Genomic DNA, 49,487 nt, shown 5'->3' on the forward strand with positions numbered 1-49,487 from the left:
GACGGGCCTCGGCCGCGGTCACCGCGAAGCCGGTGTTCGGATCGTCGGCCGCCGCCGCGAAGATCACCCCGAGCACCAGCCCGTTCGACGAGACCAGCGGGCCCCCGGAGTTGCCGCTCTGCACGAGCGCCCGGATCGTGTAGACCTCCCGGGTCACGTTGCCGCCGGAGTAGATGTCGGGCCCGGTGATCCGGTCGACGTCCCGGATCCGCGCGGACTGGGCGTTGTACGGTCCGTCGAGCGGGAAGCCCAGCACGATCGCGTCCGCGCCGCTGCCCGCGTTGCCGGCGGCGAACCGCATCGACGGGCCGGGCAGCCCGGGCACGTGCAGCACGGCCAGGTCCCGGTCGGGGTCGTAGACGACCACCTTGCTGTCGTACCGGTCGCCGTTCAGCTCGACGACGGTGGACCGGGTCCCGGCGACGACGTGCGCGTTGGTCATCACCCGGTCGTCGGCGTAGACGAAGCCGGAGCCCTCGATCCGGCGCGAGCAGCTCGGGGCGGAGCCCAGCACCTTTACCACCGAACGCTGGCTGTTGACCACCACCTGGGAGCCGGCGAGCGCCGGATCCGGCGGGGACACCTGACGGGCGCGGGTGGGTGCCAGGTCGCCGAAGACGTCGGGGAAGCCGTTGGTGTCGACGGTGTCCCGCAGCGCCGTGGAGAGCTGCTGCGCCTGGTCGGGCAGGACCCGGTCGACCACGGTGAGCAGCGCGCTGTTGCGCACCGAGGAGGCCAGCCAGGGCAGCGACGACGAGCCGAGCGGCACCGCGACGAGCCAGGCGACCAGCAGGACGGCGAAGAGCGAGACGAACGCCCCGCCGACGTCGTCGACCCGCTTGGCGACGTCATTGGTGATCGTCTTGCGCAGGTGCGAACCGATCCAGCCGGCGAGCGCCTGGCCGACCACCGCCAGCCCGAAGATCGCCACCAGGGAGATCAGCACCCGGGTGCCGCTGTCGACGAACTGCTGTGCCAGCAGCGGCCCCAGCTGGAGGCCCACCAGCGCGCCCAGGAAGAAGCCGGAGAACGACAGCACCCCGATGACGAAGCCCTGGCGGTATCCGCTGATCGCGAACACGAGCATGAGCAGCAGCAGTACGACATCCACGGCGGACACGCGTCAAGCGTACGGGCACCGGGCTCGCGGGATGACCATCGCTTGCGGAAGGTGACCGTCCGGTCAGCGCACCGGGGTCTCGTCGACCGCGTCGGTGCCGGCCGAGGGCGCCGGGGTGGCCCCGGTCGGCGGCAGGTCCACGACCCGGTCGCGGGGCCACGGCCGGGCCCAGCCGCCCATGTCGAGCAGGGCGGCCAGCACCCCGGCGGTGAAGCCCCAGACCAGCATCCCGCGCGCCGAGAAGGCCGGGCCGATCCAGCCGCTCGGGTGGCGGACCCGCATCCGGTTCGCCGGATCGACCAGCTCGGCGACCGGCAGCCGGGCCACGTGCGCCACCTCGGCCGGCTCCCGGGGGTGCACCGGGTGCGGCGCGTGCCACCAGGCGAGCACCGGGGTCACCACGAAGTCGCTGACCGGGATCCAGAGCTTCGGCAGCTCGGCCAGGACGGTCACGCTGGTCGGGTCGAGGCCGACCTCCTCGTTCGCCTCGCGCAGCGCGGTCGCCCGGGCGTCGGCGTCCTCCGGGTCGGCCGCGCCGCCGGGGAAGGCGGGTTGGCCGGCGTGGTTACGCAGGGTGGCCGCCCGCTGGAGGATCAGCACGTCCGGGCCGGCGCCGGGCTCCTCGCCGAGCAGCACCAGCACCGCGCTCTCCCGCCCCCCGCTCTCCGGGGTGACCAGCCGGGTGAAGTCCTCGCTGCGCGCGCTGCCGAGCCGGGTCAGCAGCGGGTCGAACCAGCCCGGCGGACGCCGGCTCACGCCCGCACCCCCGTCCCCCGCCGGTGGCCCGTGCCCGCACCCCCGCGCCCCGTCGCGCGTGCCGGACGGCTCATGCCGGCACCGTCACGCCGAGGTGCTGGCGGACCAGGTCCGCCAGCCGGGCGTCGTCGAGGGCACCGCTGGAGTCGACGTGCCGGATGCGGCCCTGCCCGTCGACGAAGACGGTCAGGGGGATGGCCTTGCGGTTCAGCTCCCGCTTCAGGCGCTCACCCTGGTCGACCAGCACCGGGAAGCGGACGCCGAAGTCCTCGCCGATGGCCTGGGCCGCCTCGCGACCGTCCTGGTTGTTGACCCCGACCACCTGGAGCTGGCCGGCGGCCCGCTGGCTGAGCCGCTGGAAGGCGGGCAGTTCCTTGCGGCAGGGCGGGCACCAGGACGCCCAGACGTTGATCACCGCCGGGCCGCGCAGGTCGCGCAGGGCGACGGGGGCGCCGCCGGTGAAGCAGTTCAGGGTCAGCTCGGGCAGCGCCTGGCCCCCGCCCCCGGCCGGGGCGGCGGGTGCGGCGGACGCGGGCGGCGTACCGAGGGCGGAGCAGTCCTGGAAGGGCGACGGCCGGCTGGCGGCGGCCTTCTGCCGGTCGGTGGGGCCCGGGTCCTTCTCCTCGGTGCCGGCGGTGCACCCCGCGACGGCCAGCAGCACGGGTACGAGCAGCGCGGCGAGCCGGCGCCTAACCGGTCGCGACTGCGGGGCTCGCAAGACCGGCTCACTCCTCGCGCTCACAGCGATACCTCGGTTCGCGACTGCGGGGCTCGCAAGACCGGCTCACTCCTCGCGCTCACAGCGATACCTCGGTTCGCGACTGCGGGGCTCGCAAGACCGGCTCACTCCTCGCGCTCACGGGGCCTCTGCCACGACGGCCTGGACCGGCACCAGCTCCGGGTCGACCCCGGCGGCCACCGCCAGGTCCCGGGCCCGGGGGCCCTTGAGCAGCTTCGCGGCCGCCGCCGACTCGGTCGGGCCGGTGCCGTACGACGGGCACAGCTTCGCCAGGGTGCACGCCCCGCAGGCCGGCTTGCGGGCGTGGCAGACCCGCCGGCCGTGGAAGATGATCCGGTGCGACAGCATGGTCCAGTCGCGCCGGGGGAAGAGCGCCCCGATCGCGTGCTCGATCTTGACGGGGTCGGTCTCGGCGGTCAGCCGCCAGCGCTGGACCAGCCGTTGGAAGTGCGTGTCGACGGTGATCCCGGGGACGTCGAAGGCGTTGCCGAGGATGACGTTGGCGGTCTTGCGGCCGATGCCGGGCAGCGTCACCAGGTCGGCGAGCTTGCCGGGGACGCGGCCGTCGTACCGCTCCACGAGGGCCTGGCCGAGCTTGATCAGCGAATCGGTCTTGTTGCGGTAGAAGCCGGTGGGCCGGATCAGCTCCTCCAGCTCCGCCCGGTCCGCCCCCGCGTAGTCGGCGGCGCTCGGGTAGCGGGCGAAGAGCTTCGGGGTGACCTCGTTGACCTTCTTGTCCGTGCACTGCGCGGAGAGGATCGTCGCGACGGCCAACTCCAGGGCATTGGAGTGGTCCAGTTCACAGTGCGCGTCGGGGTGGGTGTCGGTCAGCGCCCGGCCGATCCGCCGGGCGCGACGGGTGCGCCCGAGGTCGGTCTCGGTGAAGCCGGAGGAACTCGTGGTCACGCCGGCCAGCCTACGTCGCCCGGCCGACGGTCGGCCGGGTCCACGCGCCGTGCCGCCCCGGTCAGCCGCCCTGCGGCGCGCTGATCTTGCCCGAGTCGTCGAAGACGGCGCCGGTCTCCGGGAAGTCGCTCTTGGTGAGCTGCTTCATCAGGCCCAGCCCACGGTCGTCCTTGTCCATGGTCGGCTTGCCGATGGAGTTCATGTACGTGGAGGCGAACGAGCCGCCGGCCCAGCTCCCGTCCGGCTTCAGCGAGACCTTCAGCACCCCGCCCCAGCCGAGCCGCCCGGCGTTGCTCAGCGAGTTGCCCCCGCCGGCGAAGTTGCCCAGGCTGTACGCGATCAGCCGGCCCTTGTAGAACTCCATGCCGCGCAGCACGTGCGGGCCGTGCCCGACGATCAGGTCCGCCCCGGCGTCGATCATCGCCTTCGAGAACTTGACCGGGTCGCCCCGGTTCTCGCCGAGGAACATCTCGGTGCCGGGCCGCACCCGCGTCTTCTCCGAGCCCTCGCCGCCCATGTGCACCTGCACCACCACGATGTCGGCCATGCCGGCGGCCTTGGTGATCACCTTCTTCGCGGCGGCGATGTCGGTGAGGCTGTTGGACCAGACGTACGACGAGAAGCCGGCGACCGCGACCTTGACCCCCTTGACGTCGACCACGGTGATCTGGTCGGGCGCCCCGGTGTGCGCGAGGTCGTACTTCTCCAGCGCCTTCTGGGTGTTCTCGTAGCCCTTCGGCCCGAAGTCGTAGCCGTGGTTGTTGGCCTGGTTGAGCAGGTCGAAGCCCGCGTCGCGCAGGTGCGCGGCGTACTCCGGCGGGGCCCGGAACTGGAAGCAGCGGGTCGAGTTCGGGCCGCACTTGCCGGTGCCGGTGTCGACGGTGAGCGGCTCCTCCAGGTTGCCCATCACCAGGTCGGCGGCGAGCGCCTTCTCGACCGAGTCGAAGAAGCCCTTCCCGCCGTTGGGGGGCAGCCGGTTCGGCGCGTTGCCCATGATGATGTCGCCGGTCGCCGAGAGCGAGATCGCCTGCTCGGCGGGCGGTGCGGTGCTCGTGGGCTCGCCCGAGCGGACCGGGGCGCCGGTGTTGCCGCCGCCCGTGCCGGGCTGCCAGACCGCGTCGGACCCGGACCCGGGCCCCCCGCAGCCGGCGGTGAGTAGGACGGCGAGCAGCCCGCCGAGGGCGAGTGCGGCCCGGCGACGCGGAGAGGAGGCGGCAGCGTACATCGAGCGCGACCTTATCGGGTGGGCAACGCCGAAACGAGGGCCGATCGGACGGAGTCTCAGCCCGCCAGTCGGTCCGACCACGGGACCACGGTGCCCGCCCCGCCGGCCGTCACGGCGGCGTGCACGGCCCGGGCCAGCGGGGCGCCCCAGGTGGAGCGCGGTCCGCCGTACGCCGACTCGGGGCCGTCGACCGGGCAGAGCACGGTGACCGCGTCCGTCGGGGTGCCGGTGCCCGGCACGCCCAACTCGGCGATCGCCTGCGCCTTCGCCTCGGTGGCGGTGGCCACCGCGTTGACGAGGGCGGCGTCGCCGAGCCGGGCCGGGACGTACACCACGATGTTGACGGTGCCGACCCGCTGGGCCAGCGCCGCCGGGGCGGGCTCCGCCGCCCGGACCGGGGTGCCCAGGCCGACCGTCACCCAGGCCCGCACGCCGGTGTCCGTCCGGGCGACCACCTCGGCGACGTCCACCCCGGTCAGCAGGCCCACCCCGGGCCCGCCGAGGTCGAGCCGGTCGGCCAGTTCGGCCAGGTGGTCGGCGGGGTCGTCCCGGTCGTACGACATGGGCACGGTCGCGTTGACGACCCAGTGCCGGACGCCGATCCCGCCGCCCAGCGGCGCGGAACTGACCGCGCGCAGCGGGCGGTCGGCGCGCCAGAACAGCAGCGGGACGTCCCGACCGTCCTCCGGGCGGGCGGTCAGCACGGGTTCACTCAGCACGTGGTGACCCTACGACCCGGGTGTCCGGGGCAGGATCGGCGTCCGGTAGGGCGCGCGATCTTACTGCTTGATCAGGCCCGGCAGGTTACGCCCAACGATCAAGTTTCCAGGGGTGCACCTCTGATTGCTGCTCACGTGCGCCTAGACTGGCGACGCGCGAGGGATCAGCGGACGGCGGACCCGGCCGACGGACGGCACGCGCAGGCGGAGGTGCGCGATGGACGAGGTACTGGCCCGCAGCGGGATCTTCCAGGGCGTCGACCCGGAGGCTGCCGAGGCGCTCGCCAAGGAGATGGAGACGCTCGAGGTCCGTAAGGGCGAGATCGTCTTCAACGAGGGCGAGCCCGGCGACAGTCTCTACATCCTGCTGTCCGGCAAGATCAAGGTGGGTCGGCGGGCTGCCGACGGCCGACAGAACCTGATCGCGGTGATGGGCCCGTCGGACATGGTGGGCGAGCTGTCGCTCTTCGACCCCGGCCCCCGCACGGCGACCGCCACCGCGGTGACCGACACCCGGCTGGTGCGGCTGCGCAAGCAGGCCCTGCGCCCGTGGCTGAACAACCGGCCGGAGATCGCCGAGCAGTTGCTCCGCGTGCTCGCCCGCCGGCTGCGGCGGACGAACGACTCGCTGGCCGACCTGATCTTCACGGACGTGCCCGGCCGCGTCGCCAAGAACCTGCTCCAGATGGCCGGCCGCTTCGGCACCCGCGACGGCGGCGTGCTGCGGGTGACCCACGACCTCACCCAGGAGGAGATCGCCCAGCTCGTCGGCGCCTCCCGGGAGACCGTCAACAAGGCGCTGGCCGACTTCGCCTCGCGCGGGTGGCTGCGCCTGGACGGCAAGAGCATCATCATCCTCGACCCGGAGCGCCTGGCCCGCCGCGCCCGCGTCTGACGCACCCGGCTGATCCGCCCCGGGCTCTGTCTGCCCGGGGCAGAATCGCTGGACTCCGGCACGGGCCGGTGGGCACGGTGGAGCGATGCTGAACCGGGTCGCCGTTCTCTCCGACATCCACGGTGCGCTGCCGGCGCTGGAGGCCGTGCTGGCCGAGCCCGACGTCGCCGCCGCCGACCTGATCGTGCTCACCGGTGACATCGCGGCCGGCCCGCAGCCGGTCGAGGTGCTGGACGTGCTCGCCGGCCTGGGCGACCGGGCCTGCTGGGTCCGGGGCAACGCGGACCGCGAGCTGGTGGAGGCGCGGGCCGGCCGCCCGTCCCCAATTGACGTCTCCAACTGGGCGGCGGAGCAGCTCCGTGACGACCAGGTGGCCCGGTTGGCGGCGCTGCCGCTGACGGTCACCCTGGAGGTCGCCGGCCTCGGTCCGGTGCTGTTCTGCCACGCCACCCCCCGCGACGACGAGGAGGTCGTGCTCGTCGACTCCCGGATGGAACGCTGGGCGGAGGTGCTCGCCGACGTCCCCGCCGAGGTGGGAACGGTGGTCTGCGGGCACACCCACATGCCGTTCACCCGCCTGGCCGACCTCCGGCTGTTCGTCAACCCGGGCAGCATCGGGATGCCTTACGGCGGCCCCGGCGCCTTCTGGGCGCTCCTCGGGCCCGGCGTGGACCTGCGGCGTACCCCCTTCGACGTGGACGCCGCCTGCGCCCGGGTGGCGGCCGAGTCGGGCTTTCCCGACGCCGCCGACTGGGCGGACGAGTACCTGCGCTCCCGACACAGCGACGCCGCGGCCCTCACGGTCTTCGCCCCGCGCGACGGCCGCTGAGCACCGGCCGGCGCTCGCCCGCCCCGACGCTCCCCGCCCCGCTGCTCCCCGCCCCGCTGCTCCCCGCTCCCGGTGGTCGACCGTTCCTGGTGTTCCCGCTCCCGGTGCTCCCGCTCCCGGTGGTCGGCCGCTGCCGGTGTTCCCCGCCTTCAATGGTCGCCCGCACCTGGTGATCGACCGGGACCAGCCCGGGGCGCGGACGGCACTCGCTGCGCCCTGTCGAGCTGCCCCGTCCATAGGACCGGCCGTCCTGTCCGAGTGTCCGGGTGCGCCTGTGGCCTCACCATGGGCGACTGCCCCATCCATAGGGGCAGCTCGACAGTGCCCGATCGCCTGGTCCCTACCCCCAAAGCGACACACGCCGATCTGACCGCGAGCACGCGGTGGGGCACCGACGTAACCAGGTCGATCGCGATGCGGACGTCACGGTCGGCACCCGCCATGCGCAGTCCCGACCCGACAAGAAAAAGTCAGTCTTGACTGTTTGTTTTCCGCGCGGCACGCTGTCCCCGTGCCCGCATCGACCCGCGTCCCTCAGCAGGAACGCAGCCGCGCCACCCAGGCGCGGCTGCTGGAGGCGACCGTCGAGTGCCTGGTCGAGCACGGCTGGTCCGGCACCACCACCACCGTCGTCGCGGCCCGGGCCGGCGTCTCGCGCGGCGCCCAGCTGCACCACTACCCCACCAAGGCAGCGCTGGTCACGGCCGCCGTCGTCCACCTCGCGGAGCGGCGGGCGGAGGAGCTGCGCACCGAGGCCGAGGCGCTGCCGCCCGGCCCGCAGCGGCTCGACCGGGTGATCGACCTGCTCGGCGCGGCCTTCACCGGCCCGCTCTTCGTCGCCGCCCTCGAACTGTGGGTCGCCGCGCGCACCGACCGGGAGCTGCGCGAGGCGCTGGTGCCGCTGGAGGCCCGGGTCGGCCGCGAGATGCACCGGCTCACCGTCGCGCTGCTCGACGTGGACGAACGCCGTCCGGGCGTACGCGAGGCGGTGCAGGCGACCCTCGACCTGCTCCGCGGGCTCGGCGTGGCCAACCTGCTCAACGACGACTCGACCCGCCGCGCCGCCCTGCTGCACACCTGGAAGCGCCAGCTCGCCACCCTGCTCACCCCCTGACCGCCCGCCCTGACCGGCCCGTCCTGGCCGCCCGCCCAGCCCCCGGAGGCACCATGGTCGACCTCAAGGACCTGCTCGCGGACCTGGCCGACGAGTCCCAGCAGCTCGACGACCTGGTGACCGGCCCGCCGACCGGCTGGGGGCGCGCCACGCCGTCCCCGGGCTGGAGCGTCGGGCACCAGATCGCCCACCTCGCCTGGACCGACCACGTCGCACTGCTCGCCGCCGCCGACGGCGAGGCGTTCCTCGCCGTCGTGCTCGCCGCCCCCGACCCGGCCCGGCTCGTCGACGTCGGAGTGGCGGAGTTCCTCGCCCCACCGAGCGAGTTGCTTCCCCGCTGGCGTGCCGGCCGGGCGGCGCTCGCCGACGCCTTGGCACGCGTGCCGGCGGGCGGGAAGCTGCCCTGGTTCGGCACCCGGATGTCGGCCGCCTCGATGGCCACCGCCCGGATCATGGAGACCTGGGCGCACGGCACGGACGTGGCCGACGCGCTCGGCGTCACCCGCCCCGGCACGGCCCGACTGCGGCACGTGGCGCACCTCGGCTTCCGTACCCTCGGCCACAGCTTCGCCGCCCACGGCCGGCCGGTGCCCACGGCGCCGGTGCGGGTCGAGCTGGCGGCGCCGGACGGCGACACCTGGTCGTACGGCCCGGCCGACGCCGCCGACCGGGTCACCGGCCCCGCGCTGGACTTCTGCCTGCTGGTCACCCAGCGGAGGCACCGCGCGGACCTGGCGCTGGCGGCGACCGGACCGGTCGCCGACGCCTGGCTGGACGTCGCGCAGGCCTTCGCCGGCCCACCCGGGCCCGGCCGCCCGCCGGCGGCCCCCGCACCCGGCACGGCCGACGCACCCGACGCGATCGACGCGACCGACACGGCGGACACGGCCGACGCGATCGACACGGCCGACGCGGTCCCCGCTGCCGGGGCGGCCGGCGGGACCGGCGTGGCGGGCGGGGTGCCGGCGTGAGCGACGTGCTGCGGGTGGGCAACGCCTCCGGCTTCTACGGCGACCGGTTCTCGGCGTGGCGGGAGATGCTCGACGGCGGCGAGGTGGACGTGCTGACCGGCGACTATCTCGCCGAGCTGACCATGCTGATCCTCGGCCGGGACCGGCTGCGCGACCCCTCCCTCGGCTACGCGAAGACCTTCCTCCGCCAACTGGAGGGCTGCCTCGGTACGGCGCTGGACCGGGGCGTACGGATCGTGACCAACGCCGGCGGGCTGAACCCGGCCGGCCTGGCCACCGCCATCGGGTCCCTCGCCGACCGGCTCGGCCTGGCCGTCCGGGTCGGGTACGTCGAGGGCGACGCCCTCGCCCGCCCGGACGCGCTGACGGCGAACGCCTACCTGGGGGCGTACGGCATCGCCGCCTGCCTGGACGGCGGGGCGGACGTGGTGGTCACCGGCCGGGTCACCGACGCCTCCCTGGTGGTCGGGCCGGCGATCGCCCGGTTCGGCTGGGGACGCGACGACCTCGACGCACTGGCCGGGGCGACCGTCGCCGGTCACCTGGTCGAGTGCGGGGCGCAGGTGACCGGGGGCAACTTCAGCTTCTTCACGGAGCTGCCCGACGGCGGGCGGCGCCCCGGCTTCCCGGTCGCCGAGCTGCACCCCGACGGCTCCTGTGTGATCACGAAGCACCCGGGCACGGGCGGCGCGGTCACCGTGGAGACGGTCACCGCCCAGCTGCTCTACGAGGTCGGCGGCCCGGCCTACCTCGGGCCGGACGTGGTGACCCGGCTGGACACGGTGGAGCTGACCGCCGACGGGCCGGACCGGGTACGGGTGAGCGGCGTCCGGGGCACGCCCCCGCCGGGCACCCTCAAGGTGGGCGTCAACAACCTCGGCGGCTTCCGCAACTCGATGACCTTCGTCCTGTGCGGCCTCGACATCCCCGCCAAGGCGGCCCTGGTGCGGAGCCAGGTCGAGGCGGCGGTCGGCACGGAGGGGCTGGAGTTCACCCTGGCCCGTACCGACCACGCCGACGCGGTCGACACCGAGGCGGCGAGCGCGCTGCTGCACGTACACCTGCGGGACGGCGACAAGGCGCGGGCCGGGCGGGCGTTCTCGGCCGCCGCGGTGGAGCTGGCCCTGGCCTCCTACCCCGGCTGCACGCTGACCACGCTGCCGGGTGACGCGACGCCCTACGGGGTGTTCACCGCCGACGCCGTGCCGCAGGACGCGGTGCCGCACGTGGCGGTGCTCCCCTCCGGCGAGCGGGTGTCGATCGCACCCCCACCGACGATGTGTGAGGAAGGGCCCCCTGCACATCAGCAGGCGATGGCAGGGGGCCCTTCCTCACACCTGACCCGGCGCGCGCCGCTCGGCGAGCTGGTCGGGGCGCGCTCCGGCGACAAGGGCGGCGACGCCAACCTGGGCGTCTGGGCCCGCACCGACGCCACCTGGTCGTGGCTGCGCGGCTGGCTGACCACCGCGCGGCTGCGCGAGCTGCTGCCGGAGACCGCGCCGCTGACCGTGGAGCGGTACGAGCTGCCGAACCTACGGGCGGTCAACTTCGTCGTCTGGGGCCTGCTCGGGCAGGGGGTGGCGGCCTCCACCCGGTTCGATCCGCAGGCCAAGGCGCTCGGCGAGCTGCTCCGGTCCCGGCTCGTCGACCTGCCGGCGGAGCTCACGCCCGGACCGGACTCCCCGGCCGGCGGCGCGGCGCCCCGGGAGGGCCGATGAGCATCGTGGACACGCCGGAGCGCCGGCAACTGCGGGAGCTGACCCGGGCCTTCGTCACCCGGGAGGTGCTGCCGCACCTGGACGACTGGGAGCGGGTTGGCGAGATCCCCCGGGAACTGCACGCCACCGCCGCCAGGCTCGGCCTGCTCGGCATCGGCTTCCCGGAGGCCGTCGGCGGCAGCGGCGGTGACCTGCTCGACACGGTCATCGTCACCGAGGAGATCATCCGCTCCGGCGGCTCGTCCGGGCTGATCGCGGCGCTGTTCACCCACGGCATCGCCCTGCCGCACATCGTCGCCTCCGGCGACGCGGAGCTGATCGACCGGTACGTCCGGCCCACGCTGGCCGGCACCATGATCGGCGCGTTGGCGATCACCGAACCGGACGGCGGCTCGGACGTGGCGAGCATCCGCAGCCACGCCCAGCGCGACGGCGACCACTACGTGGTCAACGGGTCGAAGACCTACATCACCAGCGGCGTCCGGGCCGACTTCGTGACCACCGCCGTCTGCACCCTGCCGCCGGGCACCGGCGCCCTGACCCTGCTGGTGATCGACAAGGGCACGCCGGGCTTCACGGTCGGGCGTCGGCTGGAGAAGCTCGGCTGGCACTGCTCCGACACCGCCGAGCTCTCCTTCGTCGACGTCCGGGTGCCGGTGACGAACCGGGTCGGCGCGGAGGACACCGCCTTCCTGGCGATCATGCAGAACTTCGCCGCGGAGCGGCTCTCCCTCGCCACCCAGGCGTACGCCATCGCGCAGCGTTCCGTCGAGCTGGCGGTGCGCTGGTGCCGGGACCGGTCCACGTTCGGACGCCCCCTGGCGAGCCGACAACTGATCCGGCACCGGCTGGCCGAGATGCACACCCGCGCCGAGGCGGCCCGCGCGTACGTGCACGAGGTGGCGGCCCGGGTGGCGGCGGGCGAGCCGGTGGTGACCGAGGTGGCGATGGCGAAGAACGTCGCGGTGGCCGCCTGCGCCGGGGTGGTCGACCAGGCGCTGCAACTGCACGGCGGCTACGGCTACCTGCGCGACGCCGAGGTGGAGCGGCACTACCGCGACGCCCGGATCCTCGGCATCGGCGGCGGCACCACCGAGATCATGAACGAGATCATCGCGAAGGGCATGGGCCTATGACGACACTGCGCAGCGCGGTCGACGCGTCCTCGCCGGGGTACCGCGCCAACCGGGAGGCGCTGCTGGAGCGCCTCGCCGAGCTGGAGACGGCCCTCGACCAGGCCCGCGCCGGCGGCGGCGAGAAGTACGTGGCCCGGCACCACAAGCGGGGCAAGCTGCTGCCCCGGGAGCGGATCGAGCTGCTGCTCGACCCGGACAGCCCGTTCCTGGAGCTGTCGCCGGTGGCGGCGTACGGCACCGACTTTCCCGTCGGCGCCAGCGTGGTGACCGGCATCGGCGTCGTCGAGGGCGTCGAGTGCCTGATCGTCGCGAACGATCCGACGGTACGCGGGGGCGCGGTGAACCCGTGGTCGCTGGCGAAGACCCGCCGGGCGGGCGAGATCGCCCTGGCCAACCGGCTGCCGATGGTGAACCTGGTCGAGTCGGCGGGCGCGGACCTGCCCACCCAGGCGGAGATCTTCATCCCGGGCGGGCGGGTGTTCCGCGACCTGACCCGGCTCTCGGCCGCGAAGATCCCCACGGTCAGCGTGGTCTTCGGCAACGCGACCGCCGGGGGCGCGTACGTGCCGGGGATGTCCGACCAGGTGATCATGATCCGGGACCGGTCGCAGGTCTACCTGGCCGGGCCGCCGCTGGTGAAGATGGCCACCGGCGAGGTCACCGACGACGAGTCCCTCGGCGGGGCGGCGATGCACGCGGGCACGTCCGGCCTGGCCGACTTCCTCGCCGAGGACGAGGCCGACGGCATCCGGCTGGCCCGGCAGTGCGTACGCCGGCTGAACCGGCGCAAGCAGGGCCCGCCGCCGCGCAACCCGTTCCCGGCCCCGCCCAGGTACGACCCGGAGGAGCTGCTCGGCATCGCCAGCGCCGACCTGAAGGTGCCGTTCGACCCGCGCGAGGTGCTGGCCCGGGTGCTCGACGGCAGCGAGTTCGACGAGTTCAAGCCGGCCTACGGCACCGCCCTGGTGACCGGCTGGGGCGAGCTGCACGGCTATCCCGTCGGGGTGCTGGCCAACGCGCGGGGCGTGCTGTTCAGCGAGGAGGCGCAGAAGGCGGCCCAGTTCATCCAGCTCGCCAACGCCGCCGACACGCCGCTGGTCTTCCTCCAGAACACCACCGGCTACATGGTCGGCACCGAGTACGAGCAGCGCGGCATCATCAAGCACGGCGCCTTGATGATCAACGCGGTGTCGAACTCGACGGTGCCGCACCTGACGGTCAACCTGGGCGCCTCCTACGGCGCCGGCAACTACGGCATGTGCGGCCGGGCGTACGAGCCGAGGTTCCTGTTCACCTGGCCGAACGCCAAGTCGGCGGTGATGGGGCCGGCGCAGCTCGCGGGCGTGCTGTCCATCGTGGCCCGGCAGGCCGCCGCCGCCCGGGGGCGGGACTACGACGAGGACTCCGACGCCGCGATGCGGATGATGGTCGAGCAGCAGATCGAATCGCAGTCCGGTGCGCTCTTCCTCTCCGGCCGGCTCTACGACGACGGGGTGATCGACCCCCGGGACACCCGTACCGTCCTCGGGCTCTGCCTGTCGGCGATCCACACCGGACCAGTCAGGGGCGCCGACGGCTTCGGCGTCTTCCGAATGTGAGGGCGGCCATGATCACGAGACTTCTGGTGGCGAACCGGGGCGAGATCGCGCGCCGGGTCTTCGCCACCTGTCGGACGCTGGGCGTCGAGACGGTGGCCGTGCACTCCGACGCCGACGCCGACGCGCCGTTCGTGGCCGAGGCCGACCACGCCGTCCGGCTGCCCGGGAACACGCCCGCCGAGACGTACCTGCGCATCGACCTCATCCTGGACGCGGCCCGCAGGACGGGGGCGGACGCCGTCCATCCCGGCTACGGCTTCCTCGCCGAGAACGCCGAGTTCGCCGCGGCGGTGACCGACGCCGGGCTGACCTGGGTCGGCCCGCCCGCCAAGGCGATCGCCGCGATGGGCGACAAGGTGGCGGCGAAGGCCCTGCTCGCCGAGGCGGGCGTGCCGATGCTGCCCACCTGGACCGACGCCGACGAGATCACCGACTTCCCGGTGCTGGTGAAGGCGTCCGCCGGCGGCGGCGGGCGCGGCATGCGGATCGTCCGCGACGCCGCCGGGCTCGCCGAGGCCGTCGCCTCCGCGCGCCGCGAGGCGGCTGCGGCGTTCGGCGACGGCACGGTCTTCATCGAGCGGTACGTCGAGCGCGGCCGGCACGTCGAGGTGCAGATCTTCGGCGACACGCACGGTACGGTGGCCGCCCTCGGCGTGCGCGAGTGCTCGATCCAGCGCCGGCACCAGAAGCTCGTGGAGGAGGCACCCGGCGTCCTTCCCCGGGAGGTGCGGGAACGGCTGCACGAGGCGGCGGTGGCCGCCGGCCGGGCGGTCGACTACGTGGGCGCCGGCACGGTCGAGTTCCTGCTCGCGCCCGACGGGGAGATCTACTTCCTGGAGATGAACACCCGCCTCCAGGTCGAGCACCCGGTCACCGAGCTGATCGCCGTCGGCGGGCTGGACCTGGTTCGGCTGCAACTGCTGGTAGCCGAGGGCGAGCCCCTGCCGGAACACCTCCACGACCGGGTGGCGGTGCGGGGCTACGCGATCGAGGTGCGGTTGTGCGCCGAGGATCCGGTGCACGGGTACCGGCCGGCGGCGGGGGTTCTGCACCGGTTCGCGATTCCCGGGGTCGAGCGCGAGTTCGAGAACCTCTCCCGGGCAGGCCTGCGGCTCGACTCCGGTGTCGTGGACGGCTCGGTGGTGGGCGTCCACTACGACTCGATGCTCGCCAAGGTGATCGCCTGGGCGCCCACCCGCGCCGAGGCGGCCCGCGCCCTGGCCGGCGCGCTGGCCGGGGCCGAGCTGCACGGCGTGGCCACCAACCGCGACCTGCTGGTCCGGGTGCTGCGCAGCCGCGGGTACGGCGCCGTGGAGATCGACACCGGATTCCTGGACCGGCACGAAGAGGTCTTCGCCCCGCTGCTGCCGGCCGACCAGCTCCCCCTGGTGGCCCTGGCCGCCGCGCTGGCCACCGCCGCAGCCCGGCGGGCCGCCGCGCCGGTGCTCGCCGGCCTCCCGTCGGGCTGGCGCAACGTGCCCGCGTTCCCGCAGGTCACCCGCTATGCGGGACCGGACGGCGAGATCGAGGTCCGCTACCGGCTGGACCGCTCAGGCGGCCTCGCCGAGTGGTCGGCCTCGCCGGGCGCGCCGTCGCCCGTGGTGAGCCTTGTCCAGGCCGCCCCGGACCGGGTGGTGCTCGACGTCGACGGGGTGCGGCGGGCGTACCGCGTACACCGGGTGTCCTCGGAGGTCTTCGTGGACGGCCCGGACGGGGCGGCGAGCCTGACCGAGCTGCCGCGTTTCCCCGAGCCCACGGCGGAGCTGGCGGCCGGGTCGCTGGTCGCGCCGCTGCCCGGCGCGGTGACCCGGGTGCACGTCGAGGTCGGTCAGCGGGTGGCGGCCGGCGACCTGCTGCTGACCCTGGAAGCGATGAAGCTGGAACATCCCGTGCTCGCCCCGGCCGACGGCGTGGTCGCCGAGCTTCCGGTCGCGGCCGGCGGGCAGGTCGACACGGGCGCCGTGCTGGCCGTGGTCGACCCCGAGTGATCCTGGAGGCCCCCCGATGAACTTCGACCTCACCCCCGAGCAGGACCAGCTCCGCGACGCCGTGCGCGCCCTGGGCCGCCGGTACGGCCACGACTACTTCGTCGCCAAGGCGAGATCCGGCGAGCACACCACCGAGCTGTGGGACGAGGCCGGCCGGCTGGGCTACCTCGGGGTCAACATCCCCATCGAGTACGGCGGCGGCGGGGGCGGGATCACCGAGCTGGCCATCGTCTGCGAGGAACTGGCGGCGGCCGGCTGCCCGCTGCTGCTGCTGGTGGTCTCCCCCGCCATCGCGGCCACGGTGATCGCCCGGCACGGCACCGAGGAGCAGCGCAAGCGCTTCCTGCCCGGCTTCGCGGACGGCTCGCTGAAGGTGGTCTTCGCGATCACCGAGCCGGAGGCCGGCTCCAACTTCCACCGGCTCGGCACGGTGGCCCGCCGCGACGGCGACGACTGGCTGCTCTCCGGCCGCAAGTGCTACATCTCGGGCGTCGACGAGGCGTCGTACGTGCTGGTCGTCGCCCGCGTCGCTGTCGAAGACGGCCAGTCCGGCACAGGGGATGCCACTCCGCAGAAACTGAAGCCGGCGCTGTTCATCGTGCCGACCGACGCGCCGGGGCTGACCCGCTCCAAGCTGGACATGGAGATCGTCTCCCCGGAGAACCAGTTCCTGCTCTACCTCGACGACGTGCGGCTGCCCGCCGACGCGCTGGTCGGCGAGTCGCTGGACGCCGGCCTGCCGGCGCTGTTCGCCGGGCTCAACCCGGAGCGGATCACGGTCGCCGCGATGGGCGCCGGCACCGGCCGGTACGCGATCGAGCGGGCCAGCGAGTACACGGCCACCCGCAAGGTCTGGGGCGGCCGGACCATCGGCTCCCACCAGGGCGTGGCCCACCCGCTCGCGCACGCCGCCGTGCAGGTGGAGCTGGCCCGCCTGATGATCCACAAGGCGGCCACCCTCTACGACGCGGGCCGCGACCTGGAGGCCGGGGTCTCCGGCAACATGGCCAAGTACGCCGCCGGGGAGGCCGCGGCGCTGGCCGTCGACACCGCCGTCCAGGTGCTCGGCGGGGCCGGCATGACCACCGAGTACGGCGTGGCCACGCTCCTCGGTGCGGTACGCGCCGGCCGGATCGCCCCGGTCAGCCGCGAGATGATCCTCAACTTCGTCGCCCAGCACGTCCTCGGCCAGGACAAGTCCTACTGAGCGGGCCGGGGTGCGGCGCGCGCCCGATCGCCCGCCGCACCCCGGGTCCTCAGCGGACGGTCAGCGAGCCGACCGCCGGCAGCGGGGCGACCACCGGCGGGAGCCGCTTCGGCTCACCCCGCCCGGGGGCGCCCTTGGCCGCCAGCGCACCCTTCGACGCCTCCGCCCGACGGGTCGCCTCCGGTTCGGCCGGCAGCTCGGCGAACGGCTGGACGTCGCCCACGCAGACCTTGCCGTTGGCCGGCAGCGCCCCGCGCAGCAGGTACGCGTCGACGGCGCCGGTCACGCAGGCCGACGTCCCGTACGCGGTGTGCCCCCAGCTGTCGCTGCTGAGCAGGCGGCTGTTCGGCAGCAGCCGGGCCGAGCTGACCGCGCCCCGGTAGTTGGTCGCCGGGTCCCAGTAGTTGCCCACGACCAGCACCGGCGCGGCGGTCCGCCGGTTGAACGGGCCGGTGTAGGCGTCCTCGTCCCGCACGGTCCAGCTCTTGCGGGCGCACGGCGAGGTGACCCACGTCCACAGCCGACCGAAGTACGGGTCGCGCTTGTCGGCGTTCGCGGCCAGCGCCGGGAACGAGCCGGCGTCCTTCGGGTGGTACGCGTCGGTGCAGTCCACGCCGAGGAAGGTCTCCAATCCGTTCTCGTACGGGAAGTCGTACCGTCGGGCCTGCTCGCGGGCCTTGGCGGCCTGGCGGGTCACGTCGGCCGTCGCCGGGCGGCGGGCGGCCGGCGACGACGCCGGATCGGTGAGCACCAGCAGGGCGGCGGTGAGGTCGACGACCTCGGTGTAGCCCGTCGGGCCGTAGAGCATGCTGAGGTTGGCGGCGACGAAGTCGGCGTACGTGATGGTGACCGGGCCGAGGTCGGGGTCCTCGATGACCACCGGCTTGGCCCGCAGCCGCTTCGCGACCAGGTCGAACGAGGCGACAGGATCGCCCTCGGCCAGCGCACACGCCTCCGCGCCGGCCTTGTCGCAGCGCACCAGGATCTCCCGCAGCGCCTTGTACGCGCCCTGTGCGCTGCGCATCCGGTCCTCCTGGGGCAGGCTGCGCGCCCTGCCCTGGCCGACCCACTCGTTCGGGTTGAGCACGCCGTCGATCACCAGGGCGCGGACCCGGTCCGGGAACATGTTGGCGTAGTACTGGCCGAGGATGCTGCCGTAGCTGAAGCCGAGGAAGGTGAGCTTCCGGTCGCCCACGGCGCGGCGCAGCACGTCCATGTCGCGGGCGACCTCGGCGGTCGACATCGCGCCGGTGAGCGGCCTGCCCGTGGTGGAACAGCCCTTGCCGACGGCCTTCGAGGAGGCGACGTAGGCCTTCTCCTCGGCCTTCGTCCACGGGAACGCCACGTTCAGCCCGGCGTACGCCCGGGTCTGCTCCTTCACCGAGGGGAAGCACCTGACCTGCTGGCTGGCGGCGACGCCGCGCGGGTCGACGCCGACGATGTCGAAGCGGTCCAGCACCTCGTCGCCGAGGAAGTACGGCGCGGCGAGCGCGACGTCGGTGCCGGAGCCGCCGGGGCCGCCCGGGTTGACGAAGAGGCTGCCGATCTTCCGCTGCTGGTCGCGGGCCTTGACCCGCAGCACGGCGACCTCGGTCGTCGGGCCGTTCGGCTTGTCGTAGTCGCGGGGCAGCCGGACGGTGGCGCACTCGGCGTAGTCGTAGCAGGCGTACCAGTCCAGTTGGGGCGTGGGCACCCGGTCGACCCGGCGGGCCTCCTGCGGGCTGGTCCGGTCGGAGGTGACCGGACGGTCCCCGCCGGCGGGGGACGGTGCGGCGGCGGCGGGTGCGACCGCGGCGCCGGCGAGGAGGACGCCGGCGATTCCCGCGGCGGCGAGGGACCGGTTTCGTCGTGGCATGTGGACGCCTTCCGGTGGGCGACAGGACGGTCGAGCCGTGGCTCGACCTCCGTCACTCTAGGAACGGCGGACCAGGATTACCGGCCGGCGAACGGCCGCATAACCGACAAACCGCTGACCGATGTAACGAATTGTTCACCGTCGACGCTTTTGGCGGCGGCCAGGTGCAGTGGCCCGGTGTCTGCCGGCGCGCCGGCTCACCCGATGCCGGCCATCCACGCCGGCGGCCATCCGGTGCCGGCGACCCGGTTGACAGCGGGCCCCGCAGGGACATCCTGGACGGGTGAGACTTGCGAGGCCCGATGCACGGGCGAAGGCGGTGGCGGCCGCGCTGGTGGCGGCCTCCCTGCTGGTGACGCTGATCGTGTGGGGGCGCCAGGATCTCGTCGGCGTGACGTTGGCGCTGCTCTGCGTACTCACGACGATGATCGCGGCGGTGTCCGTGGCGGCGGCCCGGCAGGATGACGGCCCGGAACCGGCGGTCACGCCGAACGGCCCGGGGCAGCCCGTCGGGGGACTGTACGGCGTCGACGCCGACACGCTGGAGTCGCTGGACCACCGGGAGGCCGTCCGCGCCATGCGGGAGCGCCACCGGGGACGCGGCGGCTCAGCGGCCCGTGAGGGTGGGTGAGGCGAGCGCGTCGAGCCCACGCCCGGCCAGGCAGCGGTACGTCCGGTCGGCGTCGGCCCCGGCCGGGGGCAGCACCTCCAGGTTCCAGCCGTCCGCGTAGCTGATTCCGCTGGTGAGCCGGAAGGTGGTCTCGTTGCAGACCCCGCGTACCACCGCGGCCGCGCTGACCTCGTCGTGGCCGGCGCCGACCAGGGTGTCGGGGAGCCTGCCCTCGGCGTAGCTCTCCCAGGTGTGCTGGCCGTCGCAGGGCACCCGGGGCGCCCGGGTCCGCGCGCCGCGCACCTCCATCGGCCCGAAGCACTCCAACTCGTCGGCGCAGCCCGCGCCGGCCGGCAACGCGGTCGTCAGGGCGCAGGCGGGCAGCACCGTGCTCGTCGCCGCCACGCCGGCCGTCGGCGACGGGCCCGGGCTGGAGACCGCGCCGGCCAGCCAGGCGCCGGCGCCGGCCGAGGCGGCCAACGCGACCATCCCGGCGCCGCCGAGGAACCAGCGCCGCCGACGCCGCTGGCCGGCGGTGGGCACCGTGGGGTGGAGGTCCTCCACCGGCGGTCGCGGAGCGGGCCGGGAGACGTGGTCCACGCCGTACGGGCCGACGGGGCCGGGCACGCCGCTGACCGGCCCCGGAAGGCCCGTGCCGGCCGCCGGGGAGCCGGCGGGACCGAGCGGCAGGCCGACCAGCAGGTCGCGCAGCTCGACGGCCGAGGGACGCTCGCCGGGGTCGTTGGACATCCCGACCCGGAGCACGTCGATCATCTCGGCCGGCACCCCGGGCAGGCCGGGAACCGGCTGGTGGAACATCTCCAGCACGGTGACCAGGCTGGGGTTGCGTTCGGACTGCCAGCGCGGCGGGCGGCCGTGCATCACCGCGTAGAGGGTGGCGCAGAGGGCGTAGACGTCGACGGCGGGCGACGGCGGGCTGTGGTTGAACATCTCCGGCGGCGCGTAGGCCGGGGTGAGCACCTCCAGGGCGACCGAGGCGTCACGCATCTCGGCCACCACGGCCAGCCCGAAGTCGGCCAGCACCGCCGAGTTGAAGTGCGAGTAGAGGATGTTCGCCGGCTTGACGTCGCGGTGCAGCACGCCGGCGGCGTGCGAGTGGGCGATGGCATCGGCGATCTTGACCCCGAGGTCGCGCGCCTCGGCGGGCCCGAGCGGCGAGGTCCGCATCCGCTCGGCGTACGAGCCGTCGCAGAGCTCCATGATCAGATAGGGGTGCTGGTCGACCGTGACCCCGACGTCGAAGAGGTCGACGACGTGCGGGTGGGACGACATCCGCCCGGCGGCCCGCGCCTCGCGCAGGAAGCGGGCCTGGTCGTGCTCGCTGTCGAGGGTGCGATTCTCCACCTTGACCGCGACCTCGCGCCCCACCGAGATCTGGGTCGCCTTGTAGATCGTCGCGTAGCCTCCCCTGGCAAACACGTGCAGATCGGTCAGACCGGGCACAATGGGCGTCGGCAGGGCGCCGGGCGGGGTCGCGGTCACAGCTCGAAAATACCCAACCGGACCGACGGCTCAGTGAACCGCATCAGCGGCCGGAACGGCACCGGCTGCGGAGTCGCCTCCGCCGCCCACCGCCCCCGGGCCCGCGCGACGGTCGTCCCACCAGAGCCCGACGGCGGTCGCCACCGCGCCGAGGCCCTCCCAGGCGGCCACTCCGAAGAACCGCCCGGGCGCGATGTCGGCCAGCACCGCGATGCTGAACACCGTGAACGTGACCAGCCGGAACAGCACCGTGAAGCGGAAGAACGACCGCCACTCGGTGACGGTGGCGAGCAGGTAGTAGACCCCCATGTTGAACGAGGCCATCGAGGAGGCGATCAGGAAGGTGCCGGTGTGGTCGCCGGCCGCGCGCGTCGCCGGCACCTCGAAGCCGAGCATTCGCAGCAGCGCCTCCGGCCAGACCAGCCCGACCGCGCCCATGAGCAGGGCCAGCACGCCGAAGACCGCGATCGTCCATCCGGCGGCCGAACGCGGCAACCTCATCACGGCCCTCCCCAGACCCGACGCGGTCGCACGACCGACCGCCCCTCGGACCTGACACGCTATCGGCCATCCCCGACACACCGCATCCCCAGAACCGCCAGACCTTCCGGTTCCGGGGTCCGCGGGACTAGGGGGTGGTCAGGCGCGCCCACAGGGCGTCGGCGGCAGCGCGCTCGCTGCGCTGCTCGGTCGCGTACGCCAGGCGGACCGCCTCCTCGGCGCTGGCGAGCGCCTCCGCGGACCGGCCGCAGGCCGCGAGCGCCTCGGCGAGCGCCCGGGCGGCGACCACCTGGCTGCGCACGTCCTCCGCGGGGGCGGCGACGGCCCGCCGGGCCCAGTCCAGCGCCTGCTCGCACTGGCCGTGGGCGAGCAGGGCGGAAGCGTAGCGGGCCATGGTCTGGCGGCGGGAGAAGAGCAGCGAGGGCACGGTGGCGGCGGCGGTGGCCACCGGGGCGAGCAGCCCCACGGCGGTCGCCGAGTCGCCGGCGGCCAGCCGGGCGGTGGCCAGCAGCACCCGGGGCCCCACCTGGGCGGGCGCCTGCGGGTTGTGCGGCTCGACGGCGGTCAGCACCGACCGGGCGTCCCGCTCGGCCGTGTCGCAGTCGCCCAGGTCCAGCGCCACGAACCCGCGCAGCGTGCCGGCCATCCCGGTGAGCAACGGGTGCGACGTCCGCTCCGCGTACGACAGCGCGTCGGTGAGCAGGTCGGCGGCGTGCCCCGGCTCGCCCAGCCCGCGCGCCACGACGCCCCGGACGACCAGCGCGAACCCGCGCCCCCAGTCGTCGGAGGCGGCGGCGAACTCGCGGTACGCCCGACGGGCCCCCCGGTCCGCCTCGCCCAGCTCGCCCAGCTCGGCGGTGGCGAACGCCTCGACCGCGCGCAGCGTGCCTACCGCCCACGCCTCGCCGACCCGCTCGCCGAACGGCAGGAAGACCTGCGCCATCCGGCACGCCTCGCGCAGCCGGCCGGCGAGCAGCCGGGCGAAGGCGGTGGTGCCGCGCAGCCAGGCCCGCCCGTACGGGTCCTTCAGCTCGGCGAAGAGCCGGGCGGCCCGGCCGAGCACGGCGTCGGTGCCGGCGAAGTCGCCCCGGGTCGTGGTCACCCAGGCCAGGTTCTGCAACGACCACGCCTGCCCCCGGCGGTCCTGCGACTGGAGACTGACCTGGTACGACGCGGCGAGCCGGCTGCTGGCCTGCCCCAACCGCCCGGCGACGAAGTCGGCCATGCCGAGGCGGCGCATCGCCGAGGCGCGCAGCGTCGGCAGCCCGCCGGCCGTGGCCACCTGCAACGCCTCCTGCCAGCAGCCCACCGCGCGCGCCTGGTCGCCCATGGTCTGGTGGGCCTGCCCGGCGAGCAGCAGCGCGCTGGTCCGGACGGCGGACTCGTCGCCGGCGTTGGCGGCGATCTTCTCGGCGAAGGCGAGCGCGTCGGCGGGGCGTCCGACCTGGAGCAGCGCCCGGGCGTGCACCACCCGGTCGGCCGCCGGCACCCCGTCACGGGCCAGCTCGGCCGCGCGTTCGGCGTACTCCACGGCCAGCGCGGGCTCACCCGCCTGCAACGAGCGGCGCGCGGCCCCACCGAGCGCGGCGACGCCCAGACCGACGACGGCCCGCGCCGGCGCGTCCGGCCGCAGCCCGACCGCGTCGGCCAGCGCGGCGGCCCGTTCCACGTGCTGGGCCACGAAGACGTCCCGGGCCGCCTCGGCGAAGCCGCCCGGCGTGCCCGCCCCCGCCGACGGGCCGGCCGCGGCCCACCGGGCCAGCGCCGCGTGCCGCTCGGCCAGTTCGGCCTTGCTCACCCCGGCGTACGCGGCCTCCCGCATCAGCGGGGTCGCGAAGGCGTACCCGGTGCGGGTGCGGTGCAGCATCCGGCGTTGCAGCAGCTCCTCCACCGCCCGTTCCAGCTCGACGGCGACCACCGCCGCCGGGCGGCCGTCGCGGCCGGCCCGCTGCTCGCGCAGCGCCTCCAGCGCACCGTCCGGCACCGTGTCGCCGACGACGGCCGCGTCCCGCAGCACGGAGCGGGCCTCCGCCGGCAGCGCGTCGATGCGCGCGGCGAGCACCGCGGCCAGGTCGCGGGAGAGCAGGCGGCTGCCGAGCGAGCCGGGCACCAGTCGCCAGCCGCCCGGATTCGGGGAGTTCCGCTCGGCGACGGTCGTCAGCGCGCCCCGCTCCATCAGCAGGGTGACCAGCTCGGCCAGGTAGAACGGGTTGCCCTGGGCGGTGGCGAGCAGCCGGTCGGCGTCGGCCTGCGGCAGCCTGCCGCCGCCGAGGTAGGTGGTGAGCAGCCGGGCCGCGTCGGCGCCGCGCAGCGGCGGCAGCGCGTGCACCTCGGCGTCGGCGACCCGGGTCAGCGCCCCGGCGGTACGCACCAGCTCGGGCCGGCCGAGCAGCAGCACCAGCACCGGGCCGGCGAGCCGGGACAGGGTGACCCCGAGCGCCTCGATGGTCTCGGCGGTGGCGTCGTGCAGGTCGTCGACGACGACCACCAGGGGCGCCTCCCCGGCGAGCGCGGTGAGCAGGTCCGCGACGGCGTTCGGCACGGTGTCGGCGTCGGCGGGCTGGGCGGTGCCCCACTCGCCCTGGTCGGCCGGGCCGCCACCGGGCAGCTCGGCGTACCCGAGCAGGGCCAGCAGCTGGTCGGTGGCGACCGGCGCCGGCGCGCCGGTGCGGCTGAGTCGCTGGCCGAGCCGGCGCAGGCGTTCCTCGACGGCCGGGCGGGTGAGCGCGGTGGCGGCGTCGTTGGGCAGGCCGACCGCCGCCCGGACCAGGTCGGCGAGGGGCGCGAGCCGGCGTCGCTCGCCGAACGCGGCGCAGCGCACCGACAGCACCCGGGCGCCGGTGTGCGCGGCGTACCGGCCCGGTCCCACGTCGTAGCCGGCGGCGAGGCGTTCCACCTCGGCGGCGAACCGGGACTTGCCGATCCCGGCCTCGGCGGTCATCAGCAGCACCCGGGGTTCGGCGCGGTCGATCACCTCGGCGAGCCGGCCGGCGACCCGGCCGATCTCGGTCTCCCGGCCGACGAAGGGCGCCTCGTCGCCGAGGCCGGACCTGGTGCCCGGGGCGTCCAGGAGGCCGAGCAGCTCGTACGCCTCGACCGGCTCCCGCTTGCCCTTGAGCCGCAGCGGGCGCAACGCCCGCCAGGAGGCCACGTGCCGGGTGGCGGCGGAGGTCCGCGCCCCCGCGTAGACCGCGCCGACGGCGGCGGCGTCGGCCAGCCGGGCGGCGGTGTTGACGGTGTCGCCGATGACCGTGTATTCGATCGCGGCCTGGATGCCGGCGATCACGTCGCCGGTGTTCAGCCCGACCCGCAGGCCGAGCGGCGCGCCGCCGCCCCGCTCGTCGTCGAGCACCCGGCGGACCGCCCGCTGCATCGACAGCGCGGCCCGCACGGCCCGCTCGGCGTCGTCCTCGTGCGCGACCGGCGCCCCGAAGACCGCCATGATCCCGTCGCCGGTGAGCTTGTCGACGTGGCCGCCGAACGTCTTCACCGCGCCGGCCAGCGCGGCGAGCACCCGGTCGGTGACCGCGCCGACGCGTTCCGGGTCGAGGTCCTCCGACCAGGAGGTGAAGTCGGACAGGTCGCCGAAGAGCACCGTCACCACGCGGCGCTCGGCCGCGGGCAGCGTCGCGGCGGCCGGCAGCGCGGCGCCGCAGTTGTGGCAGAACCGCGCGCCGGGCACGGCGACGGTTCCGCACACCGGGCAGGTCACGCTTGCTCCAACCCCGCGGCACCTCCGCCGGATTCCCGGCCCAGGTACTCCAGCTGGGCCCGGACGGACCACTCGGCGGCCCACCACAGCGACCGGTCGACGTCGGCGTAGACCGTCGCGACCACCTCCGCGGCGGTGGTGGCACCCCCGGCGACCGCCGCCCGGACCTGGTCGAGCCTGGTCCGGCGGTGGGCCAGGTAGAAGTCCGCGGCCACGCCGCAGTCGGCCAGCGCCGGGCCGTGCCCCGGCAGCGCCGGGATCCCCCGGTACGTCGAGAGCAGCTCCAGGCTGGCCAGGTAGTCCCCGAGGTGCCCGTCCGGGTGGGCGACCACGGTGGTCCCCCGGCCCAGGATCGTGTCGCCGGTCAGGACCACCCGCTCGTCGCCGTACTCGACCAGGAAGCAGACCGAGTCGCCGGTGTGCCCGGGGGTCGGCACGAGTCGGACGCCGAGCCCGTGGCCGTCCAGCTCCCCGCCCGGCCCGGTCAGCGGCTCTCCGGCGATGGTGTGCGCCGGGTCGGCGGCGCGTACCGGCACCCCGCCGAGCAGCTCGTGCAGGCGGCGCGAGCCGTCGGTGTGGTCGGGATGGCCGTGGGTGATCAGCACCAGGCCGATCGGCCCCTGCGCGGCGATCGCCGCCAGGTGCCCCTCGTCGGCCGGGCCCGGGTCGACGACGACGGCGTGCTCCCGGCCGGGGGCGCGCAGCACCCAGGTGTTGGTGCCGTCGAGCGTCATCGGCCCGGGGTTCGGGGCACGCAGCAGCGTCACCCAACCCGGCAACCCGTCGGCGAGCGCCGCCGCCGGCGCGGTGAAGTGCCCGGTCATGGCTGCGATCGTACGGCCCCGCCGGCCACTCCCCGCGATCTTGCAGACTCCGCCTCTGATACGTCCCGGTTCACGGCTTTTACCGGGCGTAAGGCGCAAGATCGCGGGGAGGTGGTGCGGGTCAGGAGACCTCGACGACGACCTCGACCTCGACGGGGGCGTCCAGGGGCAGCTCGGCCACGCCGACGGCGCTGCGCGCGTGCCGGCCGGCCTCACCGAAGACCGCGCCGAACAGGTCGGACGCGCCGTTGATCACGCCCGGGATGGCGGTGAAGCCGGAGGAGGCCGCGACGAAGCCGGTCAGCTTGACGACCTTGACGACGTTCTCCAGGCCGACCAGCGAGTCGATCGCGGCCAGCGCGTTGAGCGCGCACTGCTGGGCCAGGTCCTTGGCCTGGTCTGCGGAGACGCCGGCGCCGACCTTGCCGGTGGCGAGCAGCTTCCCCTCGACCATCGGCAGTTGCCCGGAGACGTAGACGTGCTGCCCGGACTGGACGGCCGGCACGTAGCTGGCCAACGGCGGGACCACCTCGGGCAGCGTGTGCCCGAGTTCGGCGAGTTTCGCGTGCGGACCGTTGCTCATGCCTTCGGCCGCTTCAGGTAGGCGACGAGCTGCTCCGGATTGGGACCGGGAACCACGGAGACGAGTTCCCACCCGTCCTCACCCCAGTTGTCGAGGATCTGCTTGGTCGCGTGGACCAGCAGCGGGACCGTGGAGTATTCCCACTTCTGCATCGGTGGAGGGCTCCCTTGGCTGGAGTTCGACTTCTCGACGCACAGCCTACGGTCCGGCGGACGGGCGGGGCGCGGGACGCTGCTCCGGGGGCGCCGGCACCTCCCCGCAGGAGCCGCCGTGCTCGTACGGCTGGGGGCAGCGGGAGCGGTCCGGCAGCAGCAGGTCGCAGAAGACGCGGTGCCGGTTGTTCTGGTCGTCGGTGCTGGAGACGGTGGTCTCGCCGGCGTCCAGCTCGCTGAGGAAGCTCAGCGAGGTGGCGACCGTTCCGGCCAGCGCGGTGGCCGCCCTCAGGTCGGCGACCCGGATCGGCAGGTGGATGACGAAGCCGGGCTCCTCCTCGTCCCGGGCTCCCGGGCCCGGCCGGGCGGGCACGCGCACCACCTCGACGGGTTCGGCGAGCCGCCGGTACGACCGTTCGTTGACGGGCAGGCCGACGCCGCCCTCGGTCTCCCCCGGGAAGCCGGGCCGCCGCGCCCGGTCGCCCGCCGGGACCTGGGCCCGAGGAATGTTGTCCACGTCGCGCATGCCTTGCCTCCGGACGTCGTACCTGGTCAGGTCATCGCTCGCGGGTCCGGACCCTCCGCCCGGCCCGCCCCCCGCGCCGCTGAGAACGTAGGTCGGGGGCGACGGACACGCCAACCGGACGCGCACAGACGATCACCCAAAGTCACATATGCGACACACCATCGGTAAGGAACCTGATGGCACCCGCCGCCCCCCGGAGCGGGGAACCGACCGTTACCCTTCCGGTCGGACGGGCGCTCCGCCGGCTCGCCGCCAGCCCGATCACGCTCGTCGCCCGGTCAGGCGACGACGCCGCAACCCGGGGGATGAGATGACCCAACCACCCAGCGGTGGCCCCGTCGGACCGCCGGCCGACCAGCCCGGCTCCCCGGCGACTCCCGACCCGGCCGCCGCACCGGACTCGGCCGCCCCGTCCGGCCCGGCAGTCCCGTCGGGCGCGGCAGTCCCGTCCGGCCCGGCCGCCGCTCCTCCGCCCGGCACCGCCACCCCACCCGGCCCCGGCCCCGCCACCCCGCCCGGCCTGGCTGCCGCCCCTCCGCCTGGTCCCGCCGCCGCTTTTCCGCCCGGCCCCGCCGCCGCCCCGGACCCGTCGATCCCGCCGGCCCCGGCCGGGTACCCGCCCTACCAGCCGCCCGCCGCGCCGAAGAAGAAGCGCGGCGTGCTGATCGCCTCCATCGCCCTGGCCGTGATCCTGCTGCTCTGCGCCGGCGGCGGCGTCGTCGCGTTCCTGACGCTGCGCGACGCCGACAGCGGCACGGGGGCCAAGGAGCCGACGGTCGCGGTCGACGAGTTCCTCAAGGCCGTCTACCAGGAGCGCGACGCGGACCGGGCGGCCGGCCTGGTCTGCTCCTCGTCGCGGGACGAGAAGAAGATCGCCGCCAAGGTGGCCGAGGTCGAGAAGCACGTCTCGGCCCACCAGAACCCCCGGTTCCGGTGGAGCACCCCGAAGGTGGACAACCAGACCGGCGACCGCGCCACGGTCACCACCAAGGTCACCATGACCACCGCGGACGAGAAGGTGGCCGACCAGGACCTGCGGTTCACCGTGGTGAAGAAGACGGGTTGGTGGGTCTGCGAGGTCGCCTGAGCCCACGGCCTGGATAGGCTCGACGGGTGCGCGCAGCAGAGTCGCCGGCCGACCCGGCCGGCACCCAGTGGCCGGCCCGCCTCCACGTCGTGACCGGCAAGGGCGGCACCGGCAAGACCAGCGTCGCGGCGGCGCTGGCCCTCGCGCTGGCCGCCGGCGGCCGGCGCACGCTGCTGGTCGAGGTCGAGGGGCGGCAGGGCATCGCCCAGCTCTTCGGCACCGATCCGCTGCCGTACGAGGAGCGGCACCTGACCGACGCGCCGGGCGGCGGGGAGGTGCGGGCCCTGGCGGTGGACGCCGAGGAGGCCCTGCTGGAGTACCTCGACATGTTCTACAAGCTCGGCGCGGCCGGCCGGGCGCTGCGCAAGCTCGGCGCGATCGACTTCGCCACCACCATCGCCCCTGGTCTGCGGGACGTCCTGCTCACCGGCAAGGTGAAGGAGGCGACCACCCGCACCGCCGGCCAGCGGCGCGCGTACGACGCCGTGGTGCTGGACGCGCCGCCCACCGGGCGGATCGGCCGGTTCCTCAACGTCACCGCCGAGACGGCCCGGCTGGCCAAGGTGGGCCCGATCAAGACGCAGAGCGAGGGGGTCGCGGCGCTGCTGCGCTCCCCGATCACCGCCGTGCACGTCGTCACCCTGCTGGAGGAGATGCCGGTCCAGGAGACGGTCGACGCGATCGCCGAGCTGACCCAGCTCGGCTTCCCGGTGGGACGGGTGATCGTCAACGGCGCCCGCCCCCCGCTGCCCGCGGGCCGGGTGGTGGCCGCCACCGAACTGGAGCGGGGGCTGCGCGCCGCCGGGCTGCCGACCGACCGGGACACCGTGGCCGGGCTCGTCGCCGAGGCGCGCGACCAGGCCATCCGCCGCGAGCTGGAGGATTCGCTCCGCGCCGACCTGGTGGAGCTGGGGCTGCCGATGACCGAGCTGCCGCTGCTGCCCGACGGGGTGGACCGGGCCGGCCTGGACCAGCTCGCCGCGACCCTCGTCCGGGCGGATTGACTCACACCTGCGACCGGCCCGGGCGCACGGACCGACCCGGCCCGATACGCTCGATTGGTGCCTTCCGAAGACGCGGCGCCGCAGCTGGACGTCGACCAGATCCTCGCCGATCCGGGCGTCCGGATCGTGGTGTGCTGCGGGGCGGGCGGGGTGGGGAAGACGACCACGGCCGCCGCGCTCGCGCTGCGCGCCGCGGAGCGACACGGCCGGCGCACGGTGGTGCTCACCATCGACCCGGCCCGCCGGCTGGCCCAGTCGCTCGGGCTGACCGAGCTGGACAACACCCCCCGCCAGGTCAAGGGGATCGACGTCGAGGCCAGCGGCGGCGAGCTGCACGCCATGATGCTCGACATGAAGCGCACCTTCGACGACGTGGTGCTCCAGCACACGGATCCGGCGAAGGCGGCGGAGATCTTCGCCAACCCCTTCTACCAGGCCATGAGCTCGACCTTCGCCGGCACGCAGGAATACATGGCGATGGAGAAGCTGGGCCAGTTGCACGCCCGGGGCGAGTGGGACCTGATCGTGGTGGACACCCCGCCGTCCCGCTCGGCGCTCGACTTCCTGGACGCACCGGCCCGCCTGTCCCGCTTCCTCGACGGGCGGATGCTGCGGCTGCTGCTGGCCCCGGCGCGTACCGGCGGGCGGAGCATGTTCAGCCTGGTCACGGCCTCGTTCGGGATGTTCTCCAAGGTCGTGCAGAAGGTGCTCGGGGCCCAGTTGCTGACCGACCTCTCCGGTTTCGTCGCCGCGTTGGATTCGATGTTCGGCGGCTTCCGGCAGCGCGCCGAGCAGACGTACCGCATCCTCCAGGCGCGGGAGACGGCGTTCCTGCTGGTCGCGGCGCCGGAGCCGGACGCGGTCCGGGAGGCCGCCTACTTCGCGGGCCGGCTGCGCGAGGAGAAGATGCCGCTGGCGGGCCTGGTGCTCAACCGGGTGCACCGCTCGGCGGTGCCCGGGCTCGACGCGGCGGAGAGCCTGGCCGCCGCGGAGCGGCTGGCCGGCCTCGGCGGGCACGAGGGCACCGTCGACGTGCTGCGGGCCCACGCGGCGCTGGCCCAGCAGGCGGTACGCGAGCGGCAGGTGGCGGCCCGCTTCACCGAGGCGTTCCCGGCGGTGCCGGCGGTGTCGGTGACGGCGCAGCCCGCCGACGTGCACGACGTCGACGGGCTGCGGACGATCGGCGCGGCGATCAGCCGGCCGTGACGGTGCTCAGCCGGCGGTGGTGACGAGGATCTTGTCCTTGCCGGTCTTGTCCTTGGCGTTCTTCTTCATCGCGGCCTCGAACATCTTGCGCCAGCTCGCCACCTGTGGGTGACGGCGCAACAGCGCACGGCGTTCGCGTTCGGTCATGCCGCCCCACACTCCGAACTCGATCCGGTTGTCCAGCGCGTCGGCCAGGCACTCGTACCGAACTGGGCAGCTCCGGCAGATCCGCTTCGCCACGTTCTGTTCGGCGCCCTGTACGAACAACGCGTCCGGGTCCCCGTTCTGACACGCCGCCAGCGACGGCCAGTCAGTGATCATGCCCATCTGTACACGTCCCCCCTTGCAGTACCTACCGACCCCGTCGCGGACCAGCCGGCAATCCCCCCGATCGCCCTGCCCGCCTTCCCCAAGGCGGCACGGACGACATGTGGCGCTGTCGCCACCACCATCATGCTCTGTAGTCGCCTGATTACGCAACGTTGTCGGCGAAATCCATCATTCCGGACACTCCCGGCTTCCCGGGCTTCGCGACCGCCGGTTACCCCGTCGGGGTCCGTGAAAACGCTGCGGGCCCCCTCGGTCAGGAGGGAGACTCGGCGGCGGATTCACGCAACCACACACCGGGGGTCGTGCGTTTAGCACAACGAGGTCGGCGCGCGCAGGAAATGGGGAAAGAACGCCCCGGCGCCCCTCGTTCCCTACTCGCGTACCCTGTCGAGGTGACCTGGATGCGGAAACGTGACCACAATGTGCTGACCAACGCCGCATCGCTACTCATCTGTGGCCTGCTGGCCGGCGTGGTGGTCGCGGCGGCGGCCTTCCCCGCAGTGGCGATGTCCGGACTGGCCGCGAAGGCCGGCGCCGAGACCTTCGGCGCACTGCCCAAGGAGCTGACCGTGGCCCGCGCGCCACAGATCAGCTACCTTCTCGCCTCCGACGGCAAGACCCCGCTGGCGACCATGTACGACGAGAACCGTCGCGACGTGAAGCTGGCCGACGTCGCGCCCGTGATGCGGAAGGCGATCATCGCCGCCGAGGACCACGACTTCTACAAGCACAACGGCGTCGACCTCAACGGCATCGCCCGTGCCTTCGTCAACAACCAGTCCAACACGTCCAGCCAGCAGGGCGCCTCGACGCTGACCATGCAGTACGTCCGCCTCGCCATCGCCTACTCGGCGAGCCACCCGGCGGACGTGGTCGCGGCCACCGAGGACACCAGCGCCCGGAAGCTGCGCGAGATGCGCTACGCCATCCAGATCGACAAGGAACTCTCCAAGGACGAGATCCTGGAGCGCTACCTCAACATCGCCGCGTTCGGCAACGGCGCGTACGGCATCTACGCCGCCAGCCAGGTCTACTTCAACAAGCCGCCGAGCAAGCTGAAGCTCGAGGAGGCGGCCATGCTCGCCGGCATGGTGAAGGCGCCGAGCACCAACGACCCGACCACCAAGAGCGGCCACGCGGCGGCCCTCGCCCGGCGCGACTACGTCATCCAGAACATGGTCGAGACCGCCGCCATCACCCAGCAGGAGGCGGACGCGGCGAAGGCCACCAAGCTCGTGGTCACCGGCAAGCGGGCCCCCAACGGCTGCGTCTCGACCAACGAGAAGGGCTGGGGCTTCTTCTGCGACTACTTCTACCGCTGGTGGATGCAGCAGGAGACGTTCGGCTCGACCTCGTACGACCGGGAGCGGCGGCTGAAGAGCGGCGGCTACACGGTCGTCACCACCCTGGACCCGCAGGCCCAGCGGGGCGCCGACAAGGCCGTCCGTAAGGCCAAGTCGGAGAAGAGCAAGGAAGCCGCCATGGTGGCGGTGGTCGAGCCGGGCACCGGCCGGGTGCGGGCGCTCGCGGTGAACCGCAACTTCAAGCTCGACGACCCGAAGAAGCCGGTCAACAAGGCGCACAGCGACCCCAAGCAGCGCAAGAAGGGCAAGCTCGGCAACTACCCGAACACCGTCAACCCGCTGCTCACCGGCGGCGACGGCATCACGGGCTACCAGGCCGGCTCGACCTTCAAGATCTTCACCATCGTGGCGGCGCTGGAGAAGGGCATCCCGCTCGGCTACACGATCAACGCCCCGCAGGCCTTCAAGTCGGAATACATCGTCGAGGCGGGCAGCCCGGCCGCCTGCCCGGGCACCAACAAGTACTGCCCGACCAACTCCGGTAAGAAGGCCGGCGGCGTACAGAACATGTGGAGTGCCTTCGCCTCCTCCATCAACACGTACTTCGTGCCGCTCCAGCAGCAGGTCGGCGCGGAGAACGTGGTCGACGTGGCCAAGCGGCTCGGCATCCAGTTCCGGGTCACCAGGGAGAACGACTGGGCCAACAACAAGGCGGCGGCGCACGACTGGGGCTCGTTCACCCTGGGCGTCTCGAACACCACCCCGCTCGAGCTGGCCAACGCCTACGCCACCCTCGCGGCCGACGGCAAGTACTGCGAGCCCATCCCGGTGCAGATGATCAAGGACCCGGAGGGCAAGAAGCTCGACATCGCCAACCCGCGCTGCGAGAAGCGGGTCAGCACCGAGGTGGCCCGCGCCGCCGTCGACGCCGCCCGCTGCCCGGTCGGTGACAACTCCTCCACCAGCAAGTGCGGCGGCAGCCGTACGGCGGCCGAGGTCAAGCAGGTCGTCAACGCGCCGGTGGCCGGCAAGTCCGGCACCACCGACTCGGAGAAGAGCGCGGCCCTGGTCGCGATGACCAAGCAGTACGCGGTGGCCGGCATCATGGCCGACCCGGACTGGCCGCAGACCAACGTCAAGATGAAGCACAAGCAGAAGGACGGCATCAACCCGCCGGTCTACGAGACGCTGCGCGATGCCATGAAGGGCAAGGACCGGAAGAACTTCGAGCCCCCGGGCAAGAAGATCTCCGAGGGCGACCAGCGCCGCATCCCCGACGTGAAGTGCCTCGACCCGGAGCAGGCGAAGTCCCGGATCAAGGCTGAGGGCTTCGACGCGGTCATCTCCGACATCAAGGTCCCGTCGAGCTGCCCGGCCGGCAAGGCCGCCGGCACCAGCCCCGACGGCCGGACCATCAAGGGCGGCGTGGTCACCATCCAGATCAGCTCCGGCGGCGGCACCGCCCCGGGCACGACGCCCGACAACAACAACCGGCCGCCGAACACCCCCGGCCGACCGCCGGGCCGCTCCGGCGGCTGAGCCGGCCGGACGAACGCCACGGGCGGGCACCCTTCGCGGGGTGCCCGCCCGTTTCGCGTACGGTTCTTAAGGCTTCTCGCCTGAACCCCGCTAGAAACTCGATTTAGCCCAGTCGTGGCTCTATGGAGCCAGCAGCGCTCTGACCAGCCGCAGATTGCAGCAGCGGAAGGGAGGGCATCCCTCGCGGGATGCCCTCCCTTCATCGCGACATGATTTCCAGGCCAGTGCGGCGTTGTGCGACTAAACGACGGTAATCGGGTGCCCCGCCTCGTCGCAGTAACCGTCCAGGTACCACCTGAGCGCATCACGCGTCTGCGGACCGTACACGCCATCCGCCGTGATGCCCTCAGTTTGCTGTGCGGCGATCAGCGCGGACTTAGTTGCCGGACCAAAGTCTTGGTCGGTGGCGATGTTCTTTCCGTAGCAGTACTTCAGGCTGCGCTGGAGCAGCAGAACAGCACTACTGTTGGCGCCCTGCGCCATGCCGCAACTGGTGCTCGATGCAGTGCTGCCGGTGGAAGGCACCGCCACCGGGCCCGCACTCCACAGGTTATCGCCCGCCACTCGTACCGTCCGGCTACACGTCGCTTGAATGCCGATGTCAGCCGAAGCCACCGAAGGGGCGACGACCACAGCCCCCAGACCCCCGGCAGCGACTAGAGCTGCAGCAAATACTCGCCTCACTAGGAAAACCTTCCTGAATGCAATGAGGCAACGGGAACGCAATTGTCAGCGGCTCGGTTGCGCCCCCGTTGCGCATTTTCCGCCGACAGGGGATACCCTCCCACAGAAACAGATACTACGCAATGGATACCAGTGGCCACTCTGCGTCACGGCAGTGGGACATGGACCTCCCATCCGAACAATTGGCAGGCTTTCCGCAGGTCACCGGCTACGGATCCGACCTGCAGCCAACTGTCAGAGGCCGAGCTGGCGGCGTACCTCGGCGGCGACGCGACCACCCTCGGCCCGGCCGGCCACCGCCGCTTGGGCCGCCTTCATGGCCGGGCCCATCTGCGACTTGCCGGTGAAGCCGCCCGCGGCGAGCGCCCCCGCGACCAGCTCGGTCAGCTCGGCGTCGGGGAGCTGCTTCGGCAGGTAGCGCTCCAGCACCTCGCCCTCGGCGATCTCCTTCGTGGCCTGCTCGGTGCGGCCGGCGTCACCGAAGGCGGTGGCGGCCTCCCGGCGCTTCTTCGCCTCCTTGGTCAGCACCGCGAGCACCTCGTCGTCGGTGAGCTCGCGCTTGGCCTTGCCGGCGACCTCGGCGGTGCCGACGGCGGCCAGCGCCATCCGCAGCGTGGAGGTGGTCAGCTCGTCGCGCGCCTTCAGGGCGGCGCGCATGTCGGCGGTCAGACGGTCCTTCAGCGTGCTCATGGTCGGTGAAACTACCCTGAACGGCATGCGAAAGCGCACACTATTCCGGCTCGCGACCGGGACCGCCGCGCTCGGCGCGGCGACCCTGGCCTACGCGTCACTCGTCGAGCGCAACATGTTCACCCTGCGGCGGTACGACGTGCCGGTCCTGCCGGCCGACGCGGAGCCCCTGCGGGTCCTGCACCTGTCGGACCTGCACATGATGCCCGACCAGGGGCGTAAGCAGCGCTGGGTGGCGTCGCTGGCCGCCCTCGACCCCGACCTGGTCGTGGTCACCGGGGACAACATGGCGCACCCCGGCGCCGTGCCCGGCGTGCTGAACGCCCTCCAGCCGCTGCTCGACCTCCCAGGGGCCTTCGTCTTCGGCTCGAACGACTACACCGGGCCGGTCTGGAAGAACCCGTTCACCTACTTCCTGCCCGACCGGGAGTACACCGAGGGCGTCGAACTGCCGCACGAGGAGCTGCGAGACGTCTTCGTCGGCGCCGGCTGGGCGGACCTGAACAACGCCCGCACCACCCTGAAGGCCGGCGGCCGGGTCGTCGAGCTGCTCGGCGTGGACGACCCGCACGTCGAACGGGACGACTACGACTCGGTCGCCGGGCCGGTGTCGCCCACCGCCGACCTGTCGATCGCGCTCACCCACTCCCCCGAGCCGGCCGTCCTCGACCGGATGGCCGCCGACGGCTTCGGGCTGATGCTCGCCGGGCACACCCACGGCGGTCAGGTCTGCGTACCGGGGGTCGGTGCGCTGGTGACCAACTGCGGCCTGCCCCGCTCCATGGCACGCGGCCTGCACCGCTGGCCCGGCTCCGACTCGTGGCTGCACGTCTCCGCCGGGCTCGGCACCCACCCGACCGCGCCGGTCCGGTTCGCCTGCCCGCCGGAGGCGAGCGTGCTGACCCTGATCCCCCGCTGACCCGCGCCGCCCGCGCCGCTGGCACCGGACCTGCGCCGCGAGCTGGCCGGCGGCGCGAGCTGGCCGGCGGCGCGGGCTGGCCGGGCGCCGCCGGCTGGTGGCCGGCGGGTGGGTGGGCGCCTGTCGAGCTGCCCCGTTCATGCGACCGGCCGGCAGTCGGACCGACGGGGGTACCGAGTTTGACCCCCGGGCGGGGTGGGCTACTATTTGTCGGCACGCCTCGGGGTGTGGCGCAGCTTGGTAGCGCGCTTCGTTCGGGACGAAGAGGTCGTCGGTTCGAATCCGGCCACCCCGACCAGGTGAGAGGGCACATCCTATCGAAGGATGTGCCCTCTAGTGCTTCCTGAGTGACTAACGTTCCGGGGTGAGCGCGAAGATGCGATCCATCGCGACCGCGCCACTCAGCAGCACCGGCCGCAGTTGGTGCCGATAGACCTTCTCCGTGACCGTGGTGCCGGAGTGACCGCACAGGTCGGCGATGTCCTCCAGACTCACACCGCTGCTGGACAGCACCGACACGAAGCTGTGACGCAACTCTCGGGGTGTCCGTGGGAGACGGAGCGGCCGGCCGATCCCGGCCGGCCGCTCCGTCTCACCGGTTCACCAGGTGACCGGCAATTCATGAACGCCGAAAAAGGCGCTCTCGTGTTTGTACGACAGCTCGTCGAGCGGCACGGTGCAGCGCAGGTCGGGGAACCGCCGGAACAGGGTCTCGAAGACGATCTCCAGCTCCGCATTGGCCATGTTCTGGCCGATGCACTGGTGGATGCCGTAGCCGTACGCCATGTGCCCGCGCGTCGAGCGATGAATGTCGAAGGTGTCCGGGTCCTCGAAGAAGTCCTTGTCGTGGTTGGCCGAGGCGGCGAGGAGATACAGACCCTCACCGGCCGCGATCCGTTGACCCGCGATCTCGACGTCCTCCTTGGCGATCCGGGGCAGAACCAGATCGCCGACGCTGAGGTAGCGGAGCAACTCCTCGACAGCCTTGGGCCACAGGGCCGGGTCGGCTTTCAGTTCGGCGAGCGCACCGGGGTGTTCCAGCAGGACCAGCGTGCCGAGGGCGATCATGCTGGCGGTCGACTCGTGCGATGCGTTCAGCACGCTCTGGGCCGCGCCGGCGAGCTCGGAATCCGCCAGCTCGAGTTCGGCCGGTGCGTGCGCGAGTTTGGTGAGGATGTCGTCGCCCGGGTTACGGCGTTTCTCGTCCAACAGGGCGAGCATGTGGGTGCGCATTTCCATCACGGCGGTCCGGAGTTCGTTCATCGGGACGCTGCGCTCGAGCAGGACATTCGCGCGGGTCTGGAAGAAGTGGTGCTCGGACTCCGGCACGCCGAGAAGTTCGCAGGTGAGCACCGACGGCACCCGTAGCGCCACCAGCTTCACGAGGTCGGCGGGCTGGCCACTGTCCCGCATGACGTCCAGCGCATCGTCCACCGTCCGCTGGATCCGCGGGCGCAGGGTACGGATCTTGCGCATCGTGAAGTCGGGCACCAGCAGTTTGCGGTACACGTCGTGCTCGGGCGGGTCCATCCGGACGAACGACGAACGCCGTCCTTGCGGGTCCACCCCGGTACCGCCGGCCAGGGGAATGCCCGGGATGGTGCTGTCGCTGCTGATCCGGGGGTCGGTGAGCGCGGCCTGGACGTCGGCGTACCGCGAGACCAGCCAGACGGTGCTGCCGTCGCGAAGCATGGCCCGGGACACCGGTTCCGTCGAGCGCAGCGTCTCGTACTCCGGGGGCGGGTTGAAGGGGCACCCGGAGCGGCGCATCGGGAATGACGGCGGACTGTCGGCCGTGCCGGCCGGCACGGTGGGGCCCAACGTTGCCATGCTGACTCCTGTTCGCAGGTGACCGCGATGTGGGGTGATCTCGTCTGTTGCCGCGCTGACGAAACATAGGATCCGCCGTGGAACAAGCCGGTAATCACCGGGTAAGCAACGTGGATCGGCGAATGCGACCGCCACCGGCTTTCCCGATAGGGGTCCGTGAGGGATGAGGCCCCTTCCCCCGATTGATTACCGTCGACTGGCAAGCCGTCGAGATCCTGTTCCGGATGTCATTCGCGCCAGAACTGTCGAAAAGGGGCATGGCGATGGGTCATCTCGCAGACGACAACCTCGTGGATGTTGTCCTGGAGGGCGGTCCGGCGGACCTTCCGCCCGAACGTCGCCTGCTCAAAACCGTGGCTGCCGGCGAGAGGGTGAAGATCGAGCACTACGGCGGCTACGAGCATTTCGAACGCCAGACGGGCGCCGATCCCGCGGACGACGGCCCGATCGCCTTCCGCTGGACGATGCGTACCCGGATCGCCGAATAGCGGCCGCGAGCATTTCCGACGTCGGGGTGAGGGAGGAAGTCATCGTGCGTTCGGACGAGTCCTGGGAAAAGACCGGCTGGCGGTCGCCGTGGACCGGAACCGGCGTGTACCGGGTCGAGCATGTGCGAAAGTGTCGCGGCCGGGCACTTCGCCGTCAGGAACACCCCATGGCCTTTCGCAACCGGCCCCCGATGTGGCACTCGTTGCGGAGATCCAGCGTGCCGGAGCGGGTGAGCAACTCGCCCTTCCCATCGGCCGGCGTGGCGGTCAACGTCCAGGTGTACGCGCCGTCGGGTACCGGCCGGCGCAGGCGGTCCTGCCCGTTCCAGGACGTGGTCACGAGGCCGCGGGCCAGGCCGCCGGAGATGGTGCTGACGGTGGCGCCGGTGGCCGGGTTCCTGATCACGAGCGTCCAGGAGGCGGCGGGCTTGGACAGCCACCACTTCGGCTTCCAGTGCCCGGTGCTCCCCTTGATCCGGGCCGACGGGGCGACCACGGCGTCGAGCTGGACGAGGGGCGAGACCGGAACGCCGCTGGGCACCAGACGGATGCCGTTGTCGGCCCCGAGGTGGGCGATGGTCCCGGTGTACGGGTCGATGGCCCAGGGACGCCACGACCTGAATTCCCCGAGGGTGTGCGGCACGGGCGTGCCGCTGCGAACGTCGGTGACCCGGAGCTGGCCGTCCACCTCGGACGCTACGAAGCCGTCACCGAGCTTTGCCCGCGACAAGCCGGATCCTGAGAAGAGTGGCAGCTTCGTCTTCGTGACGGTGTCGTACACGCCCTGGCTCTCCAGCAGCCCCACACAGCTCCAGAGCAGCCACCGGCCGACGGCCTGGAAGTCGTCCAGGAGGCAGCCGCGCCCGAACCACACCTCGGCGCCCCGCTGCCCGGTCAGGACGTCGATGGGGGCCACGGCCTCGTTGCCGTTCCGCACCCACAGGGTGGTGCCCCACATCGCCGCGACGCCGGCAGTCGTGGTGAACACCGTCCGCCGGGTGTCCAGGTCGACGACGCGGGTCTCCAGCACGCCCCCGCCCGGCCCGGTGGGCGCGGGCTCCGGCGTCCCCGTCCCGGTGTCGGCGTACGTCAACAGGGCGACGAACCGGCCGCTGGCGGCCGCCACCGACTCGTAGGTGCGGGAGCTGTCGATCGGAGTGCCCGGCAGGGACTGGGTCGGCTCCAGGAGGTGCGGTTGCGGGGATCCGGTGACGCCCGAGACGACGGTCCGGCCGTCACCGGTGGGGTGTCGCCTGACGCACACCGGAAAGGCGCAGCCGTCGTACACGGCGCCGCGGGCGAGGCGTGCCCCCACGGTGAGGGATCCGGTCACGCCGACGTCCCGGGTGAAGACGTGTCGCCTGTCGATCGAGGGGTCGTACTCCAGGGTGTCCAGCCGTCCCTGGGTCAGGGTCAGCTCGTCCACCGTCTTCTGGAGCTGCTGCGGGGACGCCTCGGCGATCCTGCGGACGGTCACCTCGCCACCGTCGGTGGCCTCGATGAGGGAAACCCCCCACTGGTCCCAGTCGGGGCCGGGGCCGCCCGGCACCAGGAGCCCGCCGTCCGGGGTCGGCACGCCCCGGCCGGCGGACCGGGCCAGCAGCGTCTTCACGGTGGAGCCGTCGGGGGCGAGCGCCTCGACCCGCCACACCGGCAGGTCGTAGGCGTGGCGGCCCAGGGAGGGGTCGTACCGGGCCACGACGAGTGTCTCGCCGACCATGCCGAGCAGTTGGGCGTCGCCGACCAGCGGCACCGTTCGCGGAGCCGCGGTCAGGTCGCCGCGCGAGTGGATGGCGACGGCCCGGTCCGCCCACCGCCAGAACAGCAGGTGGGTGGCGGTGAGCACGACCTGCCCGTCGGTCTGGCTGCCGCGGTGCGGCAGCGGGACCAACCGGCCCTGGTCGACATCGAGCCATGCGGTACGTCCGCCATCGGCCGTCCGGTACCGGACGACCTGCCCGTGCGCGTCGCCCAGCGGATCGTTGGTCTCGAACGTCGCGGTGATTCCGTCGGGGACGTCCTGGACGGCGCGCTGCGTGACGGAGTCGCCGTCACGGGAGTCGAGCAGGTGCCACGTGATGTCGGCGCCGCCGGAGCTTCCCGCCGTCGTCACGACCGTCCAGCCGAGCGTGCTGAAGTACTGGTGGCCGGCGGGCAGCACGACCGCACGGGACGCACCGGCCGACATGTCCCGCAGCCACACGGTCCTGGCGGTGTCGTCGTACCGCGCGACGACGTCGGAGCCCGCACCGAAGTCCGGCATGGCGTGAACGTCCGTGGCGGACGCGTCAACGATCGTGTCCGCGCCTGCGTAGCTCGTCCACAAATGACCGCGCGCGTGCTCGTAGCGGAGGAATCCCGAGGGCCCCGCGCTCAGCAGGGCTGTCCGGGGTAGGAGGACGGTGGGGGCGGGGATGACCGCCTCTGCCGTGGCTGCCTCCGCTACGGCGATCGTCGGCGGAACCAGCCCCATGGCGAGGGTGAAGGACATGATGGCGGCGATGCCGCCGCGTAGGAGCGCACGTCTGGCCATGCTGGTCCCCCTGCGTCGCGGAAGGTGAGGGCTTCGACGGCTTTCTGCGGTGGGACCGTGCGGCGCGGGCGGACCGCCGTCGTGCCGACGTTCGAGAGCTCACAGCGAAGCGGCGGGAGCTTAACAGTTTCCGCCCCGCTTGAGGTGCCGGGCATCCTGGACGGGCTTGCTCTTCCTGTCCCGGACACCCGACATCAGGCACATGTCATGGTGGCGACGGCGCCGGTCAGTCCTGTTGTTCGGTGCGGGCGATCTCGGTGAACGCGGCGGTCAGGTAGCCCTCGACGGGCCGGCCGGTGACGGTGAGCAGGTCGGCGACGAGCAACGGCGCGTGCCGCGCCGCGGCGGGCGGGTCCGGCGGCGACTCGTCGCCGTCGGGGTCGTAGACGCCGAGGGCGCCCGCCAGCAGGACGAGGACCACGTGCGGGTCGACGTCGGGCCGCCACTGCGCGGCGTCGCGGACGCAGCCTTCGAGCACCTGACGGACGTCGTCGCCGTCGAGGCCGTCGGGGTGGGTCTCCTCCAGCAGCAGCCGGACCACCGCGCCGAGCACCAGGCCCGACCGTTCGGCCGCCGCGAGCCGGGCCACCGCGACGTCGTACGCCTCGGGGGCGCGCTCGCGGACGGCGGCGACCGCGTCGGTGGTGGCGGCGGCGATCTCGCGGGCCGGTGCGGGCAGGTGTCGCCAGGCTGTGGTCATCCCGACCAGGATCGCAGAGAGGTACGACGACCCGCCGACGCGCCTGCGTTGTGACCCCGCGCACACGGCGAACGGGAAACTCGGCGCGAAAAGGTCTCGCGCTGTGTCACACCCAGCGCACAGAATCGGGGGATGCTCAGTCGCGCCCTGCCCCGCCGTTCCGAAGCCCGGCGGATGCTCATCGGCACGCTGTTGTCGGCGATCGGGCGCGGTCTCACCCTGCCGTTCCTGTTCATCTACCTGACCGACGTCCGGGGTCTCACCGACACCCGCGCCGGCCTGGTGATCGGCTGGTACGGCGTGATCACCCTGGCGCTCTCGCCGATCGGCGGCGCGCTCATCGACCGGTTCGGCGCCCGCCGGATCCTGCTGTCGGGCCTGCTGATCGAGGCGGTCGGCACCGGGTCGCTGGCCCTGGTCGACTCGAGCGCCTCGGCGTTCGGGGTGATGACGCTGGTGGCGATGGGCAGCTCGGTCATCTGGCCGGGGCAGAACACGATCCTCGCCTCGCTCACCGACGCCGACGAGCGGCAGCGGGTCTTCGGGCTGAACTTCGCCCTGCTCAACCTCGGCATCGGCGTCGGCGGCCTGACCTCCGGCGCGATCGTCGACACCGCCCGCGAGGTCACCTTCCAGGCGATCTACGTGCTCGACGCGATCAGCTACCTGATGCCCGCGCTGATCCTGCTGACCCTGCCGCACGTGGGCCACCGGCTCGCCGCCGGACCGGCCGGGGAGCGGACGTCGGCGGGCGGCTACCTCACCGTGCTGCGCGACCGTCCGTTCCGGCGGCTCGTCATCTTCGGCCTCGTCCTGACCACCTGCGGCTACGCGCAGATCGAGGTCGGCTTCACCGCCTACGCCGTACGGGTGGCCGAGGTGACGCCGCGCGTGGTCGCCTGGGCGCTGGCCGGCAACACGGTGATGATCGTGCTATCCCAGCTGCTGGTCCTGCGACGGATGGAGGGGCGCAGCCGCACGGGCGGGCTGGCGGTCGTGGGCGCGGTCTTCGCGATCGCCTGGCTGGTCCTGGGGGCCGGGGGCGTGGTCGGACCGAGCAACGCGCTGATCGCCGCCCTCTGCGTCGTCGCCTGTTCGGCGATCTTCGGCTTCGGCGAGACCCTGCTGTCGCCGGTGATGCCGGCGCTGACGAACGCGCTCGCCACGGACGCGCTGCGCGGCCGATACAACGCCATGAGCTCGATGATCTTCGGCATCAGCGGCGTGATCGGTCCCGTCACGGCGGGCCCGCTGCTCGGTGCGGCCGACGGCCGGATCTGGGTCGGGGTGGTCGTCAGCGGCTGCCTGGTGGCCTCGCTCATCGCGCTCTCCCTGCGCCGGCTGCTCACGCCGGCCCAGGACGGCCGCGCACCGGCCGCCCCGCCGGCCACCGAACCGGCCCCCGTGCAGGCCTGACCGCCCCGCCCCGCCCCGCCGCGCACGCGGGCCGTGGACGGCGGGCACCGAATGTCCGGTCCCCGGCGCTACTGACGGCGACGGGCCCCGGAATCCGCAAGGGATGCTCCGGGGCCCGTCGGGTGCGTACCGCTGCCGTCAGGCGGTGGGAACCTCGGCGGTGGTGCGGATGCGGTCCAGGGCCGGCGCCGAGACCGGGGACTCGGCGGTCAGGTAGGCCACGAACGCGTCCAGGTCGATCATGCCGGTGACCGCGTTGGTGCCGCCGGTGAGAACGGTGAAGCCGTCGCCGCCGCCGGAGAGGAAGTTGTTGACCGTCACCCGGTACGTGGCGTCGGCGGTGACCGCCACCCCGCCGAGGGTGAGGCTGCCCCGGACGACCCGGGTGCCCGTGCAGGCGTCGGCGACGGTGCCGGTGGTGCCGGCCGGGTCGACGACGTAGCGGACGGTCGACGACGGGTAGAGCGTCCGGCCGGTGACGAACTGCTGTTCCAGCATGCAGTAGAGCTGCGCGCCGGTGAGGTCGAGCGTCACGAGGTTGTTGCCGAACGGCTGCACCGTGAACGCCTCCTCGTAGGTGACCGGGCCGGCGTCGAGGTCGGCGCGTACGCCACCGGGGTTCATGAAGGCGGCGACGGCGCCCTGCTCGTCGTCGGTGGCGGCGAGCTGCGCGTCGGCGATCACGTTGCCCAGCGGGGACTCGCCCAGGGTCGTACCGAAGAGGGTCTCCTGGGTCTTCTTGATCTCCGTGGTGGTCCGGCCGACCTCGCGGCCGGCCACCGGGCCGAGCACGGTCTTGTAGCGGTTGATCAGGTCGGTCTGCGCCCGGTCCGGGGCGACGTCCCGGGTGACCACCACGTTCTCGGCCTTGGCGCTGATCACGTCGCCGGTACGCCGGTCGATGGAGAGGTCGATGTCGGTGACCAGGCGACCGAAGGAGCTGGCGCTGGTGACCAGCTTGCCGGCGATGTCGCAGTTGTACGCCTGGTGGGTGTGGCCGCTGACGACCACGTCGATGGACGGGTCCATCCGGTTGGCGATGTCCACGATGGGGCCGGAGATGCCCTTGCAGTCGTTGATGCCGCCGGTCGCGTCCTGGGTGCCGCCCTCGTGCAGCAGCACGACGATGGTCTCGACGCCCTGGCGGCGCAGCTCCCGGGCGTACCGGTTGGCGGTCTGCGCCTCGTCGGCGAAGGTCAGGCCGGCGACGCCCTGCTGGCTGACGATGCGCGGGGTGCCCTCCAGCGTCATGCCGATGAAGCCGACCTTGACGCCCTGCACCTTGTGGATGGCGTACGGGGCCAGCAGCGGCTGGCCGGTCGCGGTCTTGAACGCGTTCGCGGAGAGGTACTGGAAGCCGGCGCCCTCGTACGGGGTGCCGTCGACGCAGCCGTCGACCGGGTGGCAGCCGCCGTTCTGGATGCGCAGCAGCTCGTCGGCGCCCTCGTCGAACTCGTGGTTGCCGACGCTGGCGTAGTCGAGCCCGGCCAGCGAGAGCGCCTCGATGGTCGGCTCGTCGTGGAACGCGGCGGAGAGCAGCGGGGAGGCGCCGATCAGGTCGCCGGCCGCCACGGTGATGGTGTTCTGCTTCTTGGCGTGCTTACGCAGCTCGGCGAGCTGGGTGGCGAGGTATTCGGCCCCGCCGGCGGGCTGCCCGGCGATGGTGCCGTTGGTGGTGCCGGACGGCGGTTCGAGGTTGCCGTGGAAGTCGTTGAGGGCCAGCAGCTTGACGGCGACCGGCTTCGGGCCGGCGTCCGCCTGGTCGGGGGTGGTCGTGACCGCGCCGAAGGCGGTCACGGCGAGCGCGGTCAGGCCGATGGCGGCCCGGCGCATCCCGGGGATGGACATGGAACTCCTCGTGGGAAGCCGGCGCGGGCACCCGGGTGACGGTCCACCCCGGGGGCGGGCCGCGCCGTCGACAGGTTCGGTCGCGGTGGCGAGGGTGGCCGAGCGCCGCCGCGTCGCGGACAGCCTCTCATCGTCGCCCGCCCCGGTCGACCGGGGCGGGGGCGCAGACCTGCGCAAACTCGCGGCCGGCGACCATCCGGACGGGCGTTTCCGACATGCCCGGCAGCGTGGGCGCCCGCCGGCGGAGGGGTGCCGCCGGCCCGGGCTGCCCGGGGCCGGCCGCCCGCCTCAGCAGTACGTGTAGCTGCCCTTGCTCCCCCACGAGCAGGAGTCGATCAGGGTGCCGGACGAGTTGCGCAGGGACGCCTTGTCCCCGGTGTTGTTCCAGATGTAGGCGCCCGAGCCCCAGTAGCGGTGGGTCGAGCTGTTGGTGCCCTTCCCGGTGTGCACGACGACGCTGGCGCCCGGGGCCAGCCGGAAGTCGCCGGAGAACTTGTAGACGTGGCCACCGAGCGTCCCGCCCCCGCCCGCGTTCGGCGTCGGGGGCCGTACGGTGCGTCGGTCAGCCCGGCACCTCGCGCCGGTCCGTGGTCAGCCCGGCACCCTCGGGCCGGTCCGTCCCGGCGAGCAGCGCCGCGACGGCCGCGGCGTCCCAGGCGCCGGCGACCCCCGGCCGGGCCAGCAGGTAGCGGGCGATCCGGTCGGCGTCCCAGCCGTGCGACTCGCGCAGGCCACGGGCGATCATGTCGAGGTAGGCCGGGGCCGGGGCCCGCCACGACACCTCGGACGCCGCCCACGGGGCGGTGAAGGTCAGCAGCGGGAGCCCGTCGAGCCGGCCGGGGCAGAGCAGGGTCTCGTACCGGCCGGGGCCGAGGGTGGCCCTCCCGGTGGCGACGGCCTCGGCGATCAGGCCGGCGTCGGCGCCGGGTTCCCGGTACATCTCCTGGGCGGCCACGTCGGCGAACTGCCCGATGTCGAGCAGGTAGGCCCGAGCCGCTGCCTCGCCGGGGAGCGCCGGGTCGTAGAACGCCATCCCGCCGGTCCACGCCCGCGACTCGCCGGCGAAGTAGATGCCGCCGGGCAGCGACACCGGCACCGTACGCCTGGCGGGTCGCGGGTCCCGGCAGCCCGGATACGTCCGCCGCCCGCCGGGCGGGCAGCCTCCCGCCAGGTAGAAGCCGAGCCGGGCGGCGTGCATGTTCGACCCGTACGCGACGTACCAGACCTCACCCACCACGGGCCGACCGGGCTCGGCGGTCAGAAGCCGCAGGTCATGCCGGCGGCGTGGCTGGCCTGCACCAGGTGCGTGGCGCAACCGCTCCCGGTGACCTTGTGCAGCAGGAAGCCGGTCGGCTCGACGACCCAGCCGAACTGGTCGTCGGCGCTGGTGGTGAGGGAGCTCTGCCGCCAGGTGCTCGGCGCGGTGGTGAGCACCGTGCCGGCGAAGGTCACGGTGACCGGGCGGTGGACGTGCCCGGCGACCACCCGGACCACGTGCGGGTGGCGGGCGACCACCTCGGCCAGCTCGTCGCCGTCGGTCAGCCCGATGTCGTCGAGGAACGGGATGCCGACCGGTGCCGGCGGGTGGTGCAGGCAGACCACTGCCGGCACCTCGGGTCGACCGGCCAGCACGCCGTCCAGCCAGCCGAGCTGGTCCTCGCCGAGGCAGCCGGCGTCGCCCCCGCCCGGCATCAGGGAGTCCAGCACCACGACCGTCGCCTCCGGGTGGTCCACGTGGTAGTGCGCCGAGAAGCCGCCGCCGAGCCACGGCGTGCCCCCGAAGGCGTCCAGCAGCGACTCCCGGTCGTCGTGGTTGCCGGCGACCAGGTGCACCGGCAGGGGGAACCGGCCGATGACCTCGCGCAGGGTCGCGTACTCGTCGGGGCGGCCACGGTCGACCAGGTCGCCGGTGATCACCACGCAGTCGGGCCGTGGGTTCAGCGCCAGCACCCGGCCCAGGGCGCGGTGCAGGCCGGCGGCCGGCTCGGCGGCGAGCACGCCGGTGGTCAGGTGCGGATCACTGAGCTGGGCGATGAGCATCGGTGCCTCCACTCGACCGGGACCCTCACGCTATCGCCGCGGGCCCCGGCGCGCGGCCCGCCCGTGCCCACAGGCCCTGTCCACAGCCTGTGGATGGCACATGTGTACGAAAGCGTCGACGATCTTGATTTCCGCTGGTCCCGCGCCTGCCTGAGTACCCTTGATCGCGGGCCCGCCCGCCGGTCGCGGCCCTCCCTACCTGGAACGACGTGCCGAGTGGATCACGAGCGAGTCATCCGTGACGTCACGGTCCGCCTCCCCATGGCGTCGACCGTCGTCGAGGCGTGCCGGTGGACCGTCACCGCGCTCGCCCGCCACGCGCCGGCCACCATCTCCGTCCTGCTGCACGTCCACGACCGGCTCCGCTGCGTCGCGGCCACCGGCTCCTGGCAGGTCTTCTCCACCGTGCCGCCGAAGACCGGGATCGTGGGCCGGGTGTACGCCTCCGGCGAGACCGCCGTCGTGCCCGACGTCGCCGTCGACCCCGACTACATCCCGGTACGCCCCGACGTCACCGCCGAGGTGTGCGTACCGGTGCTCGACCCGGCGGGCCGGCCCATCGGGGTGCTGGACCTCCAGTGGTGCGGCCCGGCCGACCTCGGCCCGTGGCGCGACACCGCCGAGCGGCTGGCGGCCCGCCTCGGGGCCCGGATCGTGGCGCTCGGCGGGCCACCGGCGGAGAGCCGCAGCGAGAAGCTCCTGCGGCACGCCGCCGCGCTGACCTCCGCGTCGACGGAGTGGGACCTGTTCGCCGCCGCGATCGCCGCCGCCCGGGACGTGTCCACGCTCTCCGCGGCGGTACTGGTGCTCGCCGGCCCGGACGGGCCCCGCCTGGGTACGCCGCCGGCCACCCCCGGCGAGCTGGAGGCGCGGATCCGGGCGGAGCTGACCGAGGCGGACCCCGCCGCGCTGGACGGGCTGGTGGCTCGCGCCCACCGCCACGGCGTGGGCTACACGCTCGGCGAGGCGGGACACCCGCCCGTGCCCGACCACCGGCCGCTGACCCGGGCCGGGGTGCGCACGCTGGTCGCCGTGCCCGTCGGCCGGCCCGACGACGGCGGGGTGCTGCTGGTGGCCGACGAACGACTGCTGCGCCCCGACCCGACCACGGTCAACCTGCTGGAGCTGCTCGCCGGCCAGGCGTGGAGCTGCCTCGACCGGCTGCGTAGCCTGGCCCGCCTGCGCGAGCAGGCCAACTCGGACCCGTTGACCGGGCTGCGGCACACGGGGCCGTTCGGCCAGCGGATCGCCGTGGCCACCCCGGGTCGTACGGCCCTGCTGGCGATCGACGTGGACGGCTTCAAGGCCGTCAACGACACGTACGGCCACCAGGCCGGCGACCGCGTGCTCGTCCGGCTGGCCCGGGCCCTGGAGGGGGCGCTGCGGCACGGCGACGAGCTCTACCGGATCGGCGGCGACGAGTTCGTGGCGGTGATCGAGGTGGGGCGCCCCGAGGAGGCGGTCCGGATCGCCGAGCGCCTGGCCGAGGCGGCACGGCAGATCGGCCGCACGATCAGCGTCGGGGTGGCCCTTCCCCGCCCGGGCGAGTCACCCGAGGCCACGCTGCGCCGCGCCGACCAGGCGCTCTACGCGGTGAAGCACCACGGCCGCGACGGCGTACGCCTGGCCCCCGCCTGACCGCCTCCGTCGGTCACCGTCGGCGGCGGGCGACGTTCACCGGCTTCTGCTCGTTCGGAGGCATCTCGACCCGGGCGACGCCGGCATGCCACCGGGTGTGCATCGCGGTGTCCGCGATCCACGCCCCGCACCGGTGGCAGACCTCGACGTCCTTCGGCCGCCGCCCCGCGGGCAGCAGTTCCCCGCCGGCGTTGTCGGTCCCCGTGAGCGGGTTGGCCTCGTTGTCGGCGAGCATCCAGAGCCGGTGCCAGGTGGTCTTGATGTCCTCCCGGGACACGCCGAGCGCGAGCAGCAGCTCGGTCAGGTTCTCCCACTTCGGCGGCTTCCTGGCGGTGAAGATGCGGCTGATCGTGGAGGTCGACAGGCCGATGGAGGTGGTCCGGATGATCGTGCGGTAGGACGGGTTCCCCGCCTGCCGGTAGGTCAGCTTCAGCTGACGGACGAGTTCGGTGAGGTGCGGGCTGCCGGTCTCGGAGCCCGGGCCCTCACGGCCGGCGTTGTTCGTGTTCGTGGACATCGGCGGCGCGCCGTGGTCGCCGGTGCCGGACCCGCGTCCGGCACCGGCGCGCTTCGTCGGCGCTACACCCCCCACCGAGGGTTAGGCGCCCGGAGCAGCCAGGTGGAGACCCGGCCGGCGACGACGCCGGTCAGACAGACCGCCAGCGCGACCTCGGTCGGCGGCCGACCGGTCAACAGCACCGCACCGGCGAGAACGGCGACCGCCGCGGTCACGAGTGCCGTGGGCAGCGGCCCGTGGACACCGACGGTCCGGCGGGCCACCTCGCCGGCCAGCAGGACGACCGCACCCGCGGTCAGCAGGGTCTCGTCCAGGGCGCGCCCCGACAGCAGCAGGGCCACCGACGTGGCGATCACGATCACGATCACGATGACGCCGGGCCACCAGGCCCCCGGCTGCGGGGCCGGTCGCCGGGTTGCCGGGGGGCCGCACGAAACGGCCGCCCGGCGGGGGTCGAGGGATGGTTGTTCGGTCATCCGGTTCGGAACTCCTTCGGTCGTGGGGGGGGGGGGGGCGCCGCCCGCGTG

Annotated in this window: 42 protein-coding genes, 1 tRNA gene and 3 pseudogenes (1 of these 46 only partly in view); 19 read left to right on the forward strand and 27 right to left on the reverse strand. The window is 73.4% G+C overall.

Annotation, left to right across the window (positions count from 1 at the left end):
• The 6 genes from RM555_RS20245 to RM555_RS20270 all read right to left on the reverse strand — a co-directional run.
• Nucleotides 1-1,120 carry the 5' portion of a MarP family serine protease gene (locus RM555_RS20245; RefSeq protein WP_311413206.1) on the reverse strand. Its footprint begins 59 nt before the window's first position, so only the first 1,120 of its 1,179 coding nucleotides appear in the window; its start codon is at nt 1,118-1,120; the stop codon falls past the left edge of the window.
• Between the two features lie 63 nt (nt 1,121-1,183).
• A complete protein-coding gene (locus RM555_RS20250) occupies nt 1,184-1,876 on the reverse strand; it encodes an NUDIX hydrolase (protein ID WP_311413207.1) in 693 nt (230 codons plus the stop codon).
• Between the two features lie 70 nt (nt 1,877-1,946).
• On the reverse strand, nt 1,947-2,594 hold the full coding sequence (locus RM555_RS20255; protein WP_311413208.1) for a TlpA family protein disulfide reductase: 648 nt from the start codon (nt 2,592-2,594) through the stop codon (nt 1,947-1,949).
• 138 nt (nt 2,595-2,732) lie between these two features.
• Nucleotides 2,733-3,521, reverse strand: coding sequence for an endonuclease III (gene nth, locus RM555_RS20260; RefSeq protein WP_311413209.1), 789 nt, complete (start codon nt 3,519-3,521; stop codon nt 2,733-2,735).
• Between the two features lie 61 nt (nt 3,522-3,582).
• Nucleotides 3,583-4,746 (reverse strand): CapA family protein, encoded by a 1,164-nt coding sequence (locus tag RM555_RS20265; protein ID WP_311413210.1) that lies wholly within the window; start codon nt 4,744-4,746, stop codon nt 3,583-3,585.
• Between the two features lie 56 nt (nt 4,747-4,802).
• A complete protein-coding gene (locus RM555_RS20270; protein WP_311413211.1) occupies nt 4,803-5,465 on the reverse strand; it encodes an adenosylcobinamide amidohydrolase in 663 nt (220 codons plus the stop codon).
• A 217-nt stretch (nt 5,466-5,682) separates the two neighbouring features.
• On the opposite strand from RM555_RS20270, the gene RM555_RS20275 reads away from it, so the two are divergent.
• From RM555_RS20275 to RM555_RS20315, 9 genes and pseudogenes are all read left to right on the forward strand, one after another.
• Nucleotides 5,683-6,360: a Crp/Fnr family transcriptional regulator gene (locus RM555_RS20275; RefSeq protein ID WP_089003062.1), complete on the forward strand. Its 678-nt coding sequence runs from the start codon at nt 5,683-5,685 to the stop codon at nt 6,358-6,360.
• A gap of 85 nt (nt 6,361-6,445) precedes the next feature.
• Complete coding sequence (locus tag RM555_RS20280; protein ID WP_311413212.1) at nt 6,446-7,189, forward strand: metallophosphoesterase family protein; 744 nt, start codon at nt 6,446-6,448, stop codon at nt 7,187-7,189.
• A gap of 511 nt (nt 7,190-7,700) precedes the next feature.
• Entirely contained in the window at nt 7,701-8,303 is a 603-nt protein-coding gene (locus RM555_RS20285; protein WP_311413213.1) for a TetR/AcrR family transcriptional regulator, read from the forward strand.
• A gap of 53 nt (nt 8,304-8,356) precedes the next feature.
• Nucleotides 8,357-9,136, forward strand: a pseudogene (locus RM555_RS20290) (TIGR03084 family metal-binding protein); the annotation flags it as partial.
• A 134-nt stretch (nt 9,137-9,270) separates the two neighbouring features.
• Nucleotides 9,271-10,992, forward strand: coding sequence for an acyclic terpene utilization AtuA family protein (locus RM555_RS20295; RefSeq protein WP_311413214.1), 1,722 nt, complete (start codon nt 9,271-9,273; stop codon nt 10,990-10,992).
• Nucleotides 10,989-12,128, forward strand: coding sequence for an acyl-CoA dehydrogenase family protein (locus RM555_RS20300; RefSeq protein ID WP_311413215.1), 1,140 nt, complete (start codon nt 10,989-10,991; stop codon nt 12,126-12,128). The genes RM555_RS20295 and RM555_RS20300 overlap by 4 nt, the downstream gene beginning before the upstream one ends.
• The gene (locus RM555_RS20305; RefSeq protein ID WP_311413216.1) at nt 12,125-13,726 is read left to right on the forward strand and encodes an acyl-CoA carboxylase subunit beta; all 1,602 of its coding nucleotides are present in this window, start codon (nt 12,125-12,127) and stop codon (nt 13,724-13,726) included. The genes RM555_RS20300 and RM555_RS20305 overlap by 4 nt, the downstream gene beginning before the upstream one ends.
• 8 nt (nt 13,727-13,734) lie before the next feature.
• On the forward strand, nt 13,735-15,714 hold the full coding sequence (locus RM555_RS20310; protein WP_311413217.1) for an ATP-binding protein: 1,980 nt from the start codon (nt 13,735-13,737) through the stop codon (nt 15,712-15,714).
• A 16-nt stretch (nt 15,715-15,730) separates the two neighbouring features.
• Entirely contained in the window at nt 15,731-16,921 is a 1,191-nt protein-coding gene (locus RM555_RS20315; protein WP_311413218.1) for an acyl-CoA dehydrogenase family protein, read from the forward strand.
• 49 nt (nt 16,922-16,970) lie between these two features.
• Here the strand turns inward: RM555_RS20315 and RM555_RS20320 are convergent, their stop codons facing one another.
• Nucleotides 16,971-18,776, reverse strand: coding sequence for an alpha/beta hydrolase (locus RM555_RS20320; protein WP_311413219.1), 1,806 nt, complete (start codon nt 18,774-18,776; stop codon nt 16,971-16,973).
• 283 nt (nt 18,777-19,059) lie between these two features.
• Between RM555_RS20320 and RM555_RS20325 the strand changes: the two genes are divergently transcribed.
• A complete protein-coding gene (locus RM555_RS20325; RefSeq protein WP_311413220.1) occupies nt 19,060-19,407 on the forward strand; it encodes a hypothetical protein in 348 nt (115 codons plus the stop codon).
• On the opposite strand, the gene RM555_RS20330 is transcribed toward RM555_RS20325, so the two are convergent.
• The 7 genes from RM555_RS20330 to RM555_RS20360 form a co-directional block, all read right to left on the reverse strand.
• Nucleotides 19,384-20,889: a serine/threonine-protein kinase gene (locus tag RM555_RS20330; protein ID WP_311413221.1), complete on the reverse strand. Its 1,506-nt coding sequence runs from the start codon at nt 20,887-20,889 to the stop codon at nt 19,384-19,386. The two genes, RM555_RS20325 and RM555_RS20330, sit on opposite strands and share 24 nt — an antisense overlap.
• A 30-nt stretch (nt 20,890-20,919) precedes the next feature.
• A complete protein-coding gene (locus tag RM555_RS20335) occupies nt 20,920-21,390 on the reverse strand; it encodes a hypothetical protein (protein ID WP_311413222.1) in 471 nt (156 codons plus the stop codon).
• A gap of 127 nt (nt 21,391-21,517) precedes the next feature.
• On the reverse strand, nt 21,518-25,102 hold the full coding sequence (locus RM555_RS20340; protein WP_311413223.1) for an adenylate/guanylate cyclase domain-containing protein: 3,585 nt from the start codon (nt 25,100-25,102) through the stop codon (nt 21,518-21,520).
• Nucleotides 25,099-25,926 (reverse strand): MBL fold metallo-hydrolase, encoded by an 828-nt coding sequence (locus RM555_RS20345; protein ID WP_311413224.1) that lies wholly within the window; start codon nt 25,924-25,926, stop codon nt 25,099-25,101. The genes RM555_RS20340 and RM555_RS20345 overlap by 4 nt, the downstream gene beginning before the upstream one ends.
• A 121-nt stretch (nt 25,927-26,047) precedes the next feature.
• Nucleotides 26,048-26,509: a RidA family protein gene (locus tag RM555_RS20350; protein WP_311413225.1), complete on the reverse strand. Its 462-nt coding sequence runs from the start codon at nt 26,507-26,509 to the stop codon at nt 26,048-26,050.
• Nucleotides 26,506-26,661 carry a DUF4177 domain-containing protein gene (locus RM555_RS20355; protein WP_018222171.1) on the reverse strand — a complete coding sequence of 52 codons (156 nt, stop codon included), beginning with the start codon at nt 26,659-26,661 and terminating at the stop codon, nt 26,506-26,508. The genes RM555_RS20350 and RM555_RS20355 overlap by 4 nt, the downstream gene beginning before the upstream one ends.
• A 46-nt stretch (nt 26,662-26,707) precedes the next feature.
• Nucleotides 26,708-27,187, reverse strand: coding sequence for a hypothetical protein (locus tag RM555_RS20360; RefSeq protein WP_311413226.1), 480 nt, complete (start codon nt 27,185-27,187; stop codon nt 26,708-26,710).
• Between the two features lie 520 nt (nt 27,188-27,707).
• On the opposite strand from RM555_RS20360, the gene RM555_RS31055 reads away from it, so the two are divergent.
• From RM555_RS31055 to RM555_RS20375, 3 genes are read left to right on the forward strand one after another with little or no spacing between them, the layout of a single operon-like run.
• Entirely contained in the window at nt 27,708-28,274 is a 567-nt protein-coding gene (locus RM555_RS31055) for an Rv0361 family membrane protein (RefSeq protein WP_449560150.1), read from the forward strand.
• 26 nt (nt 28,275-28,300) lie between these two features.
• Nucleotides 28,301-29,278, forward strand: a complete 978-nt coding sequence (locus RM555_RS20370) for an ArsA family ATPase (protein WP_311413227.1) — start codon at nt 28,301-28,303, stop codon at nt 29,276-29,278.
• A gap of 54 nt (nt 29,279-29,332) precedes the next feature.
• Nucleotides 29,333-30,484, forward strand: coding sequence for an ArsA family ATPase (locus tag RM555_RS20375; RefSeq protein WP_311413228.1), 1,152 nt, complete (start codon nt 29,333-29,335; stop codon nt 30,482-30,484).
• 6 nt (nt 30,485-30,490) lie between these two features.
• Here the strand turns inward: RM555_RS20375 and RM555_RS20380 are convergent, their stop codons facing one another.
• Nucleotides 30,491-30,811, reverse strand: coding sequence for a WhiB family transcriptional regulator (locus tag RM555_RS20380; protein ID WP_132238543.1), 321 nt, complete (start codon nt 30,809-30,811; stop codon nt 30,491-30,493).
• A 404-nt stretch (nt 30,812-31,215) separates the two neighbouring features.
• Here RM555_RS20380 and RM555_RS20385 point away from each other — a divergent pair, with 404 nt between their 5' ends.
• Nucleotides 31,216-33,657 carry a penicillin-binding protein gene (locus RM555_RS20385; RefSeq protein WP_311413229.1) on the forward strand — a complete coding sequence of 814 codons (2,442 nt, stop codon included), beginning with the start codon at nt 31,216-31,218 and terminating at the stop codon, nt 33,655-33,657.
• A 240-nt stretch (nt 33,658-33,897) separates the two neighbouring features.
• On the opposite strand, the gene RM555_RS20390 is transcribed toward RM555_RS20385, so the two are convergent.
• Together RM555_RS20390 and RM555_RS20395 are read right to left on the reverse strand one after the other, a co-directional pair.
• The gene (locus tag RM555_RS20390) at nt 33,898-34,188 is read right to left on the reverse strand and encodes a peptidoglycan-binding domain-containing protein (protein WP_311413230.1); all 291 of its coding nucleotides are present in this window, start codon (nt 34,186-34,188) and stop codon (nt 33,898-33,900) included.
• 387 nt (nt 34,189-34,575) lie between these two features.
• Complete coding sequence (locus tag RM555_RS20395) at nt 34,576-35,031, reverse strand: GatB/YqeY domain-containing protein (RefSeq protein ID WP_132238537.1); 456 nt, start codon at nt 35,029-35,031, stop codon at nt 34,576-34,578.
• Nucleotides 35,032-35,056: 25 nt separating this feature from the next.
• Between RM555_RS20395 and RM555_RS20400 the strand changes: the two genes are divergently transcribed.
• Nucleotides 35,057-35,950 (forward strand): metallophosphoesterase, encoded by an 894-nt coding sequence (locus RM555_RS20400; RefSeq protein WP_311413231.1) that lies wholly within the window; start codon nt 35,057-35,059, stop codon nt 35,948-35,950.
• Nucleotides 35,951-36,171: 221 nt separating this feature from the next.
• Nucleotides 36,172-36,248, forward strand: a tRNA-Pro gene (locus RM555_RS20405).
• Nucleotides 36,249-36,301: 53 nt separating this feature from the next.
• Here RM555_RS20405 and RM555_RS20410 read toward each other — a convergent pair.
• Nucleotides 36,302-36,496, reverse strand: a pseudogene (locus RM555_RS20410) (site-specific integrase); the annotation flags it as partial.
• 54 nt (nt 36,497-36,550) lie between these two features.
• Nucleotides 36,551-37,780 (reverse strand): cytochrome P450, encoded by a 1,230-nt coding sequence (locus tag RM555_RS20415; RefSeq protein ID WP_311413232.1) that lies wholly within the window; start codon nt 37,778-37,780, stop codon nt 36,551-36,553.
• 182 nt (nt 37,781-37,962) lie between these two features.
• Between RM555_RS20415 and RM555_RS20420 the strand changes: the two genes are divergently transcribed.
• Nucleotides 37,963-38,268 (forward strand): DUF5988 family protein, encoded by a 306-nt coding sequence (locus RM555_RS20420; protein WP_311413233.1) that lies wholly within the window; start codon nt 37,963-37,965, stop codon nt 38,266-38,268.
• 154 nt (nt 38,269-38,422) lie between these two features.
• Here the strand turns inward: RM555_RS20420 and RM555_RS20425 are convergent, their stop codons facing one another.
• Together RM555_RS20425 and RM555_RS20430 are read right to left on the reverse strand one after the other, a co-directional pair.
• The gene (locus RM555_RS20425) at nt 38,423-40,801 is read right to left on the reverse strand and encodes a FlgD immunoglobulin-like domain containing protein (RefSeq protein ID WP_311413234.1); all 2,379 of its coding nucleotides are present in this window, start codon (nt 40,799-40,801) and stop codon (nt 38,423-38,425) included.
• A gap of 226 nt (nt 40,802-41,027) precedes the next feature.
• Entirely contained in the window at nt 41,028-41,501 is a 474-nt protein-coding gene (locus RM555_RS20430) for a hypothetical protein (protein WP_311413235.1), read from the reverse strand.
• 132 nt (nt 41,502-41,633) lie between these two features.
• Here RM555_RS20430 and RM555_RS20435 point away from each other — a divergent pair, with 132 nt between their 5' ends.
• Nucleotides 41,634-42,917, forward strand: a complete 1,284-nt coding sequence (locus RM555_RS20435) for an MFS transporter (protein ID WP_311413236.1) — start codon at nt 41,634-41,636, stop codon at nt 42,915-42,917.
• A gap of 138 nt (nt 42,918-43,055) precedes the next feature.
• Here the strand turns inward: RM555_RS20435 and RM555_RS20440 are convergent, their stop codons facing one another.
• The 4 genes and pseudogenes from RM555_RS20440 to RM555_RS20455 form a co-directional block, all read right to left on the reverse strand.
• On the reverse strand, nt 43,056-44,765 hold the full coding sequence (locus RM555_RS20440) for a bifunctional metallophosphatase/5'-nucleotidase (protein ID WP_311413237.1): 1,710 nt from the start codon (nt 44,763-44,765) through the stop codon (nt 43,056-43,058).
• Between the two features lie 288 nt (nt 44,766-45,053).
• Nucleotides 45,054-45,260, reverse strand: a pseudogene (locus RM555_RS20445) (lamin tail domain-containing protein); the annotation flags it as partial.
• A 67-nt stretch (nt 45,261-45,327) separates the two neighbouring features.
• Nucleotides 45,328-46,002, reverse strand: a complete 675-nt coding sequence (locus tag RM555_RS20450; protein WP_311413238.1) for a histone deacetylase — start codon at nt 46,000-46,002, stop codon at nt 45,328-45,330.
• Between the two features lie 20 nt (nt 46,003-46,022).
• Nucleotides 46,023-46,805 (reverse strand): phosphodiesterase, encoded by a 783-nt coding sequence (locus RM555_RS20455; RefSeq protein ID WP_311413239.1) that lies wholly within the window; start codon nt 46,803-46,805, stop codon nt 46,023-46,025.
• Nucleotides 46,806-47,021: 216 nt separating this feature from the next.
• Here RM555_RS20455 and RM555_RS20460 point away from each other — a divergent pair, with 216 nt between their 5' ends.
• On the forward strand, nt 47,022-48,443 hold the full coding sequence (locus tag RM555_RS20460; RefSeq protein WP_311413240.1) for a GGDEF domain-containing protein: 1,422 nt from the start codon (nt 47,022-47,024) through the stop codon (nt 48,441-48,443).
• Between the two features lie 13 nt (nt 48,444-48,456).
• Here the strand turns inward: RM555_RS20460 and RM555_RS20465 are convergent, their stop codons facing one another.
• A complete protein-coding gene (locus RM555_RS20465; RefSeq protein ID WP_311413241.1) occupies nt 48,457-48,960 on the reverse strand; it encodes a helix-turn-helix domain-containing protein in 504 nt (167 codons plus the stop codon).
• A 62-nt stretch (nt 48,961-49,022) separates the two neighbouring features.
• Entirely contained in the window at nt 49,023-49,328 is a 306-nt protein-coding gene (locus RM555_RS20470; RefSeq protein WP_311413242.1) for a hypothetical protein, read from the reverse strand.
• Between the last annotated feature and the right edge of the window lie 159 nt (nt 49,329-49,487).

The organism is Micromonospora reichwaldensis (genome assembly GCF_031845925.1).
GTDB lineage: Bacteria > Actinomycetota > Actinomycetes > Mycobacteriales > Micromonosporaceae > Micromonospora > Micromonospora reichwaldensis.

Coding starts and splice junctions, on each gene's coding strand:
- RM555_RS20400 (WP_311413231.1), top strand. CDS start 35,057: ATGCGAAAGCGCACACTATTCCGGCTCGCGACCGGGACCGCCGCGCTC.
- RM555_RS20430 (WP_311413235.1), bottom strand. CDS start 41,501: ATGACCACAGCCTGGCGACACCTGCCCGCACCGGCCCGCGAGATCGCC.
- RM555_RS20300 (WP_311413215.1), top strand. CDS start 10,989: ATGAGCATCGTGGACACGCCGGAGCGCCGGCAACTGCGGGAGCTGACC.
- RM555_RS20380 (WP_132238543.1), bottom strand. CDS start 30,811: ATGGGCATGATCACTGACTGGCCGTCGCTGGCGGCGTGTCAGAACGGG.
- RM555_RS20385 (WP_311413229.1), top strand. CDS start 31,216: ATGCGGAAACGTGACCACAATGTGCTGACCAACGCCGCATCGCTACTC.
- RM555_RS20310 (WP_311413217.1), top strand. CDS start 13,735: ATGATCACGAGACTTCTGGTGGCGAACCGGGGCGAGATCGCGCGCCGG.
- RM555_RS20280 (WP_311413212.1), top strand. CDS start 6,446: ATGCTGAACCGGGTCGCCGTTCTCTCCGACATCCACGGTGCGCTGCCG.
- RM555_RS20465 (WP_311413241.1), bottom strand. CDS start 48,960: ATGTCCACGAACACGAACAACGCCGGCCGTGAGGGCCCGGGCTCCGAG.
- RM555_RS20455 (WP_311413239.1), bottom strand. CDS start 46,805: ATGCTCATCGCCCAGCTCAGTGATCCGCACCTGACCACCGGCGTGCTC.
- RM555_RS20350 (WP_311413225.1), bottom strand. CDS start 26,509: ATGAGCAACGGTCCGCACGCGAAACTCGCCGAACTCGGGCACACGCTG.
- RM555_RS20440 (WP_311413237.1), bottom strand. CDS start 44,765: ATGTCCATCCCCGGGATGCGCCGGGCCGCCATCGGCCTGACCGCGCTC.
- RM555_RS20335 (WP_311413222.1), bottom strand. CDS start 21,390: ATGAGGTTGCCGCGTTCGGCCGCCGGATGGACGATCGCGGTCTTCGGC.
- RM555_RS20320 (WP_311413219.1), bottom strand. CDS start 18,776: ATGCCACGACGAAACCGGTCCCTCGCCGCCGCGGGAATCGCCGGCGTC.
- RM555_RS20355 (WP_018222171.1), bottom strand. CDS start 26,661: ATGCAGAAGTGGGAATACTCCACGGTCCCGCTGCTGGTCCACGCGACC.
- RM555_RS20345 (WP_311413224.1), bottom strand. CDS start 25,926: ATGACCGGGCACTTCACCGCGCCGGCGGCGGCGCTCGCCGACGGGTTG.
- RM555_RS20415 (WP_311413232.1), bottom strand. CDS start 37,780: ATGGCAACGTTGGGCCCCACCGTGCCGGCCGGCACGGCCGACAGTCCG.
- RM555_RS20265 (WP_311413210.1), bottom strand. CDS start 4,746: ATGTACGCTGCCGCCTCCTCTCCGCGTCGCCGGGCCGCACTCGCCCTC.
- RM555_RS20360 (WP_311413226.1), bottom strand. CDS start 27,187: ATGCGCGACGTGGACAACATTCCTCGGGCCCAGGTCCCGGCGGGCGAC.
- RM555_RS20305 (WP_311413216.1), top strand. CDS start 12,125: ATGACGACACTGCGCAGCGCGGTCGACGCGTCCTCGCCGGGGTACCGC.
- RM555_RS20315 (WP_311413218.1), top strand. CDS start 15,731: ATGAACTTCGACCTCACCCCCGAGCAGGACCAGCTCCGCGACGCCGTG.
- RM555_RS20395 (WP_132238537.1), bottom strand. CDS start 35,031: ATGAGCACGCTGAAGGACCGTCTGACCGCCGACATGCGCGCCGCCCTG.
- RM555_RS20425 (WP_311413234.1), bottom strand. CDS start 40,801: ATGGCCAGACGTGCGCTCCTACGCGGCGGCATCGCCGCCATCATGTCC.
- RM555_RS20435 (WP_311413236.1), top strand. CDS start 41,634: ATGCTCAGTCGCGCCCTGCCCCGCCGTTCCGAAGCCCGGCGGATGCTC.
- RM555_RS20275 (WP_089003062.1), top strand. CDS start 5,683: ATGGACGAGGTACTGGCCCGCAGCGGGATCTTCCAGGGCGTCGACCCG.